The sequence below is a fragment of the Gordonibacter urolithinfaciens genome (genome assembly GCF_900199375.1).
GTDB classification, from domain to species: Bacteria; Actinomycetota; Coriobacteriia; order Coriobacteriales; family Eggerthellaceae; genus Gordonibacter; species Gordonibacter urolithinfaciens.
In genome coordinates this window covers 2,412,309-2,469,784 of record NZ_LT900217.1, presented here as the reverse complement: position 1 = coordinate 2,469,784, position 57,476 = coordinate 2,412,309, and the positions used below count along the sequence as shown (strand labels likewise).

The 57,476-nt window shown below is 66.9% G+C and carries 47 protein-coding genes (1 of these 47 only partly in view); 16 read left to right on the top strand and 31 right to left on the bottom strand.

Going from position 1 to position 57,476, the window contains the following annotated elements:
- Nucleotides 1-22 precede the first annotated feature (22 nt).
- From BN3560_RS14765 to BN3560_RS10570, 3 genes are read right to left on the bottom strand one after another with little or no spacing between them, the layout of a single operon-like run.
- Nucleotides 23-967 (bottom strand): FAD-binding protein, encoded by a 945-nt coding sequence (locus tag BN3560_RS14765; RefSeq protein ID WP_096228016.1) that lies wholly within the window; start codon nucleotides 965-967, stop codon nucleotides 23-25.
- 14 nt (nucleotides 968-981) lie between these two features.
- On the bottom strand, nucleotides 982-1,743 hold the full coding sequence (gene fixA, locus BN3560_RS10575) for a putative electron transfer flavoprotein FixA (protein WP_096228015.1): 762 nt from the start codon (nucleotides 1,741-1,743) through the stop codon (nucleotides 982-984).
- Nucleotides 1,744-1,776: 33 nt separating this feature from the next.
- Entirely contained in the window at nucleotides 1,777-2,922 is a 1,146-nt protein-coding gene (locus BN3560_RS10570; protein ID WP_096228014.1) for an acyl-CoA dehydrogenase, read from the bottom strand.
- 264 nt (nucleotides 2,923-3,186) lie between these two features.
- Here BN3560_RS10570 and BN3560_RS10565 point away from each other — a divergent pair, with 264 nt between their 5' ends.
- Complete coding sequence (locus BN3560_RS10565; protein WP_161959457.1) at nucleotides 3,187-4,161, top strand: LysR family transcriptional regulator; 975 nt, start codon at nucleotides 3,187-3,189, stop codon at nucleotides 4,159-4,161.
- Between the two features lie 87 nt (nucleotides 4,162-4,248).
- Here BN3560_RS10565 and BN3560_RS10560 read toward each other — a convergent pair whose 3' ends face one another.
- Nucleotides 4,249-5,604, bottom strand: a complete 1,356-nt coding sequence (locus BN3560_RS10560) for an MFS transporter (protein WP_096228012.1) — start codon at nucleotides 5,602-5,604, stop codon at nucleotides 4,249-4,251.
- A gap of 396 nt (nucleotides 5,605-6,000) precedes the next feature.
- Here BN3560_RS10560 and BN3560_RS10555 point away from each other — a divergent pair, with 396 nt between their 5' ends.
- A complete protein-coding gene (locus tag BN3560_RS10555) occupies nucleotides 6,001-7,413 on the top strand; it encodes an SLC13 family permease (RefSeq protein WP_231897385.1) in 1,413 nt (470 codons plus the stop codon).
- 175 nt (nucleotides 7,414-7,588) lie between these two features.
- On the opposite strand, the gene BN3560_RS10550 is transcribed toward BN3560_RS10555, so the two are convergent.
- Entirely contained in the window at nucleotides 7,589-9,088 is a 1,500-nt protein-coding gene (locus BN3560_RS10550) for a helix-turn-helix transcriptional regulator (RefSeq protein WP_096228010.1), read from the bottom strand.
- Between the two features lie 273 nt (nucleotides 9,089-9,361).
- On the opposite strand from BN3560_RS10550, the gene BN3560_RS14895 reads away from it, so the two are divergent.
- The 5 genes from BN3560_RS14895 (at nucleotide 9,362) to BN3560_RS10525 (ending at nucleotide 15,789) form a co-directional block, all read left to right on the top strand.
- Entirely contained in the window at nucleotides 9,362-9,586 is a 225-nt protein-coding gene (locus BN3560_RS14895; RefSeq protein WP_096228009.1) for a zinc-ribbon domain-containing protein, read from the top strand.
- Between the two features lie 52 nt (nucleotides 9,587-9,638).
- Nucleotides 9,639-12,260, top strand: a complete 2,622-nt coding sequence (locus tag BN3560_RS10540) for a molybdopterin-dependent oxidoreductase (protein WP_096228008.1) — start codon at nucleotides 9,639-9,641, stop codon at nucleotides 12,258-12,260.
- 4 nt (nucleotides 12,261-12,264) lie between these two features.
- A complete protein-coding gene (locus BN3560_RS10535) occupies nucleotides 12,265-13,089 on the top strand; it encodes a 4Fe-4S dicluster domain-containing protein (protein ID WP_096228007.1) in 825 nt (274 codons plus the stop codon).
- 70 nt (nucleotides 13,090-13,159) lie between these two features.
- Entirely contained in the window at nucleotides 13,160-15,454 is a 2,295-nt protein-coding gene (locus BN3560_RS10530; protein ID WP_227115182.1) for a molybdopterin-containing oxidoreductase family protein, read from the top strand.
- 5 nt (nucleotides 15,455-15,459) lie between these two features.
- On the top strand, nucleotides 15,460-15,789 hold the full coding sequence (locus tag BN3560_RS10525) for a 4Fe-4S dicluster domain-containing protein (RefSeq protein ID WP_096228006.1): 330 nt from the start codon (nucleotides 15,460-15,462) through the stop codon (nucleotides 15,787-15,789).
- Nucleotides 15,790-15,841: 52 nt separating this feature from the next.
- Here the strand turns inward: BN3560_RS10525 and BN3560_RS10520 are convergent, their stop codons facing one another.
- The gene (locus tag BN3560_RS10520; RefSeq protein WP_096228005.1) at nucleotides 15,842-16,102 is read right to left on the bottom strand and encodes a hypothetical protein; all 261 of its coding nucleotides are present in this window, start codon (nucleotides 16,100-16,102) and stop codon (nucleotides 15,842-15,844) included.
- A 538-nt stretch (nucleotides 16,103-16,640) separates the two neighbouring features.
- On the opposite strand from BN3560_RS10520, the gene BN3560_RS14890 reads away from it, so the two are divergent.
- A complete protein-coding gene (locus BN3560_RS14890; protein WP_015539665.1) occupies nucleotides 16,641-17,072 on the top strand; it encodes a PadR family transcriptional regulator in 432 nt (143 codons plus the stop codon).
- Nucleotides 17,073-17,208: 136 nt separating this feature from the next.
- Here the strand turns inward: BN3560_RS14890 and BN3560_RS10510 are convergent, their stop codons facing one another.
- The 9 genes from BN3560_RS10510 to BN3560_RS10470 all read right to left on the bottom strand — a co-directional run bounded on the left by BN3560_RS10510 (nucleotide 17,209) and on the right by BN3560_RS10470 (nucleotide 28,967).
- Nucleotides 17,209-17,646, bottom strand: a complete 438-nt coding sequence (locus BN3560_RS10510; protein WP_096228004.1) for a GNAT family N-acetyltransferase — start codon at nucleotides 17,644-17,646, stop codon at nucleotides 17,209-17,211.
- 13 nt (nucleotides 17,647-17,659) lie between these two features.
- Complete coding sequence (locus BN3560_RS10505) at nucleotides 17,660-18,634, bottom strand: DUF169 domain-containing protein (RefSeq protein WP_087191351.1); 975 nt, start codon at nucleotides 18,632-18,634, stop codon at nucleotides 17,660-17,662.
- Nucleotides 18,634-19,992 (bottom strand): radical SAM protein, encoded by a 1,359-nt coding sequence (locus BN3560_RS10500; RefSeq protein WP_096228003.1) that lies wholly within the window; start codon nucleotides 19,990-19,992, stop codon nucleotides 18,634-18,636. Before BN3560_RS10500 ends, BN3560_RS10505 begins: the two co-directional genes overlap by 1 nt.
- Before the next feature lie 13 nt (nucleotides 19,993-20,005).
- Entirely contained in the window at nucleotides 20,006-20,872 is an 867-nt protein-coding gene (locus tag BN3560_RS10495; RefSeq protein ID WP_154270270.1) for a TIGR04282 family arsenosugar biosynthesis glycosyltransferase, read from the bottom strand.
- 284 nt (nucleotides 20,873-21,156) lie between these two features.
- Complete coding sequence (locus BN3560_RS10490; RefSeq protein WP_096228001.1) at nucleotides 21,157-23,388, bottom strand: molybdopterin-containing oxidoreductase family protein; 2,232 nt, start codon at nucleotides 23,386-23,388, stop codon at nucleotides 21,157-21,159.
- A complete protein-coding gene (locus tag BN3560_RS10485; protein WP_096228000.1) occupies nucleotides 23,385-24,368 on the bottom strand; it encodes a heterodisulfide reductase-related iron-sulfur binding cluster in 984 nt (327 codons plus the stop codon). Before BN3560_RS10485 ends, BN3560_RS10490 begins: the two co-directional genes overlap by 4 nt.
- A gap of 114 nt (nucleotides 24,369-24,482) precedes the next feature.
- The gene (nrfD, locus tag BN3560_RS10480) at nucleotides 24,483-25,463 is read right to left on the bottom strand and encodes an NrfD/PsrC family molybdoenzyme membrane anchor subunit (protein ID WP_015539683.1); all 981 of its coding nucleotides are present in this window, start codon (nucleotides 25,461-25,463) and stop codon (nucleotides 24,483-24,485) included.
- Nucleotides 25,463-26,041 carry a 4Fe-4S dicluster domain-containing protein gene (locus tag BN3560_RS10475; RefSeq protein ID WP_041239379.1) on the bottom strand — a complete coding sequence of 193 codons (579 nt, stop codon included), beginning with the start codon at nucleotides 26,039-26,041 and terminating at the stop codon, nucleotides 25,463-25,465. The genes nrfD and BN3560_RS10475 overlap by 1 nt, the downstream gene beginning before the upstream one ends.
- A 28-nt stretch (nucleotides 26,042-26,069) precedes the next feature.
- Nucleotides 26,070-28,967, bottom strand: coding sequence for a molybdopterin-dependent oxidoreductase (locus BN3560_RS10470; RefSeq protein WP_096227999.1), 2,898 nt, complete (start codon nucleotides 28,965-28,967; stop codon nucleotides 26,070-26,072).
- 983 nt (nucleotides 28,968-29,950) lie between these two features.
- Between BN3560_RS10470 and BN3560_RS10465 the strand changes: the two genes are divergently transcribed.
- From BN3560_RS10465 to BN3560_RS10455, 3 genes are all read left to right on the top strand, one after another.
- Nucleotides 29,951-31,573, top strand: a complete 1,623-nt coding sequence (locus BN3560_RS10465; protein WP_096227998.1) for an MSCRAMM family protein — start codon at nucleotides 29,951-29,953, stop codon at nucleotides 31,571-31,573.
- A 137-nt stretch (nucleotides 31,574-31,710) separates the two neighbouring features.
- Complete coding sequence (locus BN3560_RS10460) at nucleotides 31,711-31,893, top strand: type II toxin-antitoxin system HicA family toxin (protein WP_096227997.1); 183 nt, start codon at nucleotides 31,711-31,713, stop codon at nucleotides 31,891-31,893.
- A gap of 28 nt (nucleotides 31,894-31,921) precedes the next feature.
- Nucleotides 31,922-32,410, top strand: coding sequence for a type II toxin-antitoxin system HicB family antitoxin (locus BN3560_RS10455; RefSeq protein WP_096227996.1), 489 nt, complete (start codon nucleotides 31,922-31,924; stop codon nucleotides 32,408-32,410).
- A gap of 133 nt (nucleotides 32,411-32,543) precedes the next feature.
- Here BN3560_RS10455 and BN3560_RS10450 read toward each other — a convergent pair whose 3' ends face one another.
- The 6 genes from BN3560_RS10450 to BN3560_RS10425 all read right to left on the bottom strand — a co-directional run bounded on the left by BN3560_RS10450 (nucleotide 32,544) and on the right by BN3560_RS10425 (nucleotide 40,375).
- Nucleotides 32,544-33,125: a hypothetical protein gene (locus BN3560_RS10450; protein ID WP_096227995.1), complete on the bottom strand. Its 582-nt coding sequence runs from the start codon at nucleotides 33,123-33,125 to the stop codon at nucleotides 32,544-32,546.
- A gap of 227 nt (nucleotides 33,126-33,352) precedes the next feature.
- Nucleotides 33,353-34,072, bottom strand: coding sequence for a class I SAM-dependent methyltransferase (locus tag BN3560_RS10445; RefSeq protein ID WP_157780575.1), 720 nt, complete (start codon nucleotides 34,070-34,072; stop codon nucleotides 33,353-33,355).
- Between the two features lie 27 nt (nucleotides 34,073-34,099).
- Complete coding sequence (locus tag BN3560_RS10440; protein ID WP_096227993.1) at nucleotides 34,100-34,939, bottom strand: trigger factor; 840 nt, start codon at nucleotides 34,937-34,939, stop codon at nucleotides 34,100-34,102.
- 41 nt (nucleotides 34,940-34,980) lie between these two features.
- Nucleotides 34,981-36,480: an ATP-binding protein gene (locus tag BN3560_RS10435; RefSeq protein WP_087191912.1), complete on the bottom strand. Its 1,500-nt coding sequence runs from the start codon at nucleotides 36,478-36,480 to the stop codon at nucleotides 34,981-34,983.
- Between the two features lie 61 nt (nucleotides 36,481-36,541).
- Nucleotides 36,542-38,164 carry a vWA domain-containing protein gene (locus BN3560_RS10430; RefSeq protein ID WP_161959459.1) on the bottom strand — a complete coding sequence of 541 codons (1,623 nt, stop codon included), beginning with the start codon at nucleotides 38,162-38,164 and terminating at the stop codon, nucleotides 36,542-36,544.
- A 39-nt stretch (nucleotides 38,165-38,203) separates the two neighbouring features.
- Nucleotides 38,204-40,375, bottom strand: a complete 2,172-nt coding sequence (locus BN3560_RS10425; RefSeq protein WP_096227991.1) for a leucine-rich repeat domain-containing protein — start codon at nucleotides 40,373-40,375, stop codon at nucleotides 38,204-38,206.
- Between the two features lie 181 nt (nucleotides 40,376-40,556).
- Between BN3560_RS10425 and BN3560_RS10420 the strand changes: the two genes are divergently transcribed.
- Nucleotides 40,557-42,746: a sigma-54-dependent Fis family transcriptional regulator gene (locus BN3560_RS10420; protein WP_161959460.1), complete on the top strand. Its 2,190-nt coding sequence runs from the start codon at nucleotides 40,557-40,559 to the stop codon at nucleotides 42,744-42,746.
- 197 nt (nucleotides 42,747-42,943) lie between these two features.
- Here BN3560_RS10420 and BN3560_RS10415 read toward each other — a convergent pair whose 3' ends face one another.
- The 8 genes from BN3560_RS10415 to rpoN all read right to left on the bottom strand — a co-directional run bounded on the left by BN3560_RS10415 (nucleotide 42,944) and on the right by rpoN (nucleotide 51,783).
- Nucleotides 42,944-43,276, bottom strand: coding sequence for a hypothetical protein (locus tag BN3560_RS10415; protein ID WP_087191908.1), 333 nt, complete (start codon nucleotides 43,274-43,276; stop codon nucleotides 42,944-42,946).
- A 54-nt stretch (nucleotides 43,277-43,330) separates the two neighbouring features.
- Complete coding sequence (locus BN3560_RS10410) at nucleotides 43,331-43,594, bottom strand: hypothetical protein (protein ID WP_087191907.1); 264 nt, start codon at nucleotides 43,592-43,594, stop codon at nucleotides 43,331-43,333.
- A gap of 78 nt (nucleotides 43,595-43,672) precedes the next feature.
- On the bottom strand, nucleotides 43,673-44,017 hold the full coding sequence (locus tag BN3560_RS10405; protein ID WP_096227989.1) for a 4Fe-4S dicluster domain-containing protein: 345 nt from the start codon (nucleotides 44,015-44,017) through the stop codon (nucleotides 43,673-43,675).
- 1 nt (nucleotide 44,018) lies between these two features.
- On the bottom strand, nucleotides 44,019-46,358 hold the full coding sequence (locus BN3560_RS10400) for a molybdopterin-dependent oxidoreductase (RefSeq protein WP_096227988.1): 2,340 nt from the start codon (nucleotides 46,356-46,358) through the stop codon (nucleotides 44,019-44,021).
- 44 nt (nucleotides 46,359-46,402) lie between these two features.
- Nucleotides 46,403-46,579, bottom strand: coding sequence for a hypothetical protein (locus BN3560_RS14405; protein WP_154270581.1), 177 nt, complete (start codon nucleotides 46,577-46,579; stop codon nucleotides 46,403-46,405).
- Between the two features lie 580 nt (nucleotides 46,580-47,159).
- A complete protein-coding gene (locus BN3560_RS10395) occupies nucleotides 47,160-48,383 on the bottom strand; it encodes an MFS transporter (RefSeq protein WP_087191904.1) in 1,224 nt (407 codons plus the stop codon).
- Nucleotides 48,384-48,423: 40 nt separating this feature from the next.
- Nucleotides 48,424-49,689, bottom strand: coding sequence for an MFS transporter (locus tag BN3560_RS10390; RefSeq protein WP_096227987.1), 1,266 nt, complete (start codon nucleotides 49,687-49,689; stop codon nucleotides 48,424-48,426).
- A 708-nt stretch (nucleotides 49,690-50,397) separates the two neighbouring features.
- Nucleotides 50,398-51,783 carry an RNA polymerase factor sigma-54 gene (rpoN, locus tag BN3560_RS10385; RefSeq protein ID WP_157780574.1) on the bottom strand — a complete coding sequence of 462 codons (1,386 nt, stop codon included), beginning with the start codon at nucleotides 51,781-51,783 and terminating at the stop codon, nucleotides 50,398-50,400.
- Nucleotides 51,784-52,060: 277 nt separating this feature from the next.
- On the opposite strand from rpoN, the gene BN3560_RS10380 reads away from it, so the two are divergent.
- Nucleotides 52,061-52,879, top strand: a complete 819-nt coding sequence (locus tag BN3560_RS10380) for an MBL fold metallo-hydrolase (protein ID WP_157780573.1) — start codon at nucleotides 52,061-52,063, stop codon at nucleotides 52,877-52,879.
- 207 nt (nucleotides 52,880-53,086) lie between these two features.
- On the opposite strand, the gene arsS is transcribed toward BN3560_RS10380, so the two are convergent.
- Entirely contained in the window at nucleotides 53,087-54,073 is a 987-nt protein-coding gene (gene arsS / locus BN3560_RS10375; protein WP_096227984.1) for an arsenosugar biosynthesis radical SAM (seleno)protein ArsS, read from the bottom strand.
- Nucleotides 54,074-54,075: 2 nt separating this feature from the next.
- Nucleotides 54,076-54,408: an arsenosugar biosynthesis-associated peroxidase-like protein gene (locus BN3560_RS10370; RefSeq protein WP_087191899.1), complete on the bottom strand. Its 333-nt coding sequence runs from the start codon at nucleotides 54,406-54,408 to the stop codon at nucleotides 54,076-54,078.
- A gap of 586 nt (nucleotides 54,409-54,994) precedes the next feature.
- Here BN3560_RS10370 and BN3560_RS10365 point away from each other — a divergent pair.
- The 3 genes from BN3560_RS10365 to BN3560_RS10355 all read left to right on the top strand — a co-directional run.
- A complete protein-coding gene (locus tag BN3560_RS10365) occupies nucleotides 54,995-55,606 on the top strand; it encodes a hypothetical protein (RefSeq protein WP_096227983.1) in 612 nt (203 codons plus the stop codon).
- Nucleotides 55,607-56,224: 618 nt separating this feature from the next.
- Nucleotides 56,225-57,178: a SpoVA/SpoVAEb family sporulation membrane protein gene (locus tag BN3560_RS10360; RefSeq protein WP_161959461.1), complete on the top strand. Its 954-nt coding sequence runs from the start codon at nucleotides 56,225-56,227 to the stop codon at nucleotides 57,176-57,178.
- Nucleotides 57,179-57,243: 65 nt separating this feature from the next.
- Nucleotides 57,244-57,476, top strand: the 5' portion of a protein-coding gene (locus BN3560_RS10355) for a hypothetical protein (protein WP_096227981.1). Its footprint extends 64 nt past the window's final position; 233 of the gene's 297 nt are visible here — the first part of the coding sequence; it begins with the start codon at nucleotides 57,244-57,246; the stop codon falls past the right edge of the window.

The following is a 57,476-nucleotide window of genomic DNA, read 5'->3' as shown; positions in this document are numbered from 1 at the left end:
CGGTTTGCCGCGGTGCGGCGCCTTACACCCCGAGCGCGGCCGAGAGCTTGGGCAGCACCTCGTACAGGTCGGCCACGATACCGTAGTCGCACTGCTTGAACACCGGGGCGTTCTTGTCCTTGTTGACGGCCACGATGGTCTTGGCGCTGTTAGCGCCCACCATATGCTGGATCTGGCCCGACAGGCCCACGGCCACGAACAGGTCGGGCTTGAGCAGGGCGCCCGACACGCCGATGTAGCGTTCGCGCGCCATCCAGCCCGACCCCTCGGCCACGGGGCGCGTGCAGCCCACCTCGGCCTCGAGCGCGGCGGCCAGCTCGTCCACGAGCGCAAGGTCCTCCTGCGCAGCCACGCCGCGCCCCACGCTCACCACGCGCCGTGCGGCCGCGAGGTTCACGGGCTCCACCGTGCGCGGCCTGCGCTCGACGAGCCTCGCCGATGCCGCAGCGGACGCGGCCGGCAGCTCCGAAACCGCCGCTTCCTGCGCGGCGCCTTCGACGACCGGCTCGGAAACCAGCAGGCCCTCGGCGAGCAGGGCCACCGCGCAGCCCTCCCGCACCCGCTCGACGGCGAACGCCTTGCCGCCGTACACCATGTGCTCGGCCAGCAGGGCGCCGTCATCGTCCACCCAGATGCGCCCCACGTCGTTCAGCACCCGCGTGCCCAGCTCCGCAGCCACGCGCGCCGCCATGAGCCGCGTGCGCTTGCCCGCGGCGAACAGCACGGCGCGCGGAGCGTGCTCCCCCGCCGCGCCGGCAATCGCCGCCGCGCAGTCCTCCACCAGGCCGCCCTCGGGAACCGCGACCGTATAGACGGCCTCGGCCCCGCAGCTTGCGGCCGCCTGCGCCGCGCCCTCGCCCACGGCCACGGCCTCGACCCGCTCGCCCAGCCGACGGCCCACGGCGCCGAGCGCGGCGAAGCGCTCGGGAGCCTCGCTCACCACCCATACCTTGCTCAATGCACTCATGCTCTCCCCCTGCCTTACCGCGATGCCCGGATGCCGGACACCAGCTCGCCGATATTCTCGTCCGTCGCCCCTTCGAGCACGATTCCCTTGCGCGCGATGCTCGCGGGCGCCTTCACGGAAACCGTCTCCACCGGGCTTTCGGGCATGCCCCCCACCTCGTCGAGGCTCCACGTGGTCACGGGCTTCTTGCCCGCGGCGAGGATGTCCTTGAGCTGCGGGATGCGCGGAAGCGCGGCATCGGAGGTCATGGACACCACGGCCGGCGGCGCGATCTCGAGCACCTCCACCTCGTTCTCCAGCACGCGCTCCACCGAAAGCGCGCCGCCCTCGGCGCGCACGCTGCCCGCTGCGTTCACCACGGGCAGGCCCAGCAGCGCGCCCACGAGCAGGCCCACCTGCTGGGAGTACCGGTCAGCCGATCCCTCGCCGCAGACCACGAGGTCGAAATCGATCTTGCGCAGCGCCGCGGCCAGCACCGAGGCCGTCTGGAACGCATCGGCGTCCTCGAGCGCCGGGTCCACCACGCGGTACAGCTCGTCGGCCCCGCGCGACAAGGCGGCCTTCACGAGCTTCGTGTCGTTCAGCTTCTCGCCCCCGGCGGAGAGCAGCACGGCGCTCCCGTCGGTGGCGGCGGCCAGCTGCGCCGCCGCCTCGATGGCCACCAGGTCGTACTCGCCGAGCACCCACTGCGCGCGGTCGAGGCGCAGGGCCCCGTCGGCGCCGGCCTCGATGTCCTGGGCATCGGGGACTATCTTGTAGCATGCCACGATGTTCATGGTTCGCGAATCCCTTCTCGTCGATGGGGCGTTCTACTGCACTTCCTTGATGAGCGCGCGGCCGGCGGTGTGCACCATGATCTCCTCGGTGCCCGCCATGATGCGGTAGACGCGCTGGTCTCGCCACAAACGCGAGATGCGGCAGTCGTGCGTGTAGCCGATGCCGCCCATGATCTGCAGGGCGTCGTCGATGACCTCGAAGGCGGCCTGCCCGGTGTAGCGTTTCACGAGCGACGAGTCGATCATGATGGACTCGCCGTTGTCCTTCTTCCACGCGGTCTTGTACAGCAGGTTCTGCATGTTCTCTATCTTTATGCGCATGTCCACGAGCTTCTCCTGGACAAGCTGGAAGCTGCCGATGGTCTTGCCGAACTGCATGCGCTGGGCGGCGTAGCGCAGGGCCTCGTCGTACGCGCAGCGGGCCATGCCCACGTTGGCGGCGCAGATGGTCAGCCGCTCCACCTCGAAGTTCTTCATGAGCTGGTAGAAGCCCTTGCACTCCTCGCCCACCAGGTCGGCCTCCTCGCACTCCACGTCATCGAGGTGCACCTCGTAGGTGCCGCACATGTTGTTGCCGATCTTATCCAGCTTCTCGATGGCCACGCCCGGGCGGTCCATCGGGAACAGGTACATGCTGAAGTCCTTGTAGGGGCTCTCGTTCACGCCGCTGCGGCACACGCACAGCATGTAGGGTGCGCGGTCGGCGCTCGTGTTGAACGTCTTGTTGCCGTTTATGTACACCTTGCCGTCGCGCTTCGTGGCCGTGGTGGCCATGGCGGCGCTGTCAGAGCCCGCCTGCGACTCGGTGAAGCCGAGCGTGAAGGGCTTCCTGCCCTCCAGCGCATACCCCAAGATCTTCTCCTGCTGCTCCTTGCTGCCGAACGTGAGGATGTCGTCAACCTCGGTGGCGAAGTTGATCCAGCACAGCGACGGGTAGCCCAGCGCGTGCGCCTCCTCGGCCACCATGACCTGGGTGAGCGTGTCGGTGGGCGTGCCGCCGAACTCCTCGGGAATGCCGAGGGTGGTAAAGCCGGCCTCCACAAGGGCGTCCACGGCCTTCTGGGGGTATTCGTGGTTGCGGTCGCACTCCTTGAAGTAGTCCTCGAAGTTGCCCCGCTCCATGACGGTTTTCAGGCTGTCGAGCAGAAGCTCCTGCTCCTCGGTCTTCTTGAAGTCCATGGGTTGCTCCTATCGTTCGAAGGAATCGGCGGTCTGCCTGCTGGGAAGGGGGGTCGGTGCGAGGCGGCCCCACCGGACGGAAACCGGATGGGGCGCGCTTAGTCCCTGCCGGCCGCCGCCATTATAGGAAGCCGCGCCGGCATGGCCCAAATACGTATGTTGCAGCAGCCCTTCCCATGCCCGAATGCATGCCCATTCATCTTCTGGTATCCTACTTTTCACATTCTGCATAAACCGAGTCGACGCGAGGACGGTGGGTCTTTCATGGACATCGAGGTGTACCGGGAATTCATGGCGCTCGCCGCCCACAAGAGCTTCGTGTCGGCCGCCCGCGACCTGAACATGTCGCAGCCCTCGCTGAGCCGGCACATGAACGCCCTCTCCAACGACCTGGGATGCCGGCTCTTCTACGACACCCGTCCTTTGAGCCTCACGGCAGCCGGCGAGGTGGTGCTCAAGCATGCGGGCAAGATCATCGGCGACCAGGCGAACATGCTCGCCGAGCTGCGCGCGCTTCCTGCGGGCGGCAGCGATCGCATCCTCATCCTCGACCTGCTGCACACCAACGCGCTCTACGTGGGCATCAACGAGGTCGTCGCCCGCGCCAAGGAGCGCTTCGCCGGGCTGCGCGTGGAGTTCGTCAACATGGACAACTCCGGGCTGGGCGGGCAGCAGATGGTGGATGCCGGCAAGGTGGACGTCGCCTTCGAGACCATCATCTCCGAGAACCCGCCCACGGAGCTCCATGTGTCCGACTCGGTGGAGGCCATCTGGATTCCCGAGTTCCACGGCGAGCTCGTGGCCGGCGTCTCGCGCACCTCGCCGCTGGCGGCCAAGGGGCAGCTCTCGCTTGCCGACCTTGCGCAATCCCGCTTCATCCTGCAGGCAAACCGCTACAGCGAGCGGTTCCGCGAGGACTTCATCGCGCTGTGCCGCGAGGTGGGCTTCTATCCCAACATCACGCTCGTTCCCACCGACAACCCGTTGGAATTCTACGCCACCGACCCAGGCGACGGCATCCACCTGCTCACCAAGGTGGACCGGAAGTACAAGCCCCTCATGTCCGACATGCTCAAGCAGCATGTGGTCATCCTTCCCTTCGCGGATAAGAAGCGCTACGTGGACGCCTTCGCGCTCATGGACAGCGACCCCGGACGCCCCGACCTCGAGTACTTTGCCGAGCTTCTACGGGAGCACGCCGAGCGGTTCCGCTCGGCGGATGCCCCCGCCGACGCCTGATCGATCGAACGGCGCTGTGCGCGGCTCCCGCCAGCATGTCGGCGCTCCCGCCCTCGCACGGCCATGACCGGGGATGCGCGGGGTCCCTTACTGCGCAACCGCTTCCACCGCCGCCTCCGTCTCCGTATCGCAGCGCGGAATCCGCACGAAGAGCCCGCACGCCGCGCACGCGGCGACGATGCCCGCCGTGAGGTAGAACGCGATCGTGCAGGTCCCCGTCGCATCGAACACGGCTCCGCTCGCAATGGGCAGCGCAGAGGCCACCACCGTGGTGATCATGATGCCCGTGCCCAGGTTCTTGGAGAACGACGAGGCCCCGAAGTAGTTGGCCATGGCCGTGGGAAACACGGCATTGACGCCGCCGAACCCGAAGCCCACGCATACGTAGAACGCGAAGAGCATCGCCTCGTTCTGCGCCGCCGCGCCGGCCAGGATGCCCACGACCAAGATCACCGTGGACGCCACGATGAGCCTGATGGGCTCGATGCGGTCGGACACCATGCCCAGAAGGAGCTTGCCCAGCAGGCTGACACCGCCCATGACGGCCACGCCCGCCACCACAAGCCCGCTGTCGAAGCCGAGCGAGGAGAAGTGCAGGGCGCTTTGCGAGGTGGCCAGCGTATACGACGCGAACCCGCCCGTGGCCGCCAGCGAGATGAGCCAGAAGGCCGGTGTCCTCGCCACGCGCTTGAACGGCACGGCGTCGGTGTTCTTGTACACCTTGAAGCCCTTGCCGCTACCGCCGAGCACACTCGGGTCGGCGACGCCGTCGGGATGCTGCCCCAGGTCGGCAGGCTTGTTCTTCACAAGCAGAAGCGCCACGGGGATGAGCGCCGCGCTCAGGCCCACCAGCAGGTACCAGCCGCTGCGCCACGTACCGCCCGTTGCGCCCACGATGGCGTTCACGACGGGCGGCCCCACGAACGACGCGCTCGCTCCCAGAACCATCATGGCGGTCATGGCGACGCCGCGGCGCGCCACGAACCAGTCGCCGATCGTGCTCTGCACGGCCAGCTGGCCCACCATCATGGTGGCGGCGCTCGTCACGATGCCGAACACCAGGAAGTACGCCACCGGCGAGGACACGAGGAATATCAGCGCGAGCATGGCCAGCAGCATGACCGCTGCACCGAGCGCCATGCTGAACCGGGCGCCCTTCTTCGCGATGAGCGCCCCCACGAGCGGTGCCGAGAGCCCCTGCACCAGCACGAACAGCGAAAAACCCGTTCCCAGCATGGTGGCGTTCATGCCAAGCGACGCATCTTGGAGCATGAGCGGGTTGACGATGGTGGCCGTGGGCAAAACGATGCCCGAAGAGCAGAAGTACATGAACCCCAGCACGGGGATCAAGATATAGCCATAGAACAGCTTCTTCGGCCTCGCGCCCCGCGCCGCCGCAGCGGGTGCCGCGCCCGCCTCCCCTTGTCGCGCCTCGTAGTCCATGCCGCCTCCCTATCGATTGCAGTCTTGTCCTCCTTCGTCCAGCATCGCCCGGATGGATTGGAAAATCTTCCGCAGCCGATGTTGAAATCTGCGTTTCTGCCCCGCAGCCCTCATACCCAGATACTGAAGCGCCGCCTCCTGCCCGCCGTCGGGAGGGTGGGCGCTCCACAGTATGCAGATGTTGAAGCGAAGGGTTTCGATTCTCGCATTGCAGCCCTACGGCAGCAGGCACCGCTTCTTGCAACATACGTATTTGCCCCTTGTCGAAGGCGGTCTCTATAATGCGGGGCACGCGGCAGGGGGCCGCGGCGATCGAGAGCTCTGCACCGGACTGGGAACCCGGCTCCGCACCGGCGGAAAAATGCACCGCACTCTCTCAACAAGGAGGTACAACGCATGGAAAACACCAACGTTCCAATGGCAAAACGCCTGATCGGGATAGGATTGGCGATTGTCTGCCTCGCCATCGGCTTCCTGGTTCCGGGCTCCGAGGCCCTCTCGCACCAAGGAGCCACCGCGCTCGGCATCCTGGGCGCGCTCGTGGCGCTGTGGGTCACCTCGGCCCTGCCCCTGGGCGCCACCGCCCTGCTCGTCGTCGTGCTGTGCCCGGTGCTCGGCGTGGTCGACAACCTGGGCAAGGCCATCGGCGGCTTCGCCAGCCCCGCGCTGCTCTTCATCATCGCGGTGTTCTCGATGCCCGTCATCATGCTCAAGACGAACTGGGGCGTGCGCCTCATCAACGCGCTCATAGGCTGGACCGGCGCCAACTCGCGCAAGCTCGTGCTGGGCTTCATGTGCGCCACCACGCTCGTGTCCACGGTCATGTCCGACGTGCCCTGCACGGTGCTGTTCCTGGGCTTCGCGCTCACCATCCTCAAGGCCGCCGATGCCAAGCCGCTGCAGTCGAACCTGGGCCGCTGCCTCATGATCGGCATCCCCATCGCCGCCGTCACCGGCGGCATGGCCACGCCTGCCGGCAGCTCGTTCAACGTCGTGGCCATGAACATTTTGCAGCAGGCCACCGGCACTTCCATCTCGTTCCTCGACTGGGTGCTCGTCGCCCTGCCCGTCGTCATCATCATGACGCCCATCTGCTGGTTCTTCATCACGGCCATCCTCAAGCCCGAGCCCATCGCCGACTCCTGCCTGCAGGGCATCCGCGACCAGGCCGCCGGCGCCAAGAAGATCGAGGCCTACGAGGTGAAGGCCATCCTCGTGATCGGCGCCATGCTGGTGCTGTGGATCGTGGGCAACTGGGTTCCCGTCCTCAACGCCACGGTGGTCGCCCTCATCGGCCTGACCGTCATGTTCCTGCCGGGCATGGACCTGCTCACCTGGAAGGAGTTCCAGGGCTCCGTGCCGTGGGGCATCGTCATCATGTGCGGCACCATCATGTCCATGGGCGGCGTGGTGGAGGCCACGGGCGGCGCGGCGTTCCTCGCCGGAGCCATCTCGGGCAGCGGCGTCATGGACCTGGGCTTCTTCGCAGCCTTCGCGCTCCTGCTCGCGCTCATCTACCTGCTGCACACCGTGTGCCCCATCGGCGTGGCCATCCTGGGCATCTTCCTGCCCATCATGATCGCGCTGTGCGCCGGCTTCGGCGTGTCGCCGGCCGTGCCCACCATCGCGCTGGCCGTGGTCGTTGCGGGCAACTACCTCATGCCCGTGAACCCCACGGTCATGCTGACCTACGGCGAGGGTTACTACACCTTCGGCGACATGTTCAAGACCGGCATCGTGCCCTCGGTGGCCCTCGTGCTCATCATGGCCGCCTGGATGCCGTTCATCGTGGGGGTCATGGGCCTGTAAGCCCCCTTCCCCACCTGCGCTCCGCACACGAAGGCCTTGGAACCGCAAGCGGTTCCAAGGCTTTTTCGACGCACACCGCCTCCCATCAGGCCGCATCTCTGCGAGGCAGGGGTCGTCGGCCGGCCGAGGCGCACCGCCCGTACAGCACGCTTCGACCAGCCAGGGTACCGCGCCCCTATTCCCCGTCGTAGTCCTCCACGATGTTCATGAGATGCTGCTGCGAGCTGATATCAAGCTTGCGGTAGATGTGGTAGATGTGGGACTTGGCCGTGGCCGGGCTCACCACCAGCTGCTCGGCGATGTGCTCGGCGTTGCGCCCCTTGGCCAGCAGCAGGAACACCTCCTCCTCGCGCGGCGTAAGGCCGTAGCGCTGGGCCACGAGCTCGCAGCGTTTCCTGAAGAAGCCAGGCCCCGACTGGTCGGCACCGGCATCCCCTGCGGCTTCGAGAGCCCGTTCCGCGGCAGGAGGCGCCAGCAGCTCGTTCAACCGCTTCCGCACCTGGGCGTCGTCGCCCCCGTACACGCAGAACGCCACGACCAGCACCAAGGCGAACGCCACCATCAGCAGGTCGAGTTGCGTCCCCGCAAGCGGATACGCGAACACCGCGAGGTAGGCCACCGCCGACCCGGCCAGGAAACCCAGGTAGCTGGGGGTCTGGCGCAGGGCGAACCGATCCACCGGATGCAGCCGGAACTCGTAGTTGTCGATGCTCGTGGTGCACCATCCCACGATGGTCGAATGCGCGAGCGCGGCGATGATCATGCCGCCGCACACCACCCGCCCCGGCCCGTCGAAGAACGGAAACAGCAGCATGCCGGCCATGAGGACGGGCAGCGAGATGCGCTGGACGACCGCCATGTCCACGTCCACCTTGGACCCGAGCACCGCCCACAGAAGCGCCACCAGCGTGCCCACCAGCCCGCTCGCGCCCCCGATGACGGCCACCTCCTGGCCCATGGAGCACAGCTCGATGGCCATGAACCCGTACACCGCCCCCTGGCTGGCAACCGACAGCGCGGCCGGCACCGTCAGCACCTTCGTGCGGCGAAATGCCCCCACGGGCAGGATGCGCTCGGCGGGGATGCGCGTGGAAAGGTAGGCCGCCAACCCCACCGACCCCACGATGAACAGCGTGATCTCCGACAGGTTGAGCCACTGGGTGTCCGAGGCGTTGGCAAAGACGAACAGCAGCGTGCCCCCGATGGAGCCCAGCCCGATGGCCACCGCGGTACGCCGGGTGGGAATCAGGCTGAAGAACACGCACCAGTACATCATGATGCTTCCCTGGGCAACGCCGAACAGGGCCCAGGAGACCACCGAGACGGCAAGCGGGATGCCCGCGAACGCCGTGTTCACGAACGCGTTCGCCACCGCCGCGAGCGCGAGCAGCGAGCCGATGGCAAACAGGCGGTTGCGGTTCTCGAAAGCCCAATCGGCCTTCCATGCGCAGAACGCGAACGTGGCCGCCAGCGTCAGCACCGACACGATGCGCAGGGCCGTGGCCTCCCGCACATCGCAGAACCCGAGGAGGGCGAGGGAGGGACTGAAGGTGGCCGACAGCTCCCACCCGATGAGGAACGCGAAGCCGATGGTGGCAAGGACGTAGGTCAGGCGCAGATCATCGGGCGTCCTTGTCTCGGTTGAAGCTGTTTCCGCAGGTGAATAAGGTGTCATCCCCGCTCCTCAACATCAGAGTATGATAATGTTCCGGCCTATTCCCGCAATTCAACCTTAGCAGCGGTAGATAATTTTCCCCCAACGAAGAATACTGCCCGCATACGGGAGGAGGCGATTGCCCTTCCCGCATGCGGGCATTTTAGCGTTCCCGCGCTAAGCGCACAACCGCCCGCCTCGATCGCCGCTCCACACTGGCCGGTCGCTTTGCAGGGGGCATCCGGCAACCGCCGCACCACGACCACGCGGCCCTGCACGCAGAGAGGACGAACCATGTGCTTCAGACCACCCACCGTCGACAACGGACCCGTGAAGTGCCCCAAGTGCGGCGCCGAGGTCGACCCGAAGGCCGACGCCTGCCCGAGCTGCGGCGCCAAGGCGGCGCCGATGCCCGGGATCCCCACGCCCCCGGGCGCTCCCACCCCGCCGCCGGTCCCCGGCGTGCCCGGGGCGCCGAAGGCGCCGAGCGTGCCCAAGCCGCCCGCGCCCACCGCGTAAGGGGAGAGCGGGAAGGTTTCGAAGGGAAGCCAAGAGGAGAGGAGAGCAACGCATGACCACCAACGTGAAGGGCACGCCCATCGTGAAGGGCCTGGGCTTCGACAGCTTCGGGCTCGGCGCGAACGCGTGCACGGTCGACATCGACGAGGAGCAGGACAAGATCCTGCGCATCCGCCCGTTCCACTTCGACGAGCACCAGACGCCCGAGGAGCTGAACGCCTGGAAGCTCGAGGCGCGCGGCAAGACCTTCGAGCCGGGCTTCAAGACGCTCATCTCGCCGCTGTCGCTGTGCTACAAGAAGCGCGTGTACTCGAAGAACCGCATTCCCTATCCGATGAAGCGCGTGGACTGGGACCCGAACGGCGAGCGGCACCCCGAGACGCGCGGCACGAGCGGTTACGAGCGCATCAGCTGGGACGAGGCCGCGCAGATCGTGGCTGGCGAGATCAAGCGCATGCACGACGAGTACAGCCCCGAGGCCATCCTGTGCGAGATCGACGGCCACGGCGAGACGAAGGTCGTCCACGCAGCGCACGGCTGCATCACCCAGCTCCTCGACCTCTGCGGCGGCTTCACCCTGCAGGCCCGCCAGCCCGACAGCTGGGAGGGCTGGTACTGGGGCGCCAAGCACGTCTGGGGCATGGACCCGCTCGGCCAGCAGAACCAGCAGAACAACGTCATCAAGGATATCTCGGAGCACGGCGACGCGGTGCTCTTCTGGGGCTGCGACCCCGAGACCACGCCACTCGGCTGGGGCGGCTACATGGCGAGCCGCCTGTGCTACTGGTTCACCGAGCTCGGCATCAAGCAGATACACATCTCGCCCGACGTGAACTACACCAACGCCGTGCACGCCGACAAGTGGATTCCCGTGCTGCCCAACACCGACGCCGCGCTGCAGCTGGCCATCGCCTACACGTGGATCAAGGAGGGCACCTACGACCAGGCCTACCTCGACACGCATGCCGTGGGCTTCGAGAACTTCAGGCACTACGTGCTGGGCGGCGAGGACGGCGTGCCGAAGACCCCGAAGTGGGCCGAGCGCATTTGCGGCGTGCCCTCCTACACCATCAAGGCCCTCGCCCGCTACTGGGCCGCGCACGCCGTGTCCATCGCGCACTGCAACGGCGGATCGTTTATCCGCTCCTGCTTCGCGCACGAGCCCGCGCGCCTCGAGGTGGCGCTGCTCGGCATGCAGGGCGTCGGCAAGCCCGGCGCGAACCAGTTCAAGTTCATGGAGTGGACGCTGTTCGGCATCCCCACGCTCGATCCGCTGCCGCCCTCGGTGCACATACCCAGCCTCGGCGCCGCCTACCGCGGCTACGTGACCGGCACGAAGGCCAGCTTCATCCCCAAGACCATGATTCCCGAGGCCATCATGAACCCGCCCGTGCAGTGGTACGGGCATATCGCGGCCGGCTTCCCGCGCGAGGACCAGTTCGACGGGCCCTACACGTTCCCGCCCGAGGGCGGCAGCCGCATCCATATGGTGTGGTCGGACTCCCCCTGCTGGGAGACCTGCTGGAACGGCGGCTTCAAGATGCAGGACGCCCTGCGCCACGAGTCCATCGAGTGCGTGGTCGTGCAGCATCCCTGGATGGAGAACGACACCCTGTTCGCCGATATCATCCTGCCCTCCAACACGAAGTTCGAGACGGAGGACATCGGCACCGACTGCGATTCCGGCCAGTGGAACGTCGTGTTCTACGAGCGCCAAGCCATCCAGCCCATCGGCGAGTCGAAGTCCGACAAGGAGGTCGTCGCCGAGGTTGCCCGCGCGCTCGAGCAGTACGGCGGCGTCTACGAGGGCATGCTGGACAAGTACCTGGGCGGCAAGACCGACGACGAGTGGATCAAGGTAGGCTTCGAGACGAGCGGTGTTCCCGAGGACCTCACGTTCGAGGAGTTCAAGGAGAGGCAGTACTACGCCTTCCCCACGCGCGAGGACTGGAAGGACATCCCCGCCGGCATCCGCCAGTTCCACGACGACCCCGAGGGGCACCCGCTGCGCACGCCGTCGGGCAAGCTGGAGTACTACTCAACCACGCTCTCGCACTACTTCCCCGACGACCGCGAGCGCGGGCCCATCCCGCACTGGATCGACGAGGGCGCCGGCCACCAGGAGCGCCAGTACCTGGAGCGCGGGCGGAAGTACCCCTTCCTGCTCGTCTCGAACCACCCGCACTTCCGCGTGCACGCGCAGCATGACGACGTCACCTGGTTCCGCGAGATCGAGACCTGCAAGGTGACGGGCCCCGACGGCTACAAGTACGAGCCGGTATGGGTGAACCCCGTGGACGCGGGCAAGCTGGGACTTTCGACGGGCGACGTCGTGAAGGTGTACAACGAGCGCGGTGCGGTGCTCGGCGGCGTCATCGTCACGGAGCGTATCATGCCCGGGGCCGTGTACCAGGACCACGGCGCACGCTGCGACACCATCGTGCTGGGCGAGGGCGGCCTGGACCGCGGCGGGGCGAACAACCTCATCGCCCCCACGGCCACCACGTCCAAGAACGCGCACGGCGAGGTGACGAGCGGTTTCCTGGTGAACATCGAGAAGGTCGACGTGTTCGCGCTGGCCGAGCAGTACCCGGAGGCGTTCGGGCGCGACTACGAGCCCGAGTGCGGCCTGGTGGCAACCGCCCGCGTGGTCGACGGCAAGGAAGGGGAGTAGGGATATGGGCAAGGTGTTCGTGTTCGACGCGGCCAAGTGCAACGGCTGCCGCAACTGCCAGATAGCCTGCAAGGACGAGCACGTGGACAACGACTGGAGCCCCTGGTCGAGGCCCCAGCCCGACACGGGCCACTTCTGGTGCCGCATCGAGGAGCGCGTGCGCGGCCAGGTGCCGAAGGTGAGGGTGTCCTACGTCATGCACCGCTGCCAGCACTGCGAGAACGCGCCCTGCATGGCCGCGGCGCCCGAGGCGGTCTACCGCCGCGAGGACGGGCTGGTGATCGTGGACCCGGAGAAGGCGGCCGGGAGGCGCGAGCTCGTGGAGGCGTGCCCCTACGGCGCGATCTTCTGGAACGAAGAGCTGGCCATACCCCAGAAGTGCACCGGCTGCGCCCACCTCGTGGACGCCGGCGAGGCGCCGCACTGCGTGGACGTGTGCCCGCACGGAGCCCTGCGCTTCGGCGACGAGGAGGACCTCGCCGCCGAGATCGCGGCTTCCGAGGCGCTCGTTCCCGGGCGCGCGGGGGCGGACAGGCCCCGGGTGTTCTACCTCAACCTGCCGAGGCGCTTCCTGGCCGGCGTCGTGGTGGACCCGGAGGCCGACGAGGTGGTCCCCGGCGCCAGGGTGACGGCCGAGAACCTGGCCACGGGCGAGGTGCTGGCGACCGAGGCCGACGAGTTCGGCGACTTCTGGTTCCACCAGGTGGGCGCAGCCGGCTGGCGCGTGTACGCGGAGGCCGAGGGCTACCTCACGCGCGTGCTGGAGGCCTCGACCGTGGACGAGGACCGCAACATGGGCCCGATCGAGCTGTACCGGGCCGAAGCGTAAACCCCGCGTCGAGGGCCGCGCCGCACGGCCGCGGCCCTCGACGCTCAGACGAACCAGGTGAGGAGGAGCCATGTCAGAGATGTTAACAGGCGGGAACCCCGCCCAGGGCGTGCCGACGCCGCCCACGCAGGACGACCCGAGCGGACGCAAGTGGACGTGGGAGGAGGACGGCTGCACGGTCATCCGCTCCAACGCGCGGTCGGGCCCGGGATGCCACGACAACTGCGGCGTGCTCATGTACGTGAGGGACGGGGTGCTGGAGAAGATAGAGGGCGACCCGGAGAACCCCTACAACCAGGGGCGCCTCTGCCCGCGGTGCCTGGCGTTCAAGGAGATGCTCTACCATGAGGACCGCCTGAAATACCCCATGAAGCGCGCCAAGGAGGACCGCGGCAAGAACGCCTTCGAACGCATAACGTGGGACGAGGCCTACGACATCATCGAGCGGGAGATGAAGGCCGTCATCGAGCAGTACGGCAACGAGGCCATCTGGGTCACGCAGGGCACCGGCCGCGACATCAACGGCTACGGGCCGCTCATGGCCCAGTACCTGGGCACGCCCAACTACGGCACCGGGTTCCTGTCGGGCCAGGCGTGTTACGCGCCGCGCATCTTCTCAACCGCGCTCAAGGCGGGCGGGCTGTTCGTGTGCGACTACGCGCAGTTCTTCCCCGACCGCTACGACGACCCTCGCTGGGAGGCGCCCGAGTACATCCTCGTATGGGGCAACAACCCGGTGGTGGCCAACTCCGACGGCACGCTCGGCCACTGGATCGTGGAGAGCATGAAGCGCGGCAGCAAGCTCATGGTCATGGACCCGAAGCTCACCTGGGTGGCCGGCAAGGCCGACGTGTGGTTCCAGGTGCGCCCCGGCACCGACGCGGCGCTCGCGCTCGCGCTCTGCAACGTCATCATCGAGGAGGGCCTGGAAGACAAGGAGTTCGTGAGCTGCTGGTGCTACGGCTTCGACGAGTTCGCCGAGCACGTGAAGAAGTACACGCCCGCCTTCGCCGCCGAGACCTGCGGCGTGCCCGAGGACCTCATCGTGGAGGCGGCCCGCAAGATCGGCCGCGCGAAGTCGTGCTGCCTGCAATGGGGCGTGGCGATGGACCACACCTCCGAGGGCTTCATCACCGGCATGGCGTGCTTCGACCTCATGGCGCTCACCGGCAACTTCGAGAAGCCCGGCACCATGGTGGCCGCGAACCCCGTATGGGATATGAGCGTGACATGGATGCCGCGCGAGAAGGTATGGGAAGGGTGCTCAGAGCCGGTCAAGGACCAGGGACGCACCATGAACTTCAAGTACCCTGCGCTCAAGGCCATGGCCGCCATCAGCCCCGACATGCTGCTCGAGGCCATGGAGACAGGCGAGCCCTACCCCATCAAGGCCATGTTCATGATGCAGAACAACGCCATCGCCTGCATGGGCGCCCAGCCCCAGCGCATCCTGCCCGCGCTGCAGAAGATGGAGTTCAACGTGGTGGTGGACCTGTTCCTCACCCCCACGGCGCTCGCCTGCGCCGACGTGCTGCTGCCCGCCGCGTGCTTCGCGGAGCGCATCGGCATCACCGGGCACCAGCCCTACGCGCTCGGCGCCATCGCGCAGGCCGTGGAGCCCTTGGGCGAGTGCAAGTCGGACCAGCGCATCATCTACGAGACGGGCAGCCGCTTCACCGACGAGGCTCACAAGAAGTGGGATGACGAGCAGGGCTTCTACGACTACCTGCTGCGCAAGACCGGCTATACCTACGAGACGCTGCGCGAGCGCACCTGGGCCTACCCCGAGTTCGAGTACAACAAGCACGAGAAAGGGTTGCTGCGCCGCGACGGCACGGTGGGCTTCGCCACGTCCACCGGCCGCTACAACTTCTACTGCCCGGAGATGCTGCACTTCGGCCTGTCGCCCCTAGCCGATTACGAGGAGCCGCCCGAGAGCCCGGTGTCGGCGCCCGAGCTCGCCGAGAAGTACCCGCTCGTGCTCACCACCGGCGCACGTCCTTGGGGCTTCTTCCATTCGGAGCACCGCCAGAGCCCGTCCATGCGCCGCCTGCATCCCGACCCAACCGTGCTCATCCACCCCGAGACGGCGGCCGCCTACGGCATAGCCGACGGCGACTGGGTGACCATCGAGAACAACTTCGGCTCGTGCCGCCAGAAGGCGGAGCTCACCACCCGCATCCGCAAGGACACCGTCTCGGCCGACCACGCCTGGTGGTTCCCCGAGCGCGGGCCCGAGGACGGCACGCTGTTCGGCGTGATGGAGTCCAATATCAACAAGCTCGTCCCCATGCGTCCCGGCAAGGTGGGCTTGGGAGCGTCGTACAAGTCGCAGCTGTGCACCATCGGCAAGGTAGAGGAGTGATCGGCATGAGGCAAATGCTTGCAGTAGACTACGAGTTCTGCACGGGGTGCCACACCTGCGAGATAGCCTGCCAGCAGGAGCACGGCCTGGCGCCCGACCGGTTCGGCATCAAGCTGACCCAGATAGGCCCCGACCAGCTGGACGAGCGCCGCTGGCAGTACGAGTTCGTGCCCGTCCCCACCGACCGCTGCGACCGCTGCGCACGCCGGCAGGCGGCCGGCAAGGCGCCGACCTGCGTGCAGCACTGCCAGGCGGGTTGCCTGTACTACGGCACGCTCGAGGAGCTTGCCGAGAAGATCGACCTCGGCAAGAAGAAGCTCGCCCTGTTCAGCTAGCGCCTTTTCTGCCCGGCTCGCATGCCTGAAGGGGCGGTGCTGCAAAGCCCCTTCAGGTCGAGGGCGGGTCCTCGAGGTCGTCGGGGGCCGGGAGGCCGCCCTCCTTCCCCGCATCGGGCGAAGGGCTGGTGTCCTGCGCGGCGAAGAAAGCATCGATAACCGATTGGTCCCGCTTCGTGCCCAGAACCGGCTTGCGCTCGAAGGCAGCCGCCTTGGCTCGACGGGTGGGACCCTTACCGAAAACAGAGCGCTCCACGACGCGGGCCTCTGCATTGTCGAGCCTGCGCGCATGGCTGTGAACGTCCTCGTGCATGCAATCGCCTCCCTTGTCGCTCTCGCGCCTCGGCGCACCGCTACCGCGGTCGCCCCGGTCCATGCATCCATGATAGAAAGGCGGCATCCCCTCCCAAGGATGAACTCGGTAGCTGGGCAACGTGTTCTTGGCGACTGGCCTACCGGTCTCCCTAACGGTGCGATCAAAGCGGCGAACGGTGCGAGGTTTTTTAGTTTGCGCAGGTCAATGATTATGTCGAGCACCCGACAGCCGTCAAGGGGCAACCGTTTGGCGGTCGGGGCGGCCGCGAGCGCGAGCGCCCCGACCGCTCCGCCGCCCGCTTCCTCACGGCTGATCGGGGCGCCGCTCGCACTCCCAGCCGCCCCGCCTCCGCACGAGGAGATTGAGCGCCGTTCGCCCTCTCCCCGCCAAAACGCCAAGAAAATATTGGCATATTGCAACTAGTTATGAGATGATAGTGTTTGCAATTCTACCTAAGGAGACGCGTCCACCCTCCGCGCAGCCGATGCCGGAGCACAGGGGCGAAGTCCATTCTCGCGAGAAAGAGGTCCCGCCCATGTGGAGCAGCTGCCATCCCAAGTCCGACGAGGATATGAAGGAGTGCGCCGAGCTCGGCAAGTCGCTCAACCGCCTGTCTCAGCCCACCATCCTCACGCTGCTCGCCTGCTCCGACAAGCCCCTGCACGGCTACGTCATCGTGCAGCAGGCGGCGGAGTCCCCCATGTTCGGCGGCAAGAAGCCCGACGCCACCGGCATCTACCGCGCCCTCAAGCGCATGGAGGAGGCCGAGCTCGTCACCTCCGTATGGGACACGCCGGAGGAGGGCTCGGCCAAGCGCCTGTTCTCGCTCACCGACAAGGGCCGCCGCTGCCTGCGCCGCTGGATCGACGCCCTGGCCTGCTACGAGCTCACCCTCGAAGAGCTCCGCGGCCTCGCCGCCGGCGCCCTGGGCATCGACCTCCCCGACGCTCCCCTGTGCTCGCATTAGCAACGCCCCGCCCCTGCTGCACTAACGTAAACGGCGCCCACCGACGTGAGCGCCGTTTGCTTTTCGGGAACCGGCGCCGCTGCGCCCGAAGCCCGGAACACGGCCCCGTCGGGAAGGGCCGCCGCGCAGGGAGGGCCTACCCTTCCCGCACCTTCCGCACGGGCACCGGGCCGCATTCCTCGCGCATCTCGCAGTGGTCGCAGTCGTCCACGAGGGACATCTCGATGAGGTCCCAGCCGATACGCTCGTAGCCCAGGGCCTCGTAGAACGGCAGGCTCCCGCCGCGCGACACGAGGCGCAGCTCGCCGTGGCGCTCGAGGGCCTCCTCCATGAGCGCGCGGCCCACACCGAACCCGCGCCACGTCTCGTGGGTGATGACGGGGTTCACGAACGCCGTGCCGTCGTCGGCGAGCGCGATGCGGACGAACCCCACCACCTCGTCGTCCTCGTTCACGGCCACGCGCACGCCCTCGATGGAGGGGATGGCGTCCATGCCCTCCAGGTTGGCGTACCCGTCGAGCACGGCCTTGTCGTCCGGCCGCGCATCGCGTATGGTGAACAGCTCGTTCGTCATGGGAGCTCCTTCCCTACATGATAGGCGGAACGTAGATCTTCATGCGCGAATCCGGGATGGCCTTCTTCGCCAGCTCCGTCAGGCCCTGCGCCACGATGGGCAGCTTGTCCACGGGCAGGCCCATGAACATCATGTCCTCGGCCACGTCGGTGGCCGCACGGCAGCCGTAGCAGCCGAACGTGATGTTGGGCTCCTGCTCCGTCAGGGGGTACAGCACCGCCTCCACGCACATGGAGTTGAACCCGCTCGCGTGGAAGTCGAAGCGGTGGCCCGAGTAGTAGCTCATGGACATGCACAGCCACATCATCTGCTCGGGCGTGCCCGTCACCACCACCACCTCGGGCTTGCGCACCGTCTTCGCCAGGGGTGCCACGTAGGTGGCGCGGCGGCTCTTCGGCGGCAGCGTGGGGCGCTCGGCCACCATCCGGGCGGCGGCCTCGGCGTTCACCACCTTGTGGAACAGCACGTATATCTCGCCGGTGGCCAGCTTCTCGGGCACGCCGGTCATGCCGAAGATGGACGTGCCGTCCGGGCACGAGTGCCTATGCGGCGGCATGAGGATGCTCGCACCGCGGCGCGCGGCCATCATGGCCTGGCAGAACCGCTGGTTCTCGGGCGGCAGGGGCACGTCGGGCAGCGGCTCGTCCTTGTCGATCAGGCTCACGGCCACCGGCTGCCAGCGCAGGCCCAGCTTCTCCATGATCACGCGCTGCCATTCCGCGTACTGCTCGCGCAGCTCGCGCGAGATGGGCTCGGCCCGCGGCTCGTCGGCAAAGGGATCGTACACCGCGTCGCCCGTGGCCTCTACGGAGAGCGCGCGCTGCGGGCAGTTGCCAGCGCACGTGGTGCATCCCACGCAGTCCTCGATGCGCGCCGCGAAGGGATGCCCCTCCTCGTCGGCCTCCAGCACCTCGCACGGGCAGAACGCGATGCACAGCCCGCACTTCACGCACCGGTTCGGGTCGTTCACAATTCGGTAGTCGGCCATCAGCGCAGCTCCTCCTTGCACCACGGCGGGTACACGCGCCGCCCGGCGGAATCGGTCAGATGGTACGAGCAGAACGGGATGGCGCGTCCATCGGGCACCGTCACCATCATGGAGCACTCGCGCAGGCGCTGCGTGTCCATGGACACCGCGTCCATGTAGTTCATGATGACCACGGAGAGCCCGCTCGCCACCTCGACGCCCTTCTTGTCCAGGATGTCCAGGAACACCGAGCCCTGCGGGCTGTCGGGCGAGTACCCCGCGTGGTACTCCTCCATCGTCATGGCGCGCGTGGCCGGGTAGAACCCGGACGGATGCGCCGGCACGCCCGCGGGAGGCTCGCCCTTCACGAAGAACACGCCCGTGTCGCACAGCGGGTTCGAGCACCCGAGCGGCCACACGTCGCGCGGCTCGATGAGCCCGTCTGACTGCGCGGCCAGCTGGAAGATCACGTCGCCCGAGCTCATGGGCAGGGCGCGCTCGGCGTCGAAGCGGCCCGACGTGAACGCCGGCTGCAGGGCGAGCCCCGCCACCACGTCGGCGTTGTCCAGGCAGAAGCGCAGAAGGTCGCCCAGCTGCCCGTCGTTCAGGCCCGCCACCACGGCCACGGACAGCACCACCTGGATGCCCACCTCGCGGCAGCGCTCGATGACGCGCATCTTCACGTCCAGGATGTCACGCCCGCACGTGCCCTCGTACACCTCGCCCGTGAGCCCGTCGAACGACAGGTACACGCCGGTGAGCCCCGCCCACACAAGCTCCTCCAGATACCCGTCGCGCGCGGCGATGACCAGGCCGTTCGTGTTCACCTCGATGCCCCAGAAGCCCTTCTCGCGGCCCATGCGGATGATCTCGGGCAGGTCCTTGCGGCACGTGGGCTCGCCGCCCGTGATCTGCACGGCGCCGTCGGTGCCCACCGCGTTCGCAATGACGTCGTACATGTCGGAGATCTCGGCCAGCGTGGGGTCGCCCTCGCCCGTCTCGGCGCTCATGAAGCACACGGGGCAGTGCAGGTTGCAGTTGCGCGTGACCTCGATCTCCAGCAGCGTGCCGCGCCGCTGGTGGCGGCTGCACGTGCCGCACCCGTGCGGGCACGGCGCCGAGGCGGGCAGCGTGTTCTGCGGCGCCGTCATCGGGAACGCGAGCGAGCGCAGCCACTGGTAGTGCTCGGCATCGGGCCACATGCGCGTGGCCAGCCTTCCGTGGTCGGGGCAGGTGCGCTCCATCCACACGACGCCCTCGGCGTCGGCGTACACCTCGGCCGGCAGCTCGTCCAAGCAGTCCGGGCAGAGCGCCGTGGTCTTGTGCAGCGGCGTGCGCTGCGCGGCCGGATCGGCCGCCGTGTTCTCGTTCGCTCCCATGGCGGCGCTCCTGCTATTCCTGGTCGATGTACTGGCGCGGATCGTGCTCGTCGTTCGGCGGGGTGATCACCTGGATGCCCATGTAATCCACCCAGTCCAGCACGCGCTGGGGCACGAACAGGTCGGTCTGGAACGCGGCCGCCTGCTTGATGGCGCGCATGCACGAGATGGCGTGCGCGAGGTCGGTCTTCTCGTCGATGTCGGCCACGGGCGACAGGAACGCGGAGGGCACGTCGCGCTCCTCCAGCTTCTCCATGTAGCCGTCGAGCGCCGGGCGACCGTCCAGGTTGTAGTAGACGCCCTGGTGGTCCATCGGCGTGTTGTGGCTGAAGCCCACGAGCGACGTGCCGCATTCCTGGCACGGCGCCTGCACGAAGCCGGGCTTGCCGATGCTCTGGAAGTAGTCGAGCCACTGGAACGCCTGCACGATGTGCGACTTCGGCATGGTGGGGATGTCGCCGCCCACGGACACGATGTGCTCGTAGCCCTGCGCGAAGATCTCCTTGAACGCGTAGTCGAAGTGGTCGTCGAACGTGGCGCCCTTGTCCGTCATATAGTGGATCTCCATGGGCCAGGGGCCGATGGCGTCGTAGGTCTCCTTCATCAGCTCCACGTTCTCGGCGGGCGTCGTGGACACGAAGAAGTCGTACGTGACCTTGTCGACGCTCGGGTCGGCCGCCACGGCCGCATCGTTCTCCATCTGCAGCTCCATGAGCGCGTGCATGGCAAGCTCGCTCACGTCGTACAAGCTGCGCTTGAAGAACTCGGCCGCCTGCGCCGGGCTCAGGAAACCGTCGTGCTCGGTCGTCAGGCGCGTCTTCACCATTCCCGGCACCGGGGGCTTGCTGAACAGCAGCAGCGCTTGCTTCTTCTCGGCCATAGGAACATTCTCCTTCTCGTCGTTCTTATCCGTTGTCTCTCGTTCGTGCATTCGCGCACGGCAGTTCTTCTTCGTCGCCCCTCCCCGCACCACGGAAGGCCCCGCAGGTTGCACCCCCTCCAACCTCAACCGATCACGCAACTGCGTCCCGCCCCCGGCCCACCGCCCTTCGCAGCAACCGCGAGGGCGGAGCGGAAGAGGGGGCCATGCAGTGCGACGAGCTTTCGCGAAGTGTGCGAGGAGTGCTGCATGGCCCCCTCTTCCGCTCCGCCCGTCCCGCAGGTTCATTCCCAGCTCAAAGGCTCGTCAACCCGCCGGATGACGCAGTCGATGGCGTTGTACGACCACGTGCCGATCAGCGGCTCGCCCGGCTCGCACGACGTGAGGCAGTTCACGTTCGACTCCCACATGCCGCCGAGGTCGGGGCCGCCCGGCTCCCACTCGGGATGCCACCAGCCGTAGTCCACGTTCACCAGGTCGTCGCGCAGGGGCGCGGTCTCCAGTATAAAGCGTGCCGAGCCCTTGTCGGTGGCGATCTCCACGCGATCGCCCGGTTTCAGGCCGAGCCGCCCGGCCGTGGCCTCGCTCACCTCCGCCACCGGGTGCGGCGACTTCTGGCGGAAGGCCGGGTTGTTGAAGTACATCGACGCGTTGTAGGGCTGCTTGCGCGAGCCGGTGATCATCGGCAGGTGAGCGCCGCCCGCGCGCTCGGCGTCCTCCACGAGCTCCGGCGAGCACAGGGGCGCCGCCGGCGCGACCGGCTCCGGCAGGCGCGGCCCGCCGAGCGTCGGCAGGAACTCGCTCGCCAGCTCTATCTTGCCCGTGGTGGTGGCGAAGCCCTGCGGCCGGCCGTCGGGGCCCGGCAGCTCGTGCTTGGCGTGCGCCGGCGGCTGCCAGTAGATGCCCAGCTGGCAGAACGCGTCCCAGTCCATGCCCGCGCGCGCGAGCTGCGCCGCGAACGCGTCGGCGAGCGTCTCCTCCGGCCACGCGTCCTCCTGCCCCAGGCGCAGCCCCAAGCCGCGGAACACGTCGTAGTCGGTGCGCCGCTCGTAGTACGGCTCCACGGCGGCGGGGCCGCCGTAGCCCATGTTCGCCACGCCGCCGTGCACCTGCAGCACCGGGCGCTCGACGGCGCCGGCCGCGGGCAGCACGTAGTCGGCGATCATGGCCGTGGGCGTCATATAGTAGTCCAGCACCACCAGCAAGTCCAGGCCCATGAGCGCGTCGAACACGCGGTGCGTGTCGGCATAGGTGAGCAGCGGGTTCGTGGCGTTCACGATGAGCGCGCGCACGGGATACGGCTCGCCCTCCTCCATGGCGCGCAGCACGAGGTGCGGCAGCGCGGAGGTCAGGTAGCGCTCCGGCAGCGTGCGGCCCAGCTTCTCGGTGAGCTTGCGGGCGCGGTCGTAGCCGTCGTAGCACTGCAGCGGCGTGAAGGGCGTGTTCAGGCAGCGCGCGCGCCTCTCGGGCGCCAGCGCATCGGACATCTCCAGCTCCATCTCCGACACGAAGTCCGGCCCCTCGGCCAGCACGCACGAGCCGGGCTTGTCCACGTTTCCCGTCACAGCGCGCAAACAGCAGATGGCGCGGTGCGTGGGCGCCACGTTCGCACCCACCTGGTCCACGCCGCGGCCCGACACGAGCGCCGCAGCGCCCGCCCGTCCGAACAGGCGCGCCGCCCGCACGATGTCGTCCTCCGGCAGGCCGCACACCGCGGCCACGTGCGCGGGCGTGTAGGGACGCACGTGCTCGGCCAGCTCGTCGAACCCGTGGCACCACGCGTCCACGAACGCGCGGTCAACCAGGCCCTCCCCGATGATCACGTGTAAAAGGCCCAGCGCCAGCGTGCAGTCGGTTCCCGGCCGCACGGGCAGCCAGAGGTCTGCCACGGCCGCCGCCTGCGTGCGCCGCGGATCGACGACCACGAGCGCCGCATCCGAGCGCGCGAACGCCAGGATGGAGCGCCAGAACGCCGAGTTGTCGGACTGAGCCGGGTTCGTGCCCCATATGAACAGGCACTCCGTCACCCCCGGCACGATGTCGGCCTCCACGGTCCAGCCGAACGTGAGCGCGTCCATCCAGATGCGCGGGTTCCAGCAGATCTGCCCGATGCCCATGTTGTTGGGGCTGCCGAACAGGTTCATGAAGCGGTGCAGCGGCCAGAACGAGGCATGCGGGCCGCCGATGGCGCTCGCGAGCGTCTCCGGGCCATGCTCGTCGGCCAGCGCCCGCAGGCGCGCCGCGATGTCGTCGAGCGCCTCGTCCCAGCTCACGCGCTCCCACTCGTTGCCGCCGCGCTCGCCTGCGCGGCGCAGCGGGTAGTTCACGCGGTCCGGTCCGTCCAGCGCATCCAGGTTCATGCGCCAGCGGCGGCAGCCCGCCAGGATGCGCTCGTCGTAGGGGTAGCGCGACGGGTCGGGCACGAGATCCGTCACGCGGCCATCCTCCACGGTGGCCAGAAACGCGCAGCAGTAGCCGCAATAGTGGCAGTTCGTGGGCTTGACCTCGGCCGTCATCGCGCCTCCTCCCGGTCGTCGCCAGGCTCGGGAGCGAGCCCCTTGAACGGGCGCGCCTCGCCGCCGTCCGCCGCCGGCTCGTCGAACAGGAAGCGCAGCTTCATGTAGGCATCGGCGGCGCGCCAGTCGATGCGCCAGTCGAACAGCAGCTCCAGGTAGTGGAACACCGGCACGCGCCACTGCGACACGGAGAGCAAAAACGAGCAGCTCACGCATGCCGCCACGATGGCGGAGCCGCCGGCCGCCACGGCCTCGGCCCCGCGCGCCTGCGACTGCTCGAGCGCCTTGTCCGCATGCCCCGCCGCCCGCACGAGCGAGCCGCAGCACTGGGAGCTCCGGCGCGCATGCGCAGGCTCCACCGCCAGCTCGGCGGGCATGAGCGCCCGCAGGCCGTCGGCGAACTCGCCCGTGGCCCGGTCGGGGCAGGAGTCGTGCACGCTGAACCGCAGCGGCGGGCGGGCGCCCTCGGCGCACACCTCGTAGAAGGCCGCCCCCGCCTCCAGCTCGGCGGCCAGCAGGCGCTTTGCCACCTCGGCGTCCACCCGGTAGCCCAGCGCCTCCAGCTCCAGGGGCAGCGGCACCACCTCCACGCCGGCCGTGCGCTCGTCCTCGGCAAGGGCGCCGCGCAAGGCGGCGACGCAGTTCGGGCAGGCAGCCACGATGCGCTCCACCCCCGCCGCGGCCACGTGCGCGCACAGCTCGTCCTCGAACGCCGCGCGCACGGCCTTGCCGTCCGGCTCAAAGCTCAAGATCTTCCCGCAGCACAGAAGCGAGATACCCTCGACGCGCTCCGCCTGCGCCAGCAGGTCGTAGACCGCCTTCACGAGCGGCAGCGCGTAGTTGATAAGCGAGCAGCCGGGGAAGAACAGGGTGCGGGCGCGCCGCGGCCCGTCGGCCGCCGCCACCCGCGTGTCAAGGCCCGGGAAGCCGCACGTCACGGTGCTTCCGGCCAGCACGTCCTCGAATACGTAGTCTTCCATGTTCCCCCCTGGATACTCGGTTAAAACGGCAGGCGGGGGCCCGACCGATAAGCCGGGCCCCCCGTCAGCGTACGCGCAGCGCGAAGCCTGCGCGCTCACGGCCTCGCGGCCGCCTTAGAACTGGTTGTCGCCGTACGTCCACTTGGTGATGAACTCCGCATCGTTCTTGGCGAGGCGGTTGTAGTAGCGGTTCTCGCCCGGGATCTCGGCGCGGTCGTCGGTGTTGACCACCATGAAGCGCAGCAGGCAGCCGCCGCACAGCACCAGGATGGGCGCCACGAGCGTGGCCGCGGCAGAGTGGCCGCCGCCGATGTACATGACCAGCGGCACCACGAGGCCCAGGCCCACCATGCCGACCCAGAACAGGCCAGCGTAGGAACCCTTGACCCAGCGGCGCGCCGCCGCCTTGGCGGTCTCGTTGCCGGCACCCGCGAAGGACAGCACCATGGTCAGCAGCACGATGAGCTCGGCGATGACCAGCACGATGTCCACCACGTGCAGGATCTCCAGCACGATCTCGGACACGAACAGGCTCTCCAGCGTCATGGCCGCCGGCCAGCCGCCGATGGACAGCACGATGGCCGCGCAGCCCGTGGAGATGGCCGAGATGGTGAACAGCACGGGCAGCGCCGGGGTGGCCCAGAACGCATGCGCCTTCAGGGTGGACAGCATGATGCCGGTGTACATCATGATGCACAGGCCGAAGAAGCCGGCCACGATCAGGAAGAAGTCCGCAGCGGGCTTCAGCAGGCCGGACAGCCCCGCGAAGATCGGCCAGGCATCGCCGATGAACGCCAGCAGGAACAGCAGCGCGAACACCGCGGCGATCACGAGGAACGTGGCGCCCCACTTGATGATGGACTTCGACGTGGTCCACACGCGCCAGAACACGCCCGGCTGCCCCAGGTCGACGACCAGGAACACGCAGCCGATGGCCACGCACACCAGCGAAACGAGCACGGGCAGCGCGAACACCTCGGCGTAGCCGGGGACCACGAAGCTGTTGAAGATGGCGGCCAGGAACAGGATGCCGCCCGCCAGACCGCCCAGGAAAAGGTACAGGGCGATAGGCGGTTCCCAATAATGATGTTTCATTATGCCTTACCTCCCAAGTCAGGAATGTAGTAGATCTGCGGCTCGGTGCCGAACTCCTCGAAGAGGCGCTCGGTCTTCACGGAGCCGATGAGCTTGGAGACCTCGCTGTTCGGATCGTCGAGATCGCCGAAGATACGGGCCTTCTGATGGCAGGTCAGCACGCAGTACGGCTGGGCAGAGGGGTCCAGCTGGCGCTTGTCGCGGCAGAACGTGCACTTGCGCACGTAGCGGTGCATGCGGTCCTCCAGGTGCGAGGCGTCGCGCATGCCGTACGGGCAGGCGTTCACGCACACCTTGCAGGACAGGCACTTCTTAGGGTCGACCCACACGGTGCCGTCCTCGTCCTGCTGGCTCGCGCCGGACGGGCAGCAGGGAACGCACTCGGGGTTCTCGCAGTGCATGCACAGCAGCGGCTGCCAGGACTTGTGGACGTTCGGCCACGTGCCCTGGGCGCCCTCGGTGACCACGGGGTTGTAGACGATGTCAAGTGGAAGCTTGTTCCACGTACGACAAGCAACCGTGCAGGAGTGACAGCCGATGCAGCGACGCTGGTCGATGACCATGACGTAACGAGTCATTTATCTATCCTTTCTTCCTACTCGGCGGCTATTCTTCGACGGGAGCATACGACATGTCGTAGTGCTTGCCCGTGGCTTCGTCGACCAGATGGCCGGTGGCGGCGTCGTAGAGCCAGCCGTAGTTGGCGTCGTGGAAGGCGCCGTTGTCGGGGTCCAGCATCCAGCCGCTGTTCGGGTCGTACACGTAGGGCTTGTCGCCCAGCGTGGCATAGCCCTTCTCCTGGTTCCAGGTCAGGTTCTCGGGCACCTCGTAAGGAGCGGCCTGGCCGGGATAGCAGCGCACGCCCGCCGCGAACACGATCTCCTCGCGCTCCATGGTGTACATCTTGCCGGTCTCGTCGTCCACGAGGCACTCGTTGGCCGCATCGTAGCGCCAGCCGGTGTGGGCGTCGTGGTAGCCCTTCGTGCGCGGGTTGATGAGCCAGCCCGACTCGTCCAGGCGGAAGTGCGTGCCCTTCTGGTACAGCGTGTTGCTCTGCCACACCCACTCGTAGCCCTCGGGCACGGCCTCGGCCGGCTGCGGCTTCTCGAACGGGATGGGCTCGCGGGCGAGCTTCTGGTCGCTCGGCATGACCGTCACGCCCGGCTCGGACGAGGAGCCCGGGATGGAGAACTGGGTGTCCTCCTTCTTGTACTCCTTGTCGTACTCGCCGCACTTGTACACCTTGCACATGAGGCCGCGGTTGGCCCACGAGCCGCCCATGGGGTCGCAGTGCTCGTCATCGACCGAGGTCAGCACGTTGACGTTGGACTCGAGGCAGCCGAACGGGTTGTCCAGGTCGGCCGAGCCGTCGCGCTCGGGGAACCACCAGCCGCGCGGCGCGAACACCACGTTGGGATGCACCTCGGGCTCCACGTTGGCACGCATCTTGATGCGGCCGCGGCGCGTCTCGATCCAGCACCAGTCGCCGTAGGCGATGTTCAGCTTCTCGGCCAGCTCCGGGTTGATGGAGAAGTACGGGTCGGGATACAGGTAGCGGATGCCCTGCATCTGGAAGTGCTCGGAGTGGTGGTACGGCATGAAGCCGCCGCCCGTGGTGAGCACGATCGGGTACTCCTCCGCGATCTCCGGCGTGTCGATCTCGTTCTCGATGCAGCCGATGTAGGTGGGCATGCCGGGGTAGCCCAGCTCGCGCAGGATGGTGGAGTTGCACTCGACCTTGCCCGAGGGGGTCCAGAAGCCGTTGGCCTTGAACTTGTTCTGGTGCAGCGGCGGATAGTACATGCGGTAGTAGTCGACGAAGTCGTTGTAGCTCTCCACGCCGCCCAGGCCCAGGGGCTCCAGGATGTGGAAGTACGCCTCTTCCTCGGTCTCCCACGGCCAGTTCGCGGGATCCTGGCCGCAGGCCAGGCCCAGCTTGCGCCAGAACGTCATGTCCGTGTGGCGGTCGTACTTGGGCTGGATGGCGCGGCGGCCGCCCATGATGGAGTCGGTGGCGCCGTAGTGCGTGACGATGGTGGGACGCTCCAGCGCGCCGGCCGCCGGGAACACGTAGTCCGCGAACAGGGCCGTCGGGGTCATCCAGTAGTCCACGACCACCAGGAACTCGCACTGCTTGAGCGCCTGCAGCGTCATCTTCGCGTCGCCGTAGGAGTTGATGGGGTTCGTGGCGTTCACGATGAGCGCGCGCACCTGGTACGGGTCGCCCGTGATGATGGCCTTGAACACGCTCGGGCCGTGGGCCTCGCAGAACCACTCGGTGGGCAGCGTCTTGCCCCACGTGCGCTTCGCGTTGTCGGAGATCATCTGGTAGCCGGGCCAGGAGGTCAGCTTGAACTTGTTGGACCCGATCTGCTTGGCCTTCTGCTCCTCGGGCAGGCACTCGTTGAGCTCCATCTCCTCGTCGGTGAGGTAGTTGAGCGCGGGGCCCGGCATGCCGTCGCCGCCGGGGACGTCGAGGTTGCCGCAGACGGCGCGCATGAGGGCGATGGCGTGGCTGCCGGTGGTGGAGGCACGGCCGATCTGGTCCCACGTGCAGCCCCACTGGATGCAGCCGGGCGTGTTCATGGCGTACAGGCGTGCGGCCTGACGGATCTGGTCGGGCTCGAGCCACGTGATGGGCGCAGCCCACTCGGGCGTGTACTCGGCCACATGCTCCTGCAGCTCCTCGAAGCCGTCGCACCACTCGCCCACGAACTCCCAGTTGACCAGGCCCTCGTAGATGATGGTGTGCAGCATGGCCAGCGCGAGCGCGGCGTCGGAGCCGGGACGCAGCGGCAGCCACAGGTCGGCCTTGGAAGCCGTCTCGGAGTAGCGCGGGTCCACGACCACGATCTTCAGGCCGTTCTTCTGCAGGTCGGTGTAGCCGTTCATGCCGCCCAGCGTGGAGGCACCGGGGTTCATGCCCCAGAGGATGAGGCACTTGGCGCCGGCGAGGTCCGTCTCGAACGGCGACCAACCGGCCACGCAGGTCTCGGCCATGAACGTGGGGATCCAGCACAGAAGCGCGTTGTGGAAGCCGTTCGGCGTGCCGAACTGGTTCAGGAAGCGGCGGCGCGCCCAGTCGTCGGTGCGCGTCGTGCCGCCCGCAGAAGCCACGGCCTCGGCGCCGCTCTCGTCCTTGATCTGGTTGAGGCGGTCGGCAACCTCCTGGATCGCCTGGTCGTACGGGATCTTCTCCCACTTGCCCTCGCCCTTGGCACCCACGCGCTTCAACGCGTGGTTGATGCGGGCGGGGTGGTTGACGTGCAGCAGCGCGCTCGTGCCGCGGCAGCACAGTCCGCCTTGGTTCGAGTAATCGGGATCGCCTTCGATCTTGATTACGTCGCCATCCTTAACGTAGGCGAGCACGCCGCAGTTAGCATGGCAGAAATAGCAGAGCGACTTGACCATCGTGACGCCGTCTTGATGGATGTCGACCTCGGTCGACACGGTATCCGGGCTCACAAGGCCCTTGAGACCGGTCGACGTCTTGGAAATCTCCATCTACCTTCCCCTCTTCTTCTCGTCCGTTTACCTTACCGTTGAACCCTGTCGTGCCGTTCGCATGATTATGCGCGGAAGTTCCGCTTGGCCCGAACGCTCTCACTCGCGCGGATCATGCACGCCAGTGTATAAAACGCCCGTTCCATCCACATCACACCGGAAGTTCTAAATTCCGCGAGCGGGTAAGCCCGATAGTATTAATTGATCGGACCGCGATTTTCATCCCGACCGCTCGTCTGGGCATTCCGCCGTTCGGCGGTTCGCCACCCCCTGAGCGAGCCTTGGCGTGAAACGTTCGCACCCCCTGCGCGAAATGACGTTGACAGCTCCTCCGACCGCTTCTATCGACTGCTGGCCGCCATCGAGCACCTTGCGGCCAGGACCGTTGTTCGATGCCAACCAGTAGTAGATAGAATCGGCTATTTGATTATAGCTATGCGGGATAGCATGTGCCACCCTAGCGGCGTGTTTTTGCGGCGAATAACACGCAAAAGGGGCGGGAGCGGGCACCGGCAGGATGCGCGGCAGCGGCGCCTGGAAGCCGCCTGGGGGGCTTCCAGCGAAAACGAGCTGGATCGGTGCTGGATGCGGGCAAGGACCGAACGGCTCGCACGGCGGAAACATGCAAGGTTCGGACGGCGCCCACGTCGGAAACGCGCAAGGCCTGCGCGACTCGCGGACGGTCGAATTACGGTCGGCGTGCAAGGTCGCGGCGCTAGGATGGAGGCGTCGGGACAGGCCCGGCGCGACCGACGAGGAAGGGGGCCGACGTGGATCCGTCGCACACGCAGCCGCACATTCGCAGGGAAAACGGTGCTGTCGAGGCAGCGCCCCGTCGGCGCCCCCTCTCGCCTTCCGGCTGCGTGCGCCGCAAGCCCGTTGCGGCCGGCGCGGCGAAGGCCCTTGCGGAAGCGGGGCCCGCAGGACCAGGGCCCGGCGGCCCTCGCAGTCCTCGCCGCGTGCGCACCGCGGCATGCGCGGCGATGCTCGCCGCGTGCGTGCTCGCGCTCGCGCTGGCAGCTCCCCGGTCGGCCGAGGCCCTTGAGGGCATCTCGGGCACCTGTTACGTGGCCTGCACGAACGCGCATATCGACGGGCCGGACGGCGGCAACGTGTTCGAGGTGACGTTCCCCCAGTACGGAATCTCGGCCACCGGTTACTGCATCTCGGGCTCCGTCTACGGCACGCCGCTTCCGGGTACCTACCCGTTCTCCGGCGAGCCTGCGGGTGACGGCGGCTTCCAGATCACCGTGAACTGCCGGGGCGCCGGCATGTACGAGAACCATTACTCGCCCTACGGCGCGCAGAACGTCGGCGGGTTCAAGATACGCCCCTTCGGGGCCATGGAGGTGCTCAAGCGCTCCGCCGCCCCCGACGTCACGGACAACAACGCGTGCTACCGGCTGGCCGGCGCGGTGTACGGCGTGTACGCCGACGAGGCGTGCACGAGCCAGGTGCTCGCGCTGACCACCGACGCCGCGGGGCGCGCCCGGTCGGAATGCGTCCTCGCGCCGGGGCGCTACTGGGTGCGCGAGAAGGCGGCGCCGGAGGGCTACTTGCCCGACCCGGGCGTCTACCCGGTCGACCTCGCTCAGGAGGACTGCCGCACCGGCACCGTGCCGGCCGTGCGCGTCGCGGATGCGCCCTTGGTCGCACCCGTCGACATCCTCGTGCAGAAGGCGGACCGCGAGACGGGCGTCCCCCTGCCGCTTGGCGACGCGAGCCTCGCCGGCGCGACGTTCACGGTCGAGCACTACGCGGGACGCTACGCCTCGCTTGGCGAGATCGCCGCGGCGGGCGCGCAGCCCGCGCGCACCTGGGACGTCGTCACCGACGAGCAGGGACGCGCGAGCGTGGGCACGGGCGACCTGCCTGGCAACGGAAGCGGCGGGTCCGGCCTGCCGCTCGGCACCGTGGTCGTGCGCGAGGTGCAGGCGCCCCGCGGCTACCTGCTGCCCGACCCGCCCGCCCTCGTGCGCGCGGTCGAGCCCTCCCCCGACGAGCCAGGCGTGGCCGTGTACCGCGTCCCCACCGTGGCCGATCAGGTGGTACGCGGCGACGTGGCGCTGCTCAAGCTCGGCGCAGGCAAGGACGGAGGCGGCGCTGCGGACAGCACGGGCGAAGGCGGCGCAGTCGGCGCTTCGGCAGACGGGGGCGGCACGACGCCCAAGGTCCCGCTGGGCGGCGTGGCGTTCGACATCGTGCGCCTCTCCACAGGCGAGGTGGCGGCCCGCCTTGTCACCGGCGAGGACGGCCGGGCCTCCACCGAGGGGCTCCGCCCCGCCGGCCTCGACGGAGCGCTGCCCTACGGCCTCTACGAGGTCCGCGAGGACCCCGCCACCACCCCGCCGGGCTACCGCACCGCCGAGCCCTTCGTCGTCGCCGTCGAGGGCAACGCCCGCACCTACTGCTACGAAGTGGTGAACGAGCTGGTCAGCGCCCCCGAGGAGCCGCCAGCAGGCGACGAGCCCGCCGAAGAAGAACCCCCGGCCCCGCTCGCCGAGACGGGCGATGCCCTCGCCCGCGCGCCCCGCTGCATCGCATTCGCCGCCGTGATCAGCGCCACGCTCGCCGCCGCGTTCGCCCTGCGCCGTCAACGCCCATAGACGCGCCCGGCGCATGCCGACGGGCGCTGGGGACGCCTGCGACCCCGCGGAACCGATACGTGGCAACGCCCGCCTCCCTCCCCTTTCGCACTTGATTAATTATTAATTATAGTTTATAATTTTTAGGAAGGACGAGCATGGTCAAGAGACGCGACCTTGTCAAGGAGGTCGAAGCCCAAGGGTTGAGAAGTACCGGCGGCACGAACCACGAGACTTTTAAGAAGCCAGGCTTCCAGACGTCTATCCCCCGGCATCGGGAGATAGACGAGGACACAGCCCGAGATATCAGAAAGCAAGCAGGTATCGAGAAGCGGCGCTGACCCAGTTCGAGAACGAGAGGACCCGCCTATGTTGTATGTATACGAGTTCGAGCTTTTTACCGGGCAAGATGGATGGATCATCGCCCGGCCCTTCGACTTCGAAGGCGCAACCCAAGGAGCCGACGTGGCCGAGGCTTCGGAAATGGCCGCCGACTGGCTCAGGACGGAGATCGAATACCGCCTTATGGACAGCAGGGATATCCCCGAGGCGACGCTCGGCCACGAACCTGCACGCAAAAACGGCCGCATTCTGCTCGTAGCCGTGGAGGCGAGCCTCGACGGTATTCCCGCCGTACCGGCTTCCGAGGCGGCAAAGATCTTAGGGGTGTCACGGGCACGCGTGTCCCAGATGCGCAAGGCCTGTCTGCTTCAAGGCTTTCGCAAGGGCCGCGACACCTTCATCACGAAAGACAGCATAGACGCTCGCCTGCGCGAGAAGCCCAAGGCGGGACGGCCGAAGAAGGGGACGACAAAGCCTCGGCCAAAAGCGGCGGCGAAGCCAGTGGAAGCCCGCTAGAGACCGGACGGAGAGACGGACTCGCGTCCGCCCCTCCGTCGGCTCTCATGGGTTCGGACCCACCGCTCGCGACCGCGAGCCCGTCCTCGCAGATGGCGGCGCCGACCGCGGGGACGGCACCGAGGCGAATCCCCTACCAGGTGGCCGAGCAGTCGCAGCCGGTGCGGACCTGGCCCTTGCCGTTGGCACGCCTGCGCAGCTTGTCGACGTCCCAGCGCTCGAAGATGAGGGCGCGGTGCGCGCGGTAGATGTCGAAGGCGCCCTCCAGCTCCATCCCCACGCACGTGAACGAGCCGTTGATGGCGCCGTAGAGCTCGGCCGCGTGCTCGTTGAAGCTGTTCTCGGCGAACAGGTAGACGTTGGCCGCGTGCCCGCGGCCCTGCAGCGGCACGAGCAGCTCGTTGCCGTTGCCCTCGATGAAGATGCCCTTGTTCTCCAGGCGCACGCCGCGCACGGCCTTCTCGGCCTCGAAGCGGTCGGCCCAGGGCTCCTTGTTCATCTTCGCCCAGTACGCCCAGGCGTTCTCGAACCGGCAGGCATCGTCGTCGTAGATCGCCTGGAAGAAACCGCGGCAGTCCTCCGCCGCCTCCAGGTGCCCCTTGAGCCGGGGCCACACGCCACCCGCGATGCTGGCCAAGGCCAAAAGCTCCCGGTAGTCCTTCGCCTGCGCCGCAGGCACCGCCTCTATCTGCGCTTTCAGTTCCTCGTACTGCATTGCTCCTCCTTAGAGGGGCTGTCCAAAAGCCCCCGAAACCATGTTTCGCCATAAGGTTGTTCCGCAGGGCAGGCACCCTGCGCCTGCCGCCGCCTGGGAGGCTGTCCCAACCGGCGGCAAGGGCAGAGCCCTTGTCCTGTTCTCAACCCATAGCCAGGCGGGTCTTCGATACAGCCCCGCCCTTCCCTGTGCGCGGGCGCCCCGAGCGCCCGCGCCCCCGCCTGCGCCTAGCGGCGCGGCTTGTAGATGCGCGCCGTGGTCTTCACGAAGCGCACGTCCTCGTCCGTCTCGGCCGTCGGCACCTCGAAGCCGCCCACGTAGCCCGTCTCGGGGGAAACGTCCGACTCCTCGTAGTACTCGGGCCGCTCGAACCCGATGCGCGCCATCATGGCCTCGAACTCGTCGCGGGCGGGCGCGGCTTGCACGGCGTTGCCGAGCTCGCGTGCGCGGGCCACCGTGCCCGCATCGCGTACCCCGGCCGCCACCACGCCGTCGTACACCAGCACCCCGCCGGGGCGCAGCACGCGGAACGCCTCGCGGAACACCGCCTCGGGGCAGAAGTCCACGGTGACGCTGCTGTTGGCGAACACCAGGTCGAACGTGCCGTCAGCGAGCCCCGCCGCGGCGAGGTCCTCCGGGTAGGCAACGAGGTACTCCATGTTGTTCTCGGGCAGCCCGTTGCGGCGCCACGCGTCGTCCTGGTAGGAGCGGGCGATCTCGATCCACTCGGGCGTGGGGTCCACCCCCACCACGCGCCCGCGGGCGCCCACGTAGTCCGACAGCTTGATGACGCCCTTGCCCCGGCGGCAGTCGATGTCCAGCACGCGCTTCCCTTTGAGATCGCCCAGAAGCGTCATCTTGCACTGGCTCGCGAACCCGTACTCGTTGGGAAGCTGCTCGTAGTACGCCCTCAGCGCCTCCGCGTCGATGGGCCTGCCCGCATCCATGCCCTCGCCTCCGTCCATCCCGAGCCGCTACCTGTACGACACGCGCGAGTTGTTCACCAGCCACGAGAGCGCGGCCTCGCGGCGCGCGAACACGCGGGCCTCGTCGCCCAGCCCCTGGTCCTCCAGCTGCTGACGGATCTTCTCGCGCTGCTCGGCGTCGTTGCCCGGCATCTGCGCCGTGATGTCGGCGTCTGAGAGCTCGATGTCCAAATGGTCGGCCAAAGCGTCGATGGCGCAGGTGATGCGCAGCGCGTCCAGAGGCTGGCCCGGCAGCAGGTCGGCCGGGTCGGGGTCCTCCACCAGGCGCTTCGCCAGCTCGTCCAGCACGAGGTCGGGGAACTGCGCGTCGTTCTTGGCCATGTCGGGCAGGCCGAACTGCTTGGCCACGCCCTCGCGGAACTCGGCCACCGTCGTGGCGGGCTCGAAGTGCTCGGCCACGAACGCGTCGGTAAGCTCCGGCGTGCGGCAGCTCAGGATCTTCTCCACCGTCACCTGCATGGTAAGGCGGGAGGCATCGCCGTCCTTCGCCAGGGGCAGCTTGATCTTCGCCTCGGCGTCCTTCGTCTCGCCGGGCGCCATGCCCACGAGCTCCTCGTCGAACGTGCGGGGCATCTCGCCGCCGCCCACGTGGTACAGCGAGTGCTCCAGCACGAAGTTGGAGGCGGGGTTGCCGTCCAAGCGCGCGTCCACCGTGGTCACCACCACGTGGTCGCCCATGGCCACGCCGCGCTCCTCGGCTATCTCGTGGTACTCGGCCAGGGGCTCGAGCAGCTTCTCGATCTGGGCGTCCACGAGGCTCGCGGGCACCTGGGGCTTCGGCAGATCGAGCTCGACCGGATCATACGAGGTGAGCGTGTACTTCTTCATGTTCTCTTCTCCTTAGGTTGCTTGCTTTCCTTGGCTTGCATCTACACGTCGAGGTCTTCCACGCGCCGGCGCAGTTCGCGCTGGCGGTCCGACAGGATCATGTCCTGGTTGTGCGCGAAGTAGGACTCGCTGCCGTACTGGGCGATGTAGCGCGCCGAGCTGGTGCGCGACGTGAGCTCGGTCGTGAACACCACCATCTCCTGCGCATCCCCGAACGCCGCCTCCACGAAGGCGAACGCGCGGGCGAGCCGCTGCTCCACGTCGGCTGCGCGCGCCTGCAGCGCCGCCGCCCGGGCGGCGAATGCCTGCGACGCGAGCGCGAAGGCGTCCTGGGGCGCGGCGCCGTCGACCGCCTGCCGCAACGCCGCGATCCCGTCCAGCTCGGCCTCCGCCGTCGCGCGGCGGCCCTTCGACAGGTTGCCCGCCGCCACGCCCAGCTCCAGCTGCGAGGTCCGGGTCCGCTCCAGCTCGTCCAGAAGGCCGCGCACGTCGCCCCCCTCCTCCGCGGCGGGCTTCAGGCCCCGCAGGTCGTCGCGCAGCGCCACGAGCACGTCGGTCTCGGCCACGATGTCGGCCATGTCGCCGCACACGGCATCCAGCAGGAGCCCCACGAGCGACAGGCGCTCGTCGAACTCCGCCCCGGCCGCCCGCTCGATTATACCGGCAACGTCGCCCCCGGCAAGGATCTCGTCGATGCGGTAGTCGTCGCGGTATTTGTTGAACAGGTCGTAGTACGCCGCGAACTCGCGCGCTATCGCCTCGTTCTGCACGTACTGCACGACCAGGTCGTAGTCCACCGCCTTGCCCAGCCGCTCGAACACGCCCATCATGTCCGACAGGTCGTCCCAGCCGCGCGCGGTGACGAACGACTTGCCGTCGAGCGACGCCTCGATGGAGTAGAAGCGGTTCTTCTTGATCTCCAGGAACGTGAGGATGGCCGGGTGCGTGCCCTTGGACACGGCGTAGGCCTTCCACGCCCCGAAGTCGGGCTCCACGCTGATCTTCTTCACACGGTCGAGCGTGACCACGTCGAACTCGTGCACCGACTTGTTGTACTCCGGCGGGTTGCCGGCGCAGGCGATGATCCACCCCTCGGGCACCGCATGGCGTCCGAACGTCTTGAACTGTAGAAACTGCAGCATGGAGGGGTAGAGCGTCTCGGACACGCAGTTGATCTCGTCGAGGAACAGGATGCCGCGCCTCACCCCGCTCTTCTTCATGTAGGCGTACACCGAGGCGATGATCTCGCTCATGGTGTACTCGGAAGCCTCGTACTCCAGGCCCTCGAATTCCTCGTGCACGATGAACGGCAGCCCGAGCGCGCTCTGGCGCGTGTGGTGCGTCATGGAGTAGGACACCAGGCCGATGCCCAGCTCCTGCGCGATCTGCGCCATGATGGCCGTCTTGCCGATGCCGGGCGCACCCACCAAGAACACGGGGCGCTGGCGCGCGGTGTCCAGAAGGGGCCGCCCCTGGTCGTCCACCGCGAGGTACGCCTCGATCGTATCTTTCACCTGCTGCTTTGCTTCCGCAATGTTCATGTTGCACTCCTTGGGTCCGCCTGTTGCCGCCTGTCGCCGCGCGTCGCGCGCGCCTCGTCCGTCACGTCAATCCCCTCTCGTCCAGAATGACCTTGAGCGCCCAGGGGGGCACCGCCGGGTCGGAATAGCCATCGTCCAGGAACACGAACACGGCGTCGTAGGCCGGCTGCCGGCGCGGGAACGTGCCCTGCCCGTCCGTGAAGTACACGAGCCCGCGCAAGTCGGCGAACTCCCCCTTTTCCACCAGCAGGTTCACGTAGTCGAACACCGGGCGGAAGTCCGTGCCGCCGAAGCCCTTGAGCTCCATGTCCTCCAGGTACAGGTCGAGCTCGTCGAGCGAGGTGATCTTCGTGTCCTCCTGCACGCGCGCATCGCACTGGATGACGTGGATGTTCACGCGATCGGTGAAGCTCTCGGCCTGTTTCAGTATGTTGTACGTCTTGCGCATGAACGCCTGCACCAGATCGCCCGACACCGACTCGGACGTGTCGATGGCGATGGCGAAGTCGTGCACCGCCCGCGCCTCCCGGTACTCCAGCGGCTCGATGAGCGGCATGTTGCCGTACCGGTCCAGCCCGTAGGTATAGTAGATGTAGTCGAACTCGTCGGGGTTCACGCGCATGCGCTCGTGCAGCGTGGCGAAGCGCTTGAGGAACTCCGCGTAGTCGTGCTTCTCGCGGTTCACGGCCGCAAGCGCCGTGGCGAAGCTGCCCGCGCCCTCGCCCTGGCTCAGCATATGCGCCTCCAGCTCTATCTGGATGTGCCGGCTCACGTCTTCCCACGCCTCGGCGAGCTCCTCCTCCCGCGCGCGCTCCTCGTCGGCCGCGCCCGAGGCGTCGTCGTCGGGGCCGCCCTCGTCGGCCGGCTCGTCGCGCTCGCCGTCCTCGGCCGGCTCCCGGTCCCGGTCGTCGTCGCCCCCGCCCGGCGAGGGCATCTCGGAGGCGCCGCGCGTGTCGTCGAGCGACTCGCTCCCCTCCGACGTGGGCAGCTCGCCGCCCTCGCGGTCCTCCGACTGCTGCCGCGCCGCGCTCATCGAGCCGCGGGCCGAGCCTTCGGCCCCGTCGTTGTACCACAGCCCGTGCGTGTCGCGGAAGAACATCGGCGCCAGCGAGCGCAGGTCGATCTGGCTTCCCTCCTCCGAGAAGAAGTGGTAGAGCCGCTCGGCCGTCACCACGCCGCCCACCTGCGCGCGGATGACCTTGAGCGATTCGCGGGCACGCCGGTCGAAGTTGCTGGGGAAAGCCTCGCCCACCAGCTCCAGCAGCAGCGCCTCGATGGCGATGTCGCAGGCCACGTCCCACGGCTGGCGCAGCACCGAGTACAGCATGAACGGATGGCGGAATATGCAGTGGAACAGGCAGTGGATGACGTCGCGCACCACCTCGTTCGGAGAGAGCTTGAAGCGGGCCACCACGTACTCGGGGTCGTAGTACAGCTTGACGCCGTCGCTCGCTATGCCGTACACGTCGAAGCTCGGCACGAGCGGCATGCGCCACAGCGCCCGGTCGAGGAAGCGGAACCGCACGGCCAACGACGTGCGGGCGTCCTCCAATATGTCGCCCGCCACGGGCAGGCACCGCTCGTAGCGCTCGCGCTTCTCGGCCTGGCGCGCCTCGGTGGTCAGGCCCACCTTGGGCGCCGCGGCGGCCTGGCCCCCCAGGCGCTCCCGTTCTTTGAGGACCACGTCCCCCTCTGCTATGGGCGTCAAGTCTTTCATAGGCGTTTACAAGCTGAAGTCCACGCCCGCGGCCGGCATCAGACGATGCTGCAGCTCGAGCAGGCAGGCGGTGGCTTGCGTCCTCCCCTCGCGCGTCGCAGTGCCCAGTTCCGCTTCTATGGCCCCGTCGTCCAAAAGCCCCCGCCCCGCCAGCCACGCGAGCGCGTCCAAGTCGCCCTGGTCGGCGAAGTAGCGGCACGCCTGCCGCGCCTTGCGCTGGAAGATGTTCTCGTACAGCCCGCGCGTATGGTCCGACAGGCACATAGGATGCTGCAGGCGGTACAGGGCCGCCGGCGCGAACTCCCGCATGGTCGCTGCGTGCGTCACCCACGAGTCGTAGTACTCGAAGTCGAAGGCGGTTCCCCCCGGCCCAGCGCCGAACAAATACGACGGCGAACGGTAGCGCGAGGAGAGCCCGGGCACCCGGAACTCGCCCGCCTCGTAACCGTCGACGGGCTCGGGGAACTCCACGTGGACGAGCGGGATGGAGCGAGCCGTGGAGAACGCCCCGTTGCAGATGCTGTGCAGGTGCCCGTGCAGGTGCAGCTCGGCCACGCCGGAAGCGCCGCAGAAGGCCAGGCTCGCAACGTGCGTCACCTGGCGGGGTATGCGCACCACGTCGTCGGGCCCCACGTACAGAAGGCACGTGTCGCCGCCCATCTTGCTGCCGTCGCGCTGGCACAGAAGCCCGTTCTCCAGGTAGAACACGGGGTTGGTCGCATCGAGCGAGATCGACTGGAGGGGCCGGCGCGGCATGAGCTGGTTGTCGCCCTGCACGAGCAGCGCGTCCTCGCCGATGGACCGCACGTTCTCCGAGAGGCGCAGCGTGGAGAGCGACGTGTCCAAAAACGCGCGCTCGCCGATGCGCTCGAGGCTCTCGGGCAAATCGACGCGCACGAGCTGCCGGTTCCCCCGGAACGCCTCGCACCCCACCGAGAACACGCCCTCGGGCAGCTCCACGGCGCGCACGTGCGCATGGCGTTTGAACGCCTCGTCGGCCACCGCATGGGTGCCGGGACGCACCCGATAGGACTCCACCTGCCCTATCAGCTCCAGGAACACGTCATGGCGGTACAGGCCGCCCTCGGCGTCCAGGTCGAGGCAGCGGTTGGCCGGCGACACGCCCAGGGCCCCCTCGCCGATGCGCGCCTGCGCGGGCGTGTGGTCGAACGCGCGGAAGCCCAGCTGCTCGAGCCCCGCCGGCAGCTCCGCGCGCGCAAGGGCGGTGAACGCGAACGCCTCCGCGCCGATCTCCCGGCACCCGGCCGGCAGGTGCGCCTGCACGAGCCGCGCGCAATGGTAAAAGGCCTTCTCGCCCACCGCCTCCACCGAGGCGGGCAGGCGCACCGCGGAAAGCCCCGTCTTCGCGAACGCCATGCGGCCCAAACGACGAACGCCCTCCGGCAGCGCCACCTCCTGGAGGTCGTCCAGCGAGTCGAACGCCCGCTCGTCCACGTCCGTGCACCCGGCGGGCACCTCGTAGGAGCGGCAGGGAACCACCAGGCGGTACAGGTGCCGCCCGTCCCTCGACAGCAGCGCCCGGCCGTCGGTGGAGAAGGCCTCGTTGGCGGGATCGACGGTCACGCGCTCCAGGTGCGGCAGCCCGAGGGGCTTCGCGTCGAGCGCCTCGACGAGCGGCCCGAACGCCACGTGGGCCACCGGCGCGTCCGAGAACGAGTTTCCCTCCAGCCGCACCAGGGGCATGGGGAGCTCCACCTCCGCGAGCGCCCCGCACTGCAGGAACATGGTGGGGTCGACCTGGTCCAGCGCCGCCGACAGCCGCACGCTGCGCAGGTTGACGCAGCCGTCGAACACGTGGTTGCCCGCGAACTCCACCGTGTCGGGCATCGAGACGCGCCGCAGCTCGGCGTGGCCGCGGAACAGGTTCGTGGCCAGCGAGGCCACGCGGGCGCCGTCCACCTCGGCCGGGATGTCCACCTGCTCCGCCGAGCCCCCGTAGGACACGAGGCGCGCCGTGCCGTCCTCGCGCAGGCGGTAGCGGTACTCGCCGCAGCGCAGCTCCTCGCCACCGCACGTGCGCTTGGCGTAGGGCAGGAAGTATCCTTTCGAGACCAGCTCCTCGGCCGGCGAGCGGCGCACGGCGGCACCCTCGAAATCCCGCCCCTCGGCAGGCGAGCGCCGAATGCCGTGGTCGAACGCCCACGGATCGTCCCCCATGTCGGCTCCCTTCGCATCGAGCCCCCACGGCTTCCGGCCGTTGAAGCCCTCGGGTGCGGCATGCGAGGAGATGCCCCGGTTTCCAGAGCTTTTCTCAAAATGATCTTCTTGCGTAACTTGCTTCACCTTTTAATCCTATAATGTCGTTATGCACTTAACCCGTAAGCGCAAGGGGGGCGCCATGGACGACGTTGCAGGCACCAAGGAACTTGACTACGCCAGCGATCTTCAGCTCATCAAGTCCATGCACGAAGACGATTCGTTTTGGGATCGCATCTTCGATGCGAAGCTCGACTTCCTCAACAACGGGGGCGACCCCCGCCAGGCAGGTTGCGTGCGGCCCGAGATCGCGGAGTCGTGGATCAACTCGCGCAATTTCGGCTTGAGTCCCGACCAGCCCGACCTCGGCGAGTACATCACCGAGCAGGCATACGAGGAAACGCTCGCGGAGAACGCCGAGATCGTGGCTGCCGCGAAGTCGCTCATCAGGAACATCGAGTCGCTGAACCTGCAGAACGACTACATGTTCGAGCTGCTCGACGTGAACGGCACGCCCCTCGTGCAGATCGGCAACCTGTGGCTGCACCGCTTCGCGGGCCCGAACTACCAGTGCAACGAGAGCAACATGGGCACGAACGCGCACACGCTGTGCATGCGCCACAAGAAGCCGTTCGTGCTCATCGGCCCCGAGCACTACTGCTTCGCGCTGCACGGCCTCATCGCCTGCGCGGCGCCCATCATCGACCAGTTCGGTGCCAGTGTGGGCGCCCTTGCGCTCACGCAGCCCACGTCCGACGAGCTGCTGTCCACGGCGAACAAGAAGATCCTCATCCATGCCATGAGCCTCGTGTCATCGCTCGCCATCACCCTGAGCGACCAGCTGCGCATCAGCGGCTACGACGCCCAGCTTGCCGAGACCGAGTCGCGCTACAGCAAGGCGTCGCTGGAGGCCCAGCGCTACGAGACCATCTCGCAGAACCTCATGAACACCGTGAAGGACGGTATCCTCATCTGCGATGCCGAGGACACCATCTCGCTGGCCACCCCGGAAGCCGCCCGCATCTTCAAGACGTCCCCCGAGGAGCTGCTCGGCACGAACGTGAACGCCCTCATCAACGACAGCCGTACGTTCGAGGAGGTCATCGAGCAGGGCGGCCACTCGACCTTCGACGTGGACGGCATGCCCCTCGAGGCCAAGATCTCGCGCATCTACGGCGGCGACCACGACTTCGAGGGCTACATCATCGCGCTCAAGGAGGCCAAGCGCGCCACGCTCGGCGCCTCGCGAGGCAAGCTGGGAGATGCGGCCGACATCACGTTCAAGGACATCCTGGGCAGGAGCTACCAGATAGCAAAGGCGAAGAAGCTCGCCTCCCGCTTCGCCCGATCGCGCGAGAACATCCTTCTGGCGGGCGAGAGCGGCACCGGCAAGGAGCTGTTCGCCCAGGCCATCCACAACCAGGCGTGCCCCGAAGGACCTTTCATGTCCATCAACTGCGCCGCCATCCCGCCCCGCCTCATCGAAAGCGAGCTCTTCGGCTACGAGAGCGGCAGCTTCACGGGCGCCGAGCGCGGTGGCAAGCCCGGCAAGATCGAGCTGGCCGACGGCGGGACGCTCTTCCTCGACGAGATCGGCGACATGCCGTTGGAACTGCAGGCCACGCTTCTGCGCGTGCTGGAGAACAAGCGCATCATCCGCGTGGGCGGCAAGTCGTACAAGCAGATCGACTTCCGCCTGGTGGCCGCCACGAACCAGAACCTGCCGAAGCTGGTGAGCCAGCACCAGTTCCGCGAGGACCTGCTCTACCGCATCTCCGTGCTCACCGTCGACCTGCCCCCGCTGCGCGACCGCGTGGGGGACGCGCTCTACTTCGCACGCTACTTCCTCAACGAGTGCCACACGAAGACGGGCAACGGCAAGGTGTCGCTTTCCAACGAGGCGTCGCAGTTCGTGAGCACCTACGCCTGGCCGGGAAACGTGCGCCAGCTGAAGCATGCCATCTACTCCGCCTACTACACCTGCGAGAACGGCGTTATCTACATCGACGACTTCCCCAGCTACATCGCCCAGGCCAGCGACCTGCGCAGCAGCGAGGAAGCCGGGGCGGCCGCACCGGCGGACGATGCCGCAGCCCCTTCGCAAAACGAATCGTCTTCAGCTATCAAGGTGCCGGACGAGCAGGCCGCCGCCCCCGGGGCCGAGGCCCCTGCCGCGACGAGCGGGACGCTGCCCACCCTCTCCCTCAAAGAGCTCGAGGGCATCGCCATCAACGAGGCCATCATGCAGGCCGACGGCAACATCGCCGCCGCGGCCGCCATCCTCGATATCAGCAAGGCCACGCTGTACCGCAAGCTCAAGGAGAGCCAGTAGCCCTCCTGCGCCGAACCGCGGCCCTGCCCCGAGCCGGAGCGCAGGCTCGGAAAAACCAATCGGGCTGGAGATGAGCGTTAAGCACCTTCTCCAGCCCGATCAATAACAGGCACGGTTTGCAGCCGCCATGCCCTCGCCCCCCTCGCTCTCAGGCTGCGCTCAAGGCAACCGCGCGGGCTGTCGCCCCGCAGCACGCCCTAGAAAACATGCCCGCACTTCTTGCAGGCAGTCCGTGTCCCCAACACGTAGCTGCCGCACTCCGGGCATATCTTCGTACGCCCCGTCTCCACGCACTCGTTGCACAGCGGCCGCTCGAACGGCGAGCAGAAGAAGCAGGCCTTCTTCACCTCGGCGTTCAGGTGCGTGACCGCCTTCTCCTCGTCATGGGCGACCGGCGCACCGCACTTCTTGCACGTGTCCCGCTCGTAGGGGTTGTACCACCCGCACTCGGGGCACTCGACGGGAAACTTGTAATCCGCCTTCTTATGGCAACGACGACACCAGGGGCTGCATGTTCTACAGTTAGGCATGGGCGCTTCGCCTCATCCTAAAACACGCGCTGTATGCCGCCGGACATGGCATGGTTAGTTCGCCGGCGGCTTCGGGGCACCCGGCGCTTTTGGGGCTGCAGGAGCGCCCGGGGCCTTGGGGGCACCGTCGAGGCCCTGAGGCTTGAGGGAGATCTCCTTGGGAGCGCCCGGAGAAGGGGCCGCGGCCTCGTCAGCGGCCTTGCGGGACTCGTTCAGGTCCGCGCCGCACTTCTGGCAGGTCTCGTTCGTGGGCTTGTTGAACGCGCCGCACTCGAGGCACTTCACAATGGTAACGGTATTGGCCGGTCTGTAACACATAGTTTTCTCCTTACGTGACGCCCTCTCTGGGCTGGTGCCCCGGCGTTTAGCCGGGGCACCAGCAGAGAAGACGAGGCTTTACTGCTCAGGTACGTAGATCCAGGTACGGGGCATTTCCTTGGCCTTCTCGGCCAGCTCGTCCACCGTGCCGTACTTCATGCAAGCCGACTGGCAGTGATGCACGCAGGTCGGGAGCTTGCCCATGGCCGTACGGTCGGCGCACAGGTCGCAGAGCGACGTCATGACGGGCAGGTAGTTGTACTCGTACTTGCCGTCGGGCATCAGGCGCGGGCCGTCCTCGAACAGCTGGATGCCGTTCGCCTCGCCAGCCTGCCAGCCGTGCTCCACCTTGCAGGCCATCTCGCAGGAGTGGCAGCCGGTGCACCACGTGTAGTCGATCAGAAGTCCATACTTCTCAGCCATCTTAGAAACCTCCCTTGCGGGTCACGATCTCGCTGGGCGAGCAGTCGTTCTCCTTCGTGACCGGGTAGATCTTGCAGATTTGGTTCGCGTACGGGGCGCCGTAGAGCGTCGGGCCCGTCACACCCTGAACCGTCAGGTTGTTGATGTTCGAGTCGAACACGCCGAACAGGTTGGGCTCGGCGCCGTCGGTCTCGGGGAACCACCAGCCGTGCTCGGAGCGCACGGTGTCGGGCTTGAGGGACGCGTTGATGCGCACGCGCTGCTTGCACTTGCCGCGCATGTTCTCGACCCAGATCCAGTCGCCCTCGCACACGCCGATCTTCGCGGCGGTGTCGGGATGCAGATCGGTCAGCGGATCGGGATGCGACTCGCGCAGACGCGGAACCTGGCGCTCCTCCGAGTGGAAGTACTCCCACGTGCGGGCACCGGTCGTGAGGACGTACGGATACTCCTCGAACAGCTCCGGCGTGGAGATCGGGGACTCAGGCGGCTCCTCGTAGTACGGCAGCGGATCGAAGCCCCATGCGTCGAACAGGGTGTTGTACAGCTCGCACTTGCCCGTGTTCGTGTTGAAGCCGGGCTGGCCGTCGTCGCGCAGCCAACCGAGCTCGTGCTTGCGGTACGCCCAGTCGTCCGGCCAGTCGATGACCTTCTCGGTGAGGTCGAGGAACGTCTGGTCGGTCTTGTGCGGCCAACCGGCATGGAAGCGGTTGCCGGACTGGATCCACCACGTCATGAGCTCGACGTCCGTCTCCCACGGGAACAGCCGGGGATTGAGGCGCTTGCCCAGCTCGAGGATGATCTGCTCGTCGGACTTGGCCTCGTAGTAGTCGGCGACCTTGACGATGGAGCGCAGCGGCCACCACCACACGCGGGCGGAGTTACGCTCGCAGCTCATGCCGCAGGGCAGCACGATGTCGGCGCAGGCAACCGCCGTCGGGGTCATGAACACGTCGACCACGACGTTGTAGTCCACCGAGCGCATGGCGTTGTACACGCGCGGGGCGTCGGCGGCCATGTTGGCGATCGGGTTCGTGGACTGGATGAACAGCATGCGGATCGGGTACGGCTCGCCGGTCTCGATGGCCAGGAGGACCGTGTCGCCGTTGGCCGTCGGGTCGAAGCCGAGGGCGTGCAGCGGGGAGGTGTCCACGCCGAGCATCTTGCCGAGCATCTCGTCGGAGAGGTTCCACATGCCGCAGCCATAGGAGTCGGGAATGTCGTAGGCGCAGCGCGGGATCATCATGCCGCCGGGCACGTCGATGTCACCGCAGATGGCACCCAGGGAGAGCAGAGCCTGGGCCAGCGGGATGCCGCAGACGGTCTGGTCGACCTTGAGGCCCCACTGGATCGTGGAGGGGTTGCCGGAAGCGTACGCACGGGCGGCGGCGCGGATGTCGTCGGCGTCGATGCCGGCGATCTCGGCGGCCTTCTCGGGCGGGTAGTCCTTGCAGCGCTCGGCCAGCTCGTCGAAGCCGTAGCACCAGTTCTCAACGAAGTCGTGATCGTAGAGATCCTCTTCGATGATGACGCCCAGCATGGAGATGACGACCGCGGCGTCGGTGCCGGGGCGCACCTGCAGCCAGTGCTCGGCCTTGGAGGCCAGCCACGTGCAGGAGGGGTCGAGCACGATGAGCTTCGTGCCGCCTTCCTTCATGACGTCGACGATCCAGTGGCCGAAGAAGCCGTCGCCGTTGGAGATCAGAGCGTTGTTGCCGCAGATGAGCATGTAGTCCGGGAACACGTACTCCGGATCGGCGAAGCGCTTCTCGAGGTGCTGCGAGCAGTCGGCCACGAAGAAGTCGCCCATGAAGCAGTGGCCGATGGTCGTACGGGGCAGGTAGCAGGCGTCGCCGGACAGGAAGCCGAGCACGAAGTTCGGGCTGCCGAAGGCGGCGTAGCTCAGGTACGGGGTCTGCCAGCAGATGTTACGGCCGGTGCCCTGCATGGACACGATGGACTCGGGGCCGTACTCTTCCCAGATGGCGCGCACGTGCTCGGCGATGTCGTCGTACGCCTCGTCCCACGTGATGCGCTCCCACTTGTTCTCGCCGCGCTCGCCGACGCGCTTCAGGGGGTACTTCAGGCGGTCAGGATGATAGAACGTCTCGACGACGTCCAGGCAGCGCATGCAAAGACGGCCCTGGTTGTAGGGGCTCAGCGGGTCGCCTTCGATCTTCTCGACCTTGCCGTCCTTGGTGTAGTACAGAACAGAGCAGCCGTTGTGGCAGCCGGGGGCGGTCCACATGTTCGTACGCGTGACCGTGTACTCGCCTTCCTGCCACTGCCAATCTGTTTTGTAGACGTCTTTGTTGACGCCTTCGAGTTCGTTGGTAAGCATACTTGCTATCCCTCTCTCTCCGATTCTCCTCTTTCGGGCAGTACTTAGACTTCCCCGTCTTTCAACGTCGGACGACGAGGCTTCGTCCAATCGCGACCCGAAGCATCCTGCGCCTTCTGCTGCCAGGCTTCCTTGTTCTTGTTCGGGTCGGCCAGGTGCTCCTTGATGCGCTTCTCCTGGAACTCCTTGTCCAGATCCAGCCTCTTCTTCTCCTCTGCCATTTGCATGTCCTCCTCTCCGACAAACCTACGCCATGCTCTCGCATGGCCTTACAACGTAGATCGAAGGGCGGTCGGCCTAACCCTCTTGCCGCTCGCGCCTTACGTAATAAGTAGTTGCATGGTCCGTGCCAATCCGTTGAAACCCGGTGGGTAAATTGATATATACCCAGTTCATAAGCGTAAAAAAATTTTGAGCGAAATAATTCGCCGTCCATGGACGCGCCGGCGCGCCAACCGGTTTCTCAATTTGCTCCTCGAATGCGGGTGTCGGACGGCGAAGGACGCTCGCATATTGAGATTCGCCCGCCATTCGGGTTACTTTTGAGAATCACGGCGTCCGGCGACCGCGCATCCCAACCGGCGGCGGAAGTTCTCCGGACGGTGGCGTCGCAAACCCAGGCGGACGCAATGCCGGGAATCGGGTGGGGGAAGCACCATGGGCCGACGCCCCGTCCCCCTGGGAAAAACAAATGCGGACGCCTCGTCGGAAGCGTCCGCATCGTTTCACGCGGCGCCGGGATCGCCGGCGCCCTCCCTTTCCGGGAAGGGCCCGGACGCCCGAGGGCGTCCGGGCCAGCCTCTAGGCGGCTGTGGGCTCGGCCTCCGGCACCTCCTGGACCGGAACGTCGTCCGCGCTGTAGAGCTTCGTGAACAGCAGCGCCACGGCGCCCAGGACGCAGGCTCCGCAGATGGCGATGGCGCCGGCATGCCAGCCGGCGGCCTCCACCACGGCGCCGATGATCGGCGGCCCTAAAAGGATGCCCACGTTGAAGCCGATGGACACCACGCCCAGCGCCACGCCCGCAAGCTCGGGCTTCTTCACCGTCTGGGCGGCCATCGTCCACAGCACGCACGGGAAGCCCGCGTCCACGAAGCCGTAGACGATCACGAACCCGATGAGGAACGACGGGTTGTCCATGAACATGCCCACCAGCGAAGCCACGCCGTAGGCGACGAGCGCCGCCACGCCGAACAGCTTGCGGTTCTTGACATGGTTCAGCAGCGCGCCGATGACCACGGCGGCGATCACGCCGAAGATGGAGAAGTACCCCACCCACATGTTGGCCTGGCCCTCGTCCCAAGAGAACGTTTGGGCCCAGCACGTGGCGATCCAGTTGACAAAGCCGAAGCAGCCGATGCAGAACAGCATCGTCGCCAGCGAGAGCACCCAGGCCGAAGGCGACTTCATGCCCTCGACGATGGACACGTCCTCGCTCTCCACATCCGCGTAGCTGTCCTCGGGACGAGGGCTCTTCACGCAGAGGACGTAGAGCACGAACGCGACGACGCACGCAACGAGCCCGAACCACCATACGCCCTGCCAGCCGAAGCTGGTGGTGAGCACGGCGCCCAAGAAGAACATGACAGCCTGGGCGCCCATCTGGTACGCGGCCCAGATGCTCATGGGCAGGCCGCGCTTCGCCTCGGGGAACCACATGGCGATGAGCGACGGTCCGATGACCGACATCAGGCCCACGCCCACGCCCTCCACGATACGGCTCGCCATGAGCACGGGAACGCTGTCGGTGAACACACCGATGAGCGAGCCCAATATGGCGCATGCCAAGGCCACGATGCCGCCCTTCTTCGGTCCGAGCTTGTTCAGCACGATGGAGGCCGGGATGGCCATGACGATACCCACCAGCGAGAACAGGGAGCTCAGCCAACCGGCTGTCGCCATATCGATATTGAACGCACCCATGAGGGTGGTCATGCAGGGTGCCACTTTGTTCTGCACGAGCGCCAGCGAGATGCCGGCGAAGATGGTCGCGAACGCGACGATCCAGGCTCGTTTCGTCTTCATTAAACTACTCTCCTTCAGTTACACGGCTGCTCGGTCTTGCCTACACAGCCGCTTGGGTCAGGTCGCTATCGATTTCCGCAGCGCGAGCCGTGGCCTTGTCGGAGTCGTGGTCATGCGTCTTCACGAAGAAGAACGCAATCGCACCCAGCACCGAGGCGACTGCCAGCGGGATCGTGGCAACTCCCCATCCGTAATTCTCGATGAAGAAGCCGGTCACCGGAGGGCCGAGCAGCGTGCCGATGTTCAGGCCCACGTTGAGGATGCCGATAGCCGTGCCCGAATACTCCGGGCTCTTGGCGGTCGAGGGGCACAGCGTCCAGTACACGGTCGGAATGGCGCCCTCGAGGAACGGATAGATGAGGATGAAGGGCAGCAGCAGGCCGGGCTCCTCCATCCGGAAGCAGAAGAACAGGATGAACGTGTACAGCAAGAAGCCCAGAACACCAACGTAGCGGCGGTTCTTGAGCTTGATGTGGTTCAGCAGCCAGCCGATGAAGATGACCACCGGGATCTCGATGGCGTACATGATGGAAACCCACCAGTTGGACTGGTTCATGTCGCCGCCGAAGAACGTCTGCGCCCAGTAGAGCGAGATGTACGTGGCGAAGCCGAAGCAGCAGAACGTGAAGATGGTGCCGGCGATGGTAAGGATCCACGTGCCCGAAGACTTGAAGCCGTCGCCGAACTTGAACTCCTCCTCGTCCTCGCCCTCGGCGTAGTTCGGCGTGCCCTCGGGAGGCGCGTCGACCTTCCACATGTACAGGACGAGCACGACCACGCAGAACGCCACGCAGAACCACCATACGCCCTGCCATCCGAACGACACGGTCAGGCCGCCGGCGATGAAGAACAGAAGCGTCTGGGAGCACATCATCCACGAGCCCCAGAGACCCATGGGAAGACCGCGCTTCTCGGCGGGGAACCACATGGATATGACCGCAGGTCCGACAACCGCGATCATGCCCACGCCCACGCCCTCGAGCACGCGGGTGGCCATGAGCACCCACAGATCGGTTGCGAACGCGCCGATGACGCCGCCCACGGCGGCGCAGGCGAGCGAGATCACGCCGATCTTCTTCGGGCCCATCTTGCGCATGAGCGCCGCAGCCGGGATGGCCGTGATCATGCCCATGATGGTGAACACCGACGTCAGCCAGCCGGCATCCGTCTCGCCGATGTTGAAGTACATCATCACGACGTCAATGCAGGGCGGTACCTTGTTTTGGACGTTGGCAAGAGCAAAGCCTCCGAAAAAGGCGATGATGACGACGGTCCATGCCGCCGCAGTCTTTTGCTTTTTAGTCAATCCAACTCCTCCTTATTCCGACAGTCCCCGTTTACTTACGAAACCGGTCTCGGAAACGCGTTTGGATTCGAACGGATGCAGGGATGACAGCTCGTCGACCTTTCCCCCCGATAAGCTGCACACCCGTTCACTTGGCCGATCCCTTTTCAGCCCAAACCAAAGACGCCTCGTAATCATCGATGCAAGAACCGTGCCACTTTCTTGCGGGAAATACCGGCAGGTCACGAGGCTGCGCGTGCGCAAAGGCCGCAGAAAGTTGCACGGAACAGGCGTCACAATATGAGAACGCATGAGAATTTGTTTAGAAATAAGACGAGGCGCACCTAGGGAAACGCCGATTAACGCAACCATGTTCTTCTTGATTGCACCAGGTTTGCGGCATTCGCACACGGCCTTTTAACATGACTGATAGAGTCATGGACGAAATCGGAGGCTATGGCATGCTTGAACGAATTTCTGCCGGCATGAATCCGAGAAACCCCCGATGGCGAAAAGCCGCCCACAAGGTTCGCCGTCGAAAACATGCCATAGCCTGCGATCTCGTCCCGCCCCTTCTGCCGCGTCCTTTTGGCGGACGCCAGGAGACAGGGGGACGGGGTCAATGTCTCATTTTGGATCAAAAATGAGACATTGACCCCGTCCCCCTGTCTCGCCCCGAACCGGATCTGTGGCGGGGCTTGGCTTGCGGGGGCGCCCCTTTCGCTGCGGCTAGCTGCGGCGGCGTGCGGCTCGGGCCGGGATGCCCAGCTCCTCGCGGTACTTGTTCACCGTGCGACGGGACACGGACACGCCCTCGCGCTCAAGCGCCTCGGAGATGGCCTGGTCGCTTAACGGGTTCGACGGGTCCTCGCGATCCACGAGCTCGCCTATGCGGTGTTTCACGCTGACGGACGACACCACGCGGTCGGCACCCTGGTAGGCCGAAGAATGGAAGAAGAACCGCAGCTCGAACACTCCGCGCGGCGTCTGCATGTAGTTGCCGTTCGAAATGCGGCTTACCGTCGACTCGGACACGCCCGTGGCCTCGGCCACCTGGGCCATGGTGAGGGGGCGCAGGCAGTCGTAGCCCTTCTCGAAGAACTCCACCTGCATCTGCACCATGCAGCATGCCACCTTGTAGAGCGTGGCATGGCGGAAATTGATGCCGTCGATGAGGCTCTCGGCCTCCTTGAGCTTTTCGCTCAGGTACGTCTCGGTCTCGTGCTCCTTCACGTGCGACGCCATGGCCCGGTACGTGGGGTTGATCTTCAGGTGCGGCAGATAGAAATCCTGGAGGCTGACCTCGTACGTCCCATCGTCGCACGACGTGACCACCACCTCGGGCCAGATAGGGCGCGACGGGCGGCCGAACTGGCTCGCAGGACGCGGGTTGCACGAGCGGATGACGTCGAGCGCCTCGCCCAGCTGCGCGAGCGAGATGCCCATGTCGCGTGCGATGGCGGCGGGGGTGCGCGTCTCGAACTCAACGAGATGGCTCTTGATGAGCCGCTCGAGCAGCGGGGTGAGCTTGCCGCTCTTCCGCAGCTGCAGCAGCAGGCACTCGGCCAGGTTGCGCGCGCCCACGCCCGTGGGCTCGAACTGCTGGACGAGCGCGAGGACCTGGGACACCTCCTGCTCGGGAACGCCGAGGGAGGCCGCCGCCTGGTCCACGGCGATGCGCAGGTAGCCGTTGCCGTCGATGTTGCCGATGAGATACTCCCCGATGGCCTTCGCGCGCGGGCCGTCGGCCTGCAGGCGCAGCTGCTCCAGCAGGTGCTCGTCGAGCGTGTCGCCCTCGGCCAGGAAGCGGTCGAACGAGAACGAGCGCTGGGACAGGTCGCTGCGCTCGGCATCGAACGTCTCCGGGCTGCCGTGGCCGCGCTTCTCGAAGAGCGCATCGGCGCTCACGTCCTGGGAGTACCGCTCGGGCGCGAGGGGGTGGCGCGGCTCGACCCAGTCGTCATCGTCGAAGAACGGGTTCTCCTCCACGCACTTCCGCGCGTACTCGGAGAGCTCCTGCGCCGACATGCGCAGGATGGCGATGCCCTGCTTGAGCTCGGTGGTGAGGTGCAGGTGCTGTTGCAGGCCGAGATCGGGCCTCTGGTCGACGTTCACGAAGCCGACTCCGCCCCATCCGGTACGCGAGCGCCCCGGACATGTCGATGATCTGCCGGTAAGCCTTGCCGCATGACAGCCTCTTCCCCCCGTCGGAAACCGCCTACCGAGGATGCGGGCCCCTCTCGGACGCCCCGCCTCGGATCGAATGGTGCCTATAGTAGCACGATCGGGCCGAAAGACGATGACTTCTTCGGTCGGGAGTTTCGCAACCCGCTCCTGCGAAAAGCGCTATCATGGGAGAAAAGACACGGCATCGACCACCGAGGAGACCGCGATGGAGCACGGAAAGCACACGTTCACGTTCATGGGGACGGCCGCCGGATGCGGCGTGCCGGCCTTCTTCTGCGACTGCCCCGCCTGCAACGAGGCGCGCCGCGACCCGCGCGCGCGGCGCGGCGACTGCGGCGCCCTGGTGCGCGGCACGAACGCCGACGGCTCGCCCGGCAGGAACGTGCTCATCGACACGCCCCCCGACCTGCGCCACCAGCTGCTGCGCGAGGACGTGCGCCGCGTGGACGAGCTCTTGTACACGCACGCGCACTTCGACCACCTGGGGGGCCTCGGCGAGCTGGAGTACCTGGTGCAGCTCGTGCGCAAGGCCACGCTGCCCACCTATGGCAGCGCCGCGGCCCTCGAGGGGGCGGGCATCGAGTTCCACTACATGACGTACTGCCTGGACATGCGCGAGCTCGCCCCCTTCGACGAGCTGGAGCTCGACGGCGTGCGCTACACGGCGCTGCCCGTGACGCATGCACCGGGCACGTACGGCTACCTCATAGAGACGCCCGAGACGCGCCTGTTCTACGCGTCGGACACCGGGAAGCTCCCGCCCGAGACGGCCGAGCGCGTGCGCGGCGTGGACGTCATGGCCATGGACGCCACGTTCTGGAAGCGGAACTGGTCGCCCGACGCGCACCACAGCGTGCAGGAGTGCATCGAGGAGGGCCTGGAATTGGACGCGGGGACGCTCTACCTCACGCACCTGGCCATGCACTACGACGAGCCCGTCACGCTCGTCGAGCTGGAGGAGTACCTGCAACAGTACGGCGGCCGCGTGAAGCCCGCCGCAGACGGCCTGACGATCGGGATCTAGGAAAAGCGCGCTGGTTGGCGCAGTGGGTCAGCGAGGCCGGCCGTGGTGCCCGGAATTAGGGGGATGGCGGAGGCGAGACGTACTTCGGTACGCGAGTCTCCGGCATCGCGCGAAGTCCGGGCGCCACGGCCGGCCGCAGCGTCTGCTCGTTCCGTCGTTCGCAGAACGACGGAACCCTTACGGCGCAAACTACGCCGTGGAGCCGCCTCAACTGCTGCCGGCGCCGGCGCAGCAGGCGTAGCAGTGGTTGCCGAACGCGATGTTGCGCTGCAGCGACAGCGTCGGGTCGGCCGCCAAGTCGGCGATGGTCAGGCCGTTTCTGCAGGGCAGGCCGGCCGCCTGGTTGAAGTCGCAGTCGTACAGCGCGCCGTCCCAGCCCACGGAGAGCTGGCTGCGGCACATCATGGCCGGCACGGTATCGGGGTTGAACGCGCCCACGAGCTTGCCCATGTAGCGCTCCAAGTTCCCCGTCTTGTGCAGCAGGTTCCCGAAACGCCCGAGCGGGTTGTTCGCGATGGCGAACACGTGGTCGAACACGATGCCGTAGTCCTCCGCCAGCTTCGCGCGGTACTCGCGCTCCAGCGCCTCCTGGTCGGGGGGCAGGAACGCGCCGCTCGGGTTGAACACGAGGTTCAGCACCAGCCCTTTTCCGCCCGCACCCTCGGACGCGCCGTAGCCGAGCGCGTTCAGCTTCTGCAGCATGGCTATGACGCCGTCGAACGTGTTCGCGCCGCGCTGCTTCTCCACCGGCTTCGCCGTGTAGTGGGGCAGCGAGGCGAACACGGTGACGCCCAGCTCGGCGAACACTTCGGGCAGGTGCCGGTAGGGCTCGTCGAGCAGCACCACGAGGTTCGAGCGCACGATGATGTCCAGGCCGCGGGCCGCCCCCTCGCGGATGAGCCATTCGAAGTCGGGATTCATCTCGGGGGCGCCACCGGTCACGTCGAGCGTCTTGAAGCCGCGGCCCGCGGCCACGTCCAAGCACTGCTGCAGCGTCTCGCGCGCCATGACCTCGGTGCGCACGGGGCCGGCGTCCATATGGCAGTGCCGGCACGCCAGGTTGCACAGACGGCCCACGTTCACCTGCAGCACGTCGAGCCGTTCGTGCGTGCGGCGCGTGGCCTCGTCCGTCCGCTCGTAGAACGGCGGGAACGAGTCCATGACGGCCTGGGCCTGTTCGCTGGTTCCCGGCATGGCTACATTTCCAGCTGCTTGACCACGTTCTTCATCTGCACGCCGTGCACGAGCGCGGCGCCGCCGCGGATGGCGTTGGCCACGTGGAAGGCCTCGGTCATCTGCTCCTCGGTCACGCCCTTCTCCAGGCACGACTGCGTGTAGGAGTCGATGCAGTACGGGCACTGCACGGCCCCGGCCACCGCCAGCGCGATGAGCGCCTTCTCGCGCGCCGTGAGCGCGCCCTCGGCGAACACCTTGCCGTAGTAGGCCATGTAGAGGTCCCAGAGCTCGGGGGCCTCCTCGCCCATCGTCGAGAACTTGTCGAGGTCTTCCGGGTGGTAGTAGGTATCCATGGCCTTCGTCCCTTCCCGCGTGCGTCGCTCGAGCACGCTGACTGGCTCGGTAATGATAGATTATGTCTTATACTAGATTATCACTATTATCACGGCTTGGCTAGCTTGATGGACGAAAACGCGGACGAACCGCAAGGGAGGCTCCTTTCAAGCGGCCTTGCCGGCCGAGCGTCGATGGTTTCCTCGATACCAGCCCGGCCGGGACCAACCCGCCCTGCGAGAAAGGGGCCGCTCTCGCCGTCCTGCGCCGCGAGCGGCCGGTCGTGCGCGGTGGACGGTGCAGAGCGCCTGATGCGGTGAAGAGTTAATGGCGATGAACTTACGTGCCGGTGCAGCGAGGGACGTTGCCGTATACTGGATGCATCCGATGAGTTCGGATTCGTATGCGCTTCATGCGCTGCCCGTTTTTTCATCATCGACGACACCTTCGATGCGGCCGCGCCGCCCGGCGCTCGCTGCCGGTCGTCTTGCGCCGGCGGGATGCTCTCCGCCGCGCTCGCGCCAGATGCCTGCGCCGCCCGCCGCGGCCCTGCACGACGCATGAAAGAAACGACAAGAGAATACGCACCACGACCGAAAGGACCCTATGTCTCTGCATGCCGTACGCCCTTTGCCCGACAACGCCTACACCCGCGCCCTCCGCGGCGCCGTCCCCGTACCCGCCGGCGGAAAGGACAAGCTTGCGTTCCAGGTGCTCATGGTGTTCTGCATGGTCACGTGCGTGGTGACGCTCAACTGGCTGATCCATGCGTCCGACCGGTCGCCGGCCGCGTTCTCGGAGGTGCTCTACGAGTACCCGCTCACGTTCGTAGCCGCGCTCTTCGTGCGCACGGTCGTGGCGAACCCCCTCGTCGGCCGCCTGGCTCGCGCCGTCGTACCGGCCGGCCTCGCGGGCTTCAAGCGCACGGTCGCCATGACGCTGGTGAACGTTTCGGTCATGGTGACGTTCATGACGTTCTTCGGCGTGCTCATCTCGAACGGCCCGGCCGGTTTCACCTGGCTCGCCTATGCCGAGAGCCTGCCCCTGTCCTACCTGCTGGCGTTCTCCGTGAACCTGCTGGCCGTAGGCCCCTTCGTGAAGGTCGCCTACACGGCTGCCGTGAGGCCCGGCCTGCTCTGGGCATCCGAGAAGGCCGCCGAGGCGGGCGCCGCCATCCGCACCGCCATCCCCCGCACCTTGTTCGGCCGCGGCGAGTAGCGCCGCGCCCCCAGCTCCCCCGCCTTGGCGCGTATCCTTCCCGTCGCGCAGCTTCCGTCGCACGGTGCGCGTTTCCGTGCGGCGCTCGCCCCCCCCGCGCACCGCACGGAAACGCACGCGCTCGCCCGTCTGCCAGCGGCATCGGCCAGCCGTCTTTGCTCAACGAGCAAATGCTTTGCCTTGGCATTTGCTTCTTTCCGAAGCGCCTGCCAGCCCCTTCCCCTCGTCACCTTCTCGCTGAAACGCGGGAACGGGGAGAGCAGGGGCAAATCCGCGGAACGACGGGGATTTTCGGTCAGTGAAAAAATCATCTCTGCTGGTATTGCCTAATAGTAGATATCATCTTATACTGGAAGAGGTCTGAAACACAGGAGCCGGAAACGTGCCGCGTTTCCGGCTCTCCTGCTTTCCACCGTCTTCGCCACCCCCTCCTTATCAGCATTCCCATCTGAGGTTTTCCCCAATCATGCAGCACGATTCATCCCCTCGTGTGGACGAAAATCAACAGGGGGCTAGTACGCATGGGTCGATGCCTTCCCTCCACGCGCCGGTACAATGGCGGCGTCTCGCGCTTTCGCGCACGTCACGTTATCGGAACCTACAGGGGGGATTGCTTCGATGAAAGCCTACAAGACCGTGATTTACAGTTTTCTGATCGGCGGTGTGCTCGCACTCGTCGCCCAGGCGCTCGTCACCGTGTGGACCAACGTGCTCACCGGCACGCCCATGCAGTTCTTCATCGGCGGATCGACGCTCATCAGCATGGGCATCATCGGCTGCATACTGGGAGGCTTCGCCAACTACCAGCTGGTCGAGGAATGGGGCACGTTCGGCGCGCTGCTGCCGTTCTCCGGCTTCGCCATGGCCGTGGGCATGAAGATGGTAGGGCCCTGGACGAAGCAGAACGCCACCGCAGGCAAGGCGGTGTGGCAGGGTTTGTGGTTGGTTATCTGGTTCAATGCCGTGGCGGCCGCGTTGAGCATCCTGCTCGGCTTCGTCTGCGGCACGATGGGCGTGGAGCCGATGGTAGCCGTGGAGAAGAACACGACCGCGATGGTGTTCCCGCTGGCCTTCCTGGTGGGCGGCGGGCTGTGCGCGCTGTTCCAGGTGGTGTACCTGGTGGTGAAGGGCATCACGCCGAAGTGCAAGCCCGTGTGGATCCTGCTCACGGCATGGTTCTGCGGAGCCATCCTCGCGCCGCTCGGCGTGTCGGGCGCGCTCGCCAACTTCGCCGGGCAGGGCTTCAGCGTCATGATCCCCGTGGGCGGCTACAACATGTACAATGTGGGCGTGTCGTTTGCGATGGGCGAGTTCGGCGAGGGGCTCCTGCATCTGGGATCGTTCTTCCTGGCGGTTGCGGGCCTGTTCTTCACCGGCTTGGCAACGTTCCTCATCTACAACGCGAAGTTCGGCCGCACGCCCATCCATGAGGTGCACCGCATGAAGGCGCAGCATCTCATGGACGAGCTCGACGGCATCTTGCCGGGCACAGCCGGCACGCCCGTCGTCGCATCGGCCGGGGCGGTGCCCATGGCCGTGGCCGAGGAGGCCGTGGACCGCTCGATAGGCTAAGGCGCGCAAAAAGGCATCGGCCCCGGCCGCACGGTGCGACCGGTTCGAGGGAGAAGGAGGCCCGCATGGGCAAGAAGGGCAACGGACGCATCGAGAAGGCGCGTGCCGAGATCGAGCGACTCAAGGCGCGGCGGCGCCTCGACCTCATAAAGATACTGGCAGCCCTTGCCGCCATGATGCTCATCTTGCTGGGGAAGCCGATGCTCGAGAACGCCGGCTTCATCGAGGCGGGAAACATGGTGGTGAACGGCGCGATGTGGATCTCGGCGTTCGTCCTGGCCATCTTCGCAGGCTCGGC

Coding starts and splice junctions, on each gene's coding strand:
- BN3560_RS10450 (WP_096227995.1), bottom strand. CDS start 33,125: ATGCAGTACGAGGAACTGAAAGCGCAGATAGAGGCGGTGCCTGCGGCG.
- BN3560_RS10505 (WP_087191351.1), bottom strand. CDS start 18,634: ATGGCCGACTACCGAATTGTGAACGACCCGAACCGGTGCGTGAAGTGC.
- BN3560_RS10520 (WP_096228005.1), bottom strand. CDS start 16,102: ATGCACGAGGACGTTCACAGCCATGCGCGCAGGCTCGACAATGCAGAG.
- BN3560_RS10490 (WP_096228001.1), bottom strand. CDS start 23,388: ATGACGGCCGAGGTCAAGCCCACGAACTGCCACTATTGCGGCTACTGC.
- BN3560_RS10405 (WP_096227989.1), bottom strand. CDS start 44,017: ATGGCTGAGAAGTATGGACTTCTGATCGACTACACGTGGTGCACCGGC.
- BN3560_RS10530 (WP_227115182.1), top strand. CDS start 13,160: ATGTCAGAGATGTTAACAGGCGGGAACCCCGCCCAGGGCGTGCCGACG.
- BN3560_RS10535 (WP_096228007.1), top strand. CDS start 12,265: ATGGGCAAGGTGTTCGTGTTCGACGCGGCCAAGTGCAACGGCTGCCGC.
- BN3560_RS10420 (WP_161959460.1), top strand. CDS start 40,557: ATGGACGACGTTGCAGGCACCAAGGAACTTGACTACGCCAGCGATCTT.
- BN3560_RS10365 (WP_096227983.1), top strand. CDS start 54,995: ATGTCTCTGCATGCCGTACGCCCTTTGCCCGACAACGCCTACACCCGC.
- nrfD (WP_015539683.1), bottom strand. CDS start 25,463: ATGAAACATCATTATTGGGAACCGCCTATCGCCCTGTACCTTTTCCTG.
- BN3560_RS10455 (WP_096227996.1), top strand. CDS start 31,922: ATGTTGTATGTATACGAGTTCGAGCTTTTTACCGGGCAAGATGGATGG.
- BN3560_RS10495 (WP_154270270.1), bottom strand. CDS start 20,872: ATGGCCGAGAAGAAGCAAGCGCTGCTGCTGTTCAGCAAGCCCCCGGTG.
- BN3560_RS10410 (WP_087191907.1), bottom strand. CDS start 43,594: ATGTGTTACAGACCGGCCAATACCGTTACCATTGTGAAGTGCCTCGAG.
- BN3560_RS10415 (WP_087191908.1), bottom strand. CDS start 43,276: ATGCCTAACTGTAGAACATGCAGCCCCTGGTGTCGTCGTTGCCATAAG.
- arsS (WP_096227984.1), bottom strand. CDS start 54,073: ATGCCGGGAACCAGCGAACAGGCCCAGGCCGTCATGGACTCGTTCCCG.
- BN3560_RS10500 (WP_096228003.1), bottom strand. CDS start 19,992: ATGGGAGCGAACGAGAACACGGCGGCCGATCCGGCCGCGCAGCGCACG.
- BN3560_RS14890 (WP_015539665.1), top strand. CDS start 16,641: ATGTGGAGCAGCTGCCATCCCAAGTCCGACGAGGATATGAAGGAGTGC.
- BN3560_RS10565 (WP_161959457.1), top strand. CDS start 3,187: ATGGACATCGAGGTGTACCGGGAATTCATGGCGCTCGCCGCCCACAAG.
- BN3560_RS10550 (WP_096228010.1), bottom strand. CDS start 9,088: ATGACACCTTATTCACCTGCGGAAACAGCTTCAACCGAGACAAGGACG.
- BN3560_RS14895 (WP_096228009.1), top strand. CDS start 9,362: ATGTGCTTCAGACCACCCACCGTCGACAACGGACCCGTGAAGTGCCCC.
- BN3560_RS10360 (WP_161959461.1), top strand. CDS start 56,225: ATGAAAGCCTACAAGACCGTGATTTACAGTTTTCTGATCGGCGGTGTG.
- BN3560_RS10445 (WP_157780575.1), bottom strand. CDS start 34,072: ATGGATGCGGGCAGGCCCATCGACGCGGAGGCGCTGAGGGCGTACTAC.
- BN3560_RS10465 (WP_096227998.1), top strand. CDS start 29,951: ATGCTCGCCGCGTGCGTGCTCGCGCTCGCGCTGGCAGCTCCCCGGTCG.
- BN3560_RS10380 (WP_157780573.1), top strand. CDS start 52,061: ATGGAGCACGGAAAGCACACGTTCACGTTCATGGGGACGGCCGCCGGA.
- BN3560_RS10570 (WP_096228014.1), bottom strand. CDS start 2,922: ATGGACTTCAAGAAGACCGAGGAGCAGGAGCTTCTGCTCGACAGCCTG.
- BN3560_RS10440 (WP_096227993.1), bottom strand. CDS start 34,939: ATGAAGAAGTACACGCTCACCTCGTATGATCCGGTCGAGCTCGATCTG.
- BN3560_RS10395 (WP_087191904.1), bottom strand. CDS start 48,383: ATGAAGACGAAACGAGCCTGGATCGTCGCGTTCGCGACCATCTTCGCC.
- BN3560_RS10540 (WP_096228008.1), top strand. CDS start 9,639: ATGACCACCAACGTGAAGGGCACGCCCATCGTGAAGGGCCTGGGCTTC.
- BN3560_RS14765 (WP_096228016.1), bottom strand. CDS start 967: ATGAGTGCATTGAGCAAGGTATGGGTGGTGAGCGAGGCTCCCGAGCGC.
- BN3560_RS14405 (WP_154270581.1), bottom strand. CDS start 46,579: ATGGCAGAGGAGAAGAAGAGGCTGGATCTGGACAAGGAGTTCCAGGAG.
- BN3560_RS10525 (WP_096228006.1), top strand. CDS start 15,460: ATGAGGCAAATGCTTGCAGTAGACTACGAGTTCTGCACGGGGTGCCAC.
- BN3560_RS10370 (WP_087191899.1), bottom strand. CDS start 54,408: ATGGATACCTACTACCACCCGGAAGACCTCGACAAGTTCTCGACGATG.
- BN3560_RS10510 (WP_096228004.1), bottom strand. CDS start 17,646: ATGACGAACGAGCTGTTCACCATACGCGATGCGCGGCCGGACGACAAG.
- BN3560_RS10475 (WP_041239379.1), bottom strand. CDS start 26,041: ATGACTCGTTACGTCATGGTCATCGACCAGCGTCGCTGCATCGGCTGT.
- BN3560_RS10560 (WP_096228012.1), bottom strand. CDS start 5,604: ATGGACTACGAGGCGCGACAAGGGGAGGCGGGCGCGGCACCCGCTGCG.
- BN3560_RS10485 (WP_096228000.1), bottom strand. CDS start 24,368: ATGGAAGACTACGTATTCGAGGACGTGCTGGCCGGAAGCACCGTGACG.
- BN3560_RS10425 (WP_096227991.1), bottom strand. CDS start 40,375: ATGGGGGACGATCCGTGGGCGTTCGACCACGGCATTCGGCGCTCGCCT.
- BN3560_RS10435 (WP_087191912.1), bottom strand. CDS start 36,480: ATGAACATTGCGGAAGCAAAGCAGCAGGTGAAAGATACGATCGAGGCG.
- BN3560_RS10555 (WP_231897385.1), top strand. CDS start 6,001: ATGGAAAACACCAACGTTCCAATGGCAAAACGCCTGATCGGGATAGGA.
- fixA (WP_096228015.1), bottom strand. CDS start 1,743: ATGAACATCGTGGCATGCTACAAGATAGTCCCCGATGCCCAGGACATC.
- BN3560_RS10470 (WP_096227999.1), bottom strand. CDS start 28,967: ATGGAGATTTCCAAGACGTCGACCGGTCTCAAGGGCCTTGTGAGCCCG.
- BN3560_RS10400 (WP_096227988.1), bottom strand. CDS start 46,358: ATGCTTACCAACGAACTCGAAGGCGTCAACAAAGACGTCTACAAAACA.
- BN3560_RS10460 (WP_096227997.1), top strand. CDS start 31,711: ATGGTCAAGAGACGCGACCTTGTCAAGGAGGTCGAAGCCCAAGGGTTG.